Here is a 56,398-nt window from a genome sequence, read left to right as displayed (position 1 = left end):
TCTCATCATGTCTCCATCGCCATATCCGCGGCCGGAGCGCCGCGACTGGGAGGAACGCTACGGATCCGGGGGGTCCCGCATCATCCCCGCACAGTGGACACCTGCCCGTAGCTCCCACGGGGGACAGCCCGGCGGGCCCGGGTGTCCGCGGCCCCGCCGGTGGTGACGAGAGGGGTGTGGCGTGTCTCAGCGCCGCCCTGAGGCGACGGTGTCGTCCAACCCGTCCGGGGACGGCTCGTCCGCGGGATCCGGGGTGCGGTCGGCCGGGGCTGCCGCGGGCTCGGCGGTGTGGGCCCGCTCCAGGGCCGCGCCCTCCACGTCGATGTCGGGGAGGAGCCGGTCGAGCCAGCGGGGCAGCCACCACGCGGCGTTGCCCGCCAGGTGCATGAGCGCGGGGATCAGCAGCATCCGGACGACGAACGCGTCGAGCAGCACGCCGAAGGCGAGGGCGAACCCGACCGAGCTGATCATCATGGTCTCGGAGAAGACGAACCCGCCGAAGATCGAGATCATGATGATCGCCGCGGCGGTCACCACCGCGCGCCCGGCCCGGAAGCCCTGCACAACGGCGAGCCGGGCGGGCGCGCCGTGGACGTACGCCTCGCGCATGCCCGTGCCGATGAAGAGCATGTAGTCCATCGCCAGGCCGAACAGGATCCCGGCGAGGAGCGTGGGCAGGAAGTTCAGCACCGGCCCCGGTGTGTCGAGGCCGATGAGCCCGCCGAGCCAGCCCCACTGGTACACGGCCACCACGCCGCCCAGCGCGGCGAAGTAGGACAGGATGAACCCCAGCGTGGCGACGACCGGGACGAACACCGACCGGAACACCAGCAGCAGGATGACCAGCGACAGGCCGACGACCACGGTGAGGTAGGTCGGCAGCGCCCCACTCAGCGTCTCGGAGATGTCGACGTTGCCGCTGGCCATGCCCGCGACCCCGAGCGGCCCAAGGCCGTGGACGGGTTCCATGTCGCGGAAGGTGTGCACCAGCTCCTCGGTCGACGCGCTCGCGGGCCCGCCCTCGGGCACGACCTGGAAGATCCCGAGGGTGTGGTCGTCGGACACCCCGATGGGCGCCACCGCGGCGACGTCGTCGTGCGCGTACAGCTTCTCGGCGACCTGGAACTGGGCGTCCGCCGCGTTCTCCTTCGCGGACTCCTCGGTGGGCCCGCCGGGCAGGTTCGCGGTGACCAGCAGCGGGCCGTTCTGGCCGTCGCCGAACTTGTCCGCCACCGCGGTGTAGGCGCGGTGCTGGGTGGACTCCGCTGGCTCGGAGGAGCCGTCCGGCATCCCCGTGCGCAGGTCCAGAGCGGGCAGGGCGATGACGCCGAGGGCGATGACGGCGACGGCCGCGCGGCCCATCGCGCGCACGGTCGACATCTGGCGGAGGTGCGCTCCCGCGGCGTGCGCCGCGCCGCGGCCGCCCGCGGCGTCCCGGCCCATCCGGTCGCGCTCGCGCCGCGCCAGGATCCGCATGCCGACCAGCGACAGGAGCGCCGGGACGAGCGTCACCGCGATCAGCACGGCGATCGCGATGGCGATGGCGCCCACGGAGCCCATGAGGCCGAGGAAGCCGATCCCGGTCAGGTTCAGGCCCAGCAGCGCGATCAGCACGGTCGTGCCGGCGAAGACCACGGCGTTGCCCGCGGTCCCGTTGGCGAGCCCGATGGACTCGGCGACGCCGATGCCCTCCTTGAGCTGGCGGCGGTGCCGGTGCACGATGAACAGCGCGTAGTCGATGCCGACGGCGAGGCCGAGCATCAGGCCGAGGATCGGCGTGACCGAGGCCATTTCGAGGACGTCGGACAGCGACATCGCGGTCAGGGTGGCGATGCCGACCCCGACCAGCGCGGTGAGGATGGGCAGCCCCGCCCCGATGAACGTGCCCAGCATGACCACCAGGACGACGCCCGCCACGATGAGGCCGATCACCTCGGCCGGGCTGACGAGCGTGGGCATGGCCATGGCGATGTCGTTGGCGAAGTCGACGCTGGTTCCGGCGACGGGGGCGTCGTCGAAGACCGCCATCACGTCCTCGCGGGTCGCCTGGGAGACCTCCTCCTGGCTGTCCGTGAAGGCGACGTGCACGAGCGCCGTGCTGTCGTCCTTCGAGACCGAGCGGAGCTCGGCGGACATCTTCGTGAGGTCGGCGCCCTGTTCGAGCTTCCTGGACTCCTCGTCAAGGGTGTCGCGGTTGTTGTCGATCTCGGCCTGCTGGGCGTCGAGCCCGTCTTCGACCTGGTCGAGCATTCCGGCCGACTCGGCCTGGTCGCGGCCCGCGTCGAGCTTCTTCTGGCCGTCTTCGAGCTTTTCCCGGCCGTCCTTGATCTCCGCGCGGCCGTCGTCCAGCTTCTCCGTCTGCTCGGCCCGGTCCTGCTCCGTCGCGAACGGGTCCACGACGTCCTCGACGCCGTCCTTCTCCGCAGCCTTCTCGGCGCGGTCGGCGATCGCGTCCCGCTGCTCCTTGGTGAACGCCGAGCCGTCCTCCGTCTGGTAGACGACGGTGCCGGCGCCGCCGCCCATGCCGGAGAACTCCTGCTTCAGGGTCTGGTTCACCTGGTCGGTGGGGGTGCCGGGGATGGAGAAACTGTCCTCCAGCTCGCCCGCGAAGAGGAAGAACGCGGTTCCGGCCGCAACCATGAGGGCGAGCCAGATCGCGATGACGGTGCGGGCGCGGTGCGCTGACGCGCGCCCGAGCCGGTAGAGGAATTCAGCCATGGGTCGCCTGCAAACGAGTGGTCGGGAGCGCGTGCGCTCAGTTCGTGCCGGTGCTGGACGATGCGCAGTTCATGCCGGTGCTGGACGTTGCGCCGTACCCGGAGCGGGCGGCGGAGATCATGCGCTGGAGGAGGTCGTCCCAGACCCGGCGGGATTCCGCCGTGTCGACCCCGCCGGTCGTCTCCTCCCAGTGCCGGACCACCACCAGCCCACCGCTGACGAGCGCGCCGCACATCAGCTCGACCGTGAAGTCGTCGGCGTCGGGGTGGTGGCGGCGCACGGCCGCGGCCAACCGGGCACTCAGGTCGGTGAAGGCGCGCTCGAAGAGCACCGCTTCGCCGGGGGTGGGGGTCCCGCTGTGCTCACCGAGCATCCGCCGAAGGCGGGTGATCGGGGCGACCAGGTCGGTCCCGCGCAACGCGGCGGAGACCCGGTCGAACATCGGTGTGGCCGATGTTCGGTCCGCGGCTGCGGATGCGTGGCCGGTCGCGGGTGCGGCCGCGACTTCAGCCGCGGGCGCGGCCGCGAGGTCGGCGTCGATGCCGTCGACGATCGTTTCGAGCATCCCGCTGAGCACTTCGAGGATGACGTCGTCCAACGATCCGAAGTGGTTGAACACCGTCCGGCGTGAGACGTCGGCCCGTTCCGCCAACTGGTCGACGGTGAAGTGCGCGCTCTCGAACTCCCCCATGAGCGCGGCGGCCGCGTCGACAATGGCGCGGCGATGCCGCGCCTTCAACGCTGCGTGCCTGCTCTGCGGGGATCCGTTCCGATCGTGCACCATTCCAACCTATTCACCCGATGCACCCAATGCAACGTCGCACTCAGTGCAAAGCACTGGTGATACGCCTCACCCCAGGCTGACCAGGCCGGATCAAGGCTGGCGTCAGGCGCGGAAGTGTATGGGCTCAGTCGCCCCTCAGGCCCGCACCGGGGCCAGGCTCAGCAGGCCGCAGCCGTACGCCTTGGCGCGGCCGATGCCGGTGCGCAGCGCCTCGGCGAACGCCTCGGGATCGGTGACCACCAGGCGGCCGTCATAGCGGGCGGCGGAGATCGTGATCTTGTTGCGGCTTCGGCCCTCCCCCTTGTAGCCGATCACGGGTGGGCACGGGGACACGTTCACCGCCATCCCGCCGTCGCCCCCTGCGGGGACCACGAACCCGCACTGCTCCCCCTTGCGCGCCAGCCAGCCCAACTGCTCCTTGGGATCGTGCAGCGCCACCCGCTTCCCGCGCTCCTCCTTCGGAGCGTCCGGGTCGCGCACGATCCGGGTGGGGTTGGCGGTGAGCCGGAACGCAAGAGCCCGGCCCGGGGCGATCGCCTCCAGTACCCCGTCCATGGGCCGTGTCTGCGCCTCCCCCGCCAGGTAGCCGCTGGGCAGCCGCTCCCAATCCGGCCGGGCACCGCTCTGGACGAGCAGGAGGTAGCCGGTGTCGGTGACGTCCAGGCGCCACAGCAGGCCGTGCTCGCGCCGGGCGGGCTCGCCGCTGACGACCTCGGGCAGCACGCCCATGAGGGTCCGGTGCATCTGCTGCACGTCGGCGAAGTCGCGCCGGAACGCGCGCGAGGCGGTGTTCAGCGGCAGTCTGCTCAGGTACACGTCAAGGACCCGCCTTCTCGGCCTGGGGGATGGGAACGTGGCCGACCCGCACGTACCGCTGCCGGAACTCGCGGTCGCCGGAGGCGAAGGTCACGGGGACGTCGTACCGCTGCTCGGCGCCTGCCGACGCGGGGACTTCGACCACCGTGCGCAGGTACGGGGCATTGGCGGCGTCCTCTCGCAGCTCCGGCCGGTCCTCCTGCCAGGGGTGCCGCTCCAGCACCTGGTCAAGCGTCGCATCCGGGAAGACGCCGGTGCCTGCGTTCTGCTTGTCCGAGAGGATCAGCGGGCTGGCCGGCACGTGCGCCTTGCGGCCGAAGAACAGCGGCCACCGCGGGTGCAGCACGGCATCGCGCAACTCATCCAGCAGCGCCCGCTCACCCTCCAACAGCACCAGGAAGAGGGCGTCCGCCAGGTAGTAGCGGTGGCTGACGACGTTGCGGTGGCCGGTTCCCTTGGTGGTGGGGACGTTGCCGGTCACCTGGTAATCGCGTTCGAGGATCCCCTCGCGCTCCACCCGCACCGCCATGCGCAGGTCGGCAAGCCGCCGGATCCCCTCTGAGTCGGTGCGCTCCACCCCCATCGCGGCGCCCAGCAGGCCGACGACACCGGACTTGGTGGGCTCCGACGAGGTGTCGCGGTAGGTGAACCGGGAACGGACACCCCACGACTGCATGGGCGCGTCGAACCGGAGCGCGAGTACGGCCTCAGCCACGGACCGCGCCCATCACCTGGCCGGTGAACGCGGCAAGGGACTCGGCGCGCTCGTCCTCCCGAACATCAAGCCAGTCGAGGCTCCCGGACACCGACGCCATCGCGACCTTCCGCACCTCCTCCTCGCCGTAGAACCCGCGCAGCCGCTCGAAGTGCTCCCACAGCCGCTCGGTGGAGACGTCCATGACGGAGAGGTCTTTGAGGGACGCCTCCTTGCTGTCGACCGGTTTGAGGAAGGCGTTCGCGAGGTTCCAGGCCCCGCTGTCGCGCACCACGGCGAGCAGGGTGTCGGGCATGGTGCGGGCCGCCATGGAGTTCTGCTTGCCGCTGGGGACCGCCCGGATGAAGGCGTTCAGCCATGCGCTGGTCGCCCGCTCCACAAGATCTTCGTCTACGTCGGTCGCGTCCTTACCGAACAGGTTCTTCCGAAGCTGGGCGAGATCCAGGTTGGCGTAGCGGTAGTAGCAGGCCGCATTGAAGTCGACCGTGCCGATCATGTCGGCACCCGCTTCGGCCTCGGGCTTGAGGTCGTCCACAGCTGTGTAGAAGTCGTACTCGACCCCTACCGAGTGCGTGGAGATTGCGTGGGCCACTTGGGAGGCGGCGTCGATATTGAAGTCCTTGTTGTCGGCGATCATCCGACCGAACAGGGCGATATCAACGGACTTGCGCGCGTTGAGGATCTTCCTGGCCTGGTCGAGGACGTCGCCGGTCGGCTTGTCCTTCTTCTCCTTCTTCTCCTTGGCCCGCTTCGCAGCCGCCTTCACGAGGCTGTCCTTGTTGGCCGCGCAGTAGTCCGCCAAGTCGGTGACCGCGGACTTGCCGACGAAAAGCAGGTACTGGGTGAGGTCGTTGGTATCGAGTTCGAACCCCATCTGCCGCAGGGCCTCGCGGACGACCGTCTCGTGCTCGTCCGTGACCGTGGCCCCTTCCTTCCCGGCCATTTGGACGGCGGCCTCCTGGAGCAACCGTTTCGTGCGGACGGCGGTTTCGCCTTCGGCCAGCCCGACGTCTTCGAACAGGTCCCGCGCCGACCGTTTGAGGCACTGGCTGGAGACCCGGCTGCGGAGCGCGCCTCCGAAGGTGACCGATTTGGGCTGCCCCAGGTCGTCGCGGTTGAGGTTGCTGGTAGGGAAGGACTGGATGAGGTGCAGCTCGATGATCATGACGTCGCTTTCGCTTCCTTGCCGGAGGAGGTGTCACGCGTGTGTACTCGGTGCTGGAAGTCGCGCGCCCAGCGGAGACGCACCTTCCTGGCTGTGGTCTCATCGGCGTCCAACCTGATGAGGTCGGTGAGGAGTGACTCGAAGTCGAGGGGCATCCGCTTCTGTGCTCCGCCGATGAGTTGGACTGCTTGGCGCAGTCGGTAGGCGGTGCCACCGACCTCTGTCGCGGCGATCAACTGGCGGGCTCGCGCATCGGCCGACCCGGACGATCCGGCGTCCGCCAGGGCCGCACACAGACTCCAGCGCTGTTCGTCCTTGCGCGCCGTGGTCGGGTTCAGAGCGAACAACCCCGCTACCAGTAGGCAGTGGCGTTCCTGCGTTTCCAAGACCTTGTAGGGGAGCAGCAACTCGAAGCCGTGCATGGCGTAGCGGTCGTCGGTTAGGCCGCGCCGCAGTCGTGCGAGGATCTTGCGGGCGTTCGCGACCTCGTACTGGTTGGCCGAATCCAGCGAGTCGCCGAGCTTGTAGAGGCGCGTCACGAACTTCTTGCGCCGCTCGTGCGGGGGTCCGGGGTTGTCGTCGTCAGTGGGCACGATCCCTCACCTGGTGCGTTGGTCGACGTCGTGGGTGTACTTCTCGTTGAGCTTCTTCAGGGCGCCAAGAAAGATCATCTCGGTGCTGGCCATAGCGAAGAGCTGGCGCGGCACCACCCGTGGAAACTCATCCACCCACGTCTGGACGGCCTCACGGGCAGTGCCGTCGACGTGCGCCTGCCATTTCTCGAAGTGTTCTTTGAGCCGGGCCCGCCCCTCACGATCGTCGTGGCGATAGGTCTGGACCACGTCCCCCACATTGCGGAGGAGCTGCGCGAATTCGGCGTCCAAGCGCGGCCAGTAGCGTTCGGCCAGGTAGCTCCAGTGCTTGTACTGGTCGAAGTCGCCGCGCAGTTCGTTGCTGTAGTTCTTGGTCATCTGCTGAAGCGCAGCGCCGACCTCGTCGGCCAGGCGCACCGCGTATCCGAAGAGGAGTTCCAACATCCAGTCGATGTTCTGCGCCCGCAGCAGCGCGAGCTTGACCGGAAGCGCCTCCTCGGACCAGTACTCGACCGCGCCGGGATTGGACATCAGCTTCTGTCCGAACACCCTCAGGGTGATGACCTTGTCCGCAGGAAGCGTGTTGTCGACCAGTTCGGCGATGTTCTCGATGCTCAGTGGGCGGAGCCGAACCCCGAGCCCAGCCGTTGGCAAGAGGAGTTCCGCGGCGTGCCGCCACACACCGCGCAAGATCTCCAACCGAACTGGATAGAAGACCTCCTTCTTATTCGGCTTCTGAAAAGCCGCCATCGCTTCGATCTGCTGGAGTTCCGCGCCGAACTGGGTACCCGGCGCAATCACTGTTCCGTCGACCAAAACTCCGTCTTCAGTGTCCCTGCCGTGCAGCAGGATCCGCCGGGATGGCCAGGTAAGCAGGTCCGTCCAGCCCTTCGGGAACTGTCCCTCTTCCACCGGTTCGGGTCCGGGCGGCTGATTCCGTTCCCAGATCGGATGATCCTCGGCCGTGGTGGTCGGCAGCGGTAGACCCAGGTCCGGTGCATACAAGACCATGTTGAGGAGCAGGGTCTCCTTGAGGTTGTCACCTTCGAGAATCACCGTCGCGAAGTGGTTGCACAGCCCGGACTTGGAACTCTTCTTCTTCTCGTAAGGCGTCTTGGTCCCGCCTGTGTCGAATGACTGGACGGTCACCAGCCAACGCGCCGCCACGTCGGCCGGGAGGTCGGGACGTTCCCCGTCCGTGGTGTGGTCGAAGAGCGTGGTGTTGTTGCCCCTGGCCCGGTACAGGAGCAGTTGGGCGGCGGACTTGGGCTCCACCGTGGACAGCCCTGGGCACTGCATGAAGGGCCGGTCCCCACCCAGCAGCTCGAAGGCGTCGGGGTGGTCCTGCCAGTACTTGTCCAGCGGCTCCTTTTCAAACTCGCGCGCCTCCCACAACCGCGACCACTCCTCCAGCGACCTCGGCCCGTCGTAGATTCGGTGGGCGAACGCCAGGAGCATGCGGTAGAGGGCAGCGGTAACGATCGGGGCTTCGGCCCGAACACATCGGAGTTCGTGCGCACGCCCGAAGACATCCTCGATCCCGAGCAGGTCCGGATCACCGTCCAAGGTGACCACCGGAATCCATTGCTGTCTCAGCAGACTAAAGGACAACACCAACACTCCGGGGGATAGGAGGGGATCAACATAGCGTGGGGGTAACGACAATTAGTGAGGACCAAAGTCCGTCAATCGGTGTCCGGTTCGGTGACGCGCAGGCTCTGGTCCGGTCGGCGTTCCACCCGGATCCCCTTGTGCTCCCAGCAGCCGTCAACGAGGACCAGGGGATGGTGGTCGCGGAGCCAACCCGACTCCTTGAATGCCGCAGGTACGCAGTTCTGCTTACAGAGCACGTCGAGAGCTTCCGACCCCAGGTCGACAGGGGCCGAGAGGACCACGACGTTCTCGTCGACGATCTCGATGACCAGCTCGAACGACAGTTCCGCTGCCTCCAGGTCGACGGGCGAACCAGAGCGCGTCGTCGGCAGGTCAGACCCGTTTCCGTTCAGCAGCGCGAACCAGACCTCCGCATAGTCCTGGTCGTACTCATCGCCGTTGGTCTCCTGCCCGTCAGTCACTTCCGGCCCTTCTCTCGGCCGTCGGTGGGCCGGGTTCGTCCGGCAGGACCCGAGCGCCGGGAAAGTCGGAGGATGTCCCGGTGACTGCCGATCAGTGACGTCATCACCGACGACGCCTGGAAGCGCAGCTTCTTCCGCCTCCGGTCGTAGCTGCTGTCGGCGTTGTCCCACGCCCCCTCCCAGCCGTCCTCGATCATCGATTCCTCGGCGACATAGACCCGGTGGATCTGCTTGGCGATCTCATCGAGGGGATCCCAGCGCTCCTGGGCAAGAACTTCACTCAGCACCACTCGGGTGCGGCCAAGGATCAGCGGGGCGTAGATCTTCGCGATGTGCGGGGCGAAGAACATCGACCCCCGGTCGCCCGGTCCCCTCGCTGCCCGCCGCTCCGGATTGACATCGGCGACCAGCAATGTCGGAGTCCCCAGGCCGCTCGGGCGGTGCGTCCTCCGATGCCGGTGCAGGCGGCCGGCCCGTTGGAATAGGAGGTCGATCGGGCAGAGGTCGGAGACCAACAGGTCAGCGTCAATATCCAGGCCGTGTTCTAGAACTTGCGTGCCGACGACGATTGCGTGCCGCTCTTCCGGGGACTTCCCACCGAGCAGAGAATGGACCTGCTCCTCGATCCTCGTCCGGTCTACGCCCTGCGATTCTCCGGTGAAAAGAACCAGTTCCGGGAGATCTTCTTTCCCGACGAGCAGTTTCGCGATCCGGTCTCGGACGTCCTGGGCCCGGGTCTTGGTGTTGAGCACGATCAGTGCCGTTCCCTCATCACCCACCCGGGCCACCACCTGCTCGGCGATGGCGTCCGGAGATTCGTCCACGTGCTCGACCTTGAGTGCCCCTCGGGCCTTGGTCTCGTCGGAGAGGCCGAGCGCCGACGGCGAGCCTGTCCCACCGGTCCAGGCGACCTGCCATGATCCGGGGGCGAGCACACGAACACGTTCCCGGTCGGGCGCCCGGCTCTCGGCCCCCGCCCTCCAGTACTCGACCAGCTCCTCGCGCCGGTTCGCAGGCAGCGTGGCCGACATCAGTACCACCGGCACGCCCATCCACCCGCAGAACCACAAGAACTGGTCGACCAGCCGTCCGGTGTACATGTCATAGGCGTGCGCCTCGTCGATGACCACGACCTTGTTGCTGATGCTGGCCATGCCGAGGTAGTTGTGGCCGCTGCGGATCACCGACTTGAGGAGCTGGTCGATAGTCCCCGCCCCGATGGGGAAAGCGAGTCCCCGCTTCCGGGTGAACCACTCCAGCGAGTTCTGCCCACCGTCGTCTCCGGCGTCCTCCTCCCCCACCGCACTCGGGAGGATCTGCGCCTCAACGCGTTCGGCCCTCATGTCCTTGGCCGCGCCCCCGTAGACGAGGTTGACGTCCAGCGGCGAACCCGTCCCCTCCATGAGTTTGCGGACCTCGTTGAGTGCCTGCCTGCTGAGCGCTTTCGTGGGTGTCGCAAAGTAGAGCCCGCCCAATCCGAGCCTGCGAGCCAGGTCGGCGGCGGCCTGCAAGCCGGCCCTGGTCTTGCCCTCGCCGGTCGGCGCCTCGATCACCAGGACACCAGGGCCGTCGCACTGGTCCAGGCTCGCCTCTACGGCTTTCTGGAGCGGTCGTGGATCCTTCTTGAACAGGTCCCGGTATCCGGTCCTTTCCGGCGGGATCCAGGCCGACCAGTTCGTGGTGCGGAGCGTCCTATCGGCCTGCTCCCGCGCTCGCTCCTGGTAGGCGTGGATATCCTCCGGGTTGGGCTCGTACGCGAAGCGCGAGGAGTCGGAGGCCACCCAGTCCGCGAGGGTGGTAAGACCGGCCAGGCCCACCAGTCCGAGCGCGGTGACCTCCACTTCGCTCCACGCAGGTGTGCCGAAGTCGAGGCCGCGCAGCCCGGCTATCTTCTGGACCAACTCGGAACGCGCCTCCGCCCAACTCCGGTCGCCGAGGTCGTCCTTGCCCCTGGCCGCCCGGACCTCGCCGGGGTTGGGAAACCACCCATGATGGCCGCCGAGGATATGGCCGATCAGGAGTGCGGTGTCCCTGCTCGCCCCGGCGGCTTCGAGCATGTCCTGAAGGTGGACAGCGGTCCCCAAGCCGTGTTTGGTGTCCCAGCGCTGCCCCTTCTTCGCGGGGGCATTGCGCTCCAGGACCGGGTGGTCCTTCTCGGGGAACCGCGCCAGGGCCACCTCCAACACCAGGGACTGGAACGCCGGGGTGTACTTGCCGAGGTCGTGCAGCCCGCACAGCAGCGCCACCCAGTCCCGCGCGGACCCGTCGAGCGGGGCGAAGATCCGATCAAGCTCCTTGCGCACCTTGGGGCCGAGGATGATCGGGTAGAGGCGGTACGCGACCTCCATCGTGTCGATGAGGTGGCAGGCCAGCGCATGCACGCCGTGCTTCTTCGTGTGCTTGGCCCAGGGGCGGGCCCACTCCTGGATCGTCTGCGCGTCGACCAAGTCCGCACTCCTCGGGAAACAGGTTCCTTCGCCGCATCTCCCCGCATCGAACCACCAGCCGCCGACCTTTCGGATGGTTTTCCACAAGCCCTCTGAAAACCGCTCGATATGCGGACCGTTCGGGGGACACAGATTGCCGGATGATCAGGCGTTTCACGAAGACCGCTGTCCGGTTGCGGACTATTGCGTCGTTGCGGTGGCGGGAGTGGGAATTGTCGGCTATATGCCGTGAGCGCAGACGTGCTTAGCGAGGGTTTAGTGGGAATTCGGCCCAGACCGATGTGCCCAGTTCGGCGCAGAACGGGAAGGACACGACCGGGGCGGCGCCCCACTCCGTGGCGAGGGATTCCACCAGCAGCAGGCCGCGCCCACGCTCGGCGGTCTCCCACTCTTCCGCGGAGCGTGCGTGGGGGACTTCGGGGCGGTTGCCCCGGTCGCCGTCGTCGACGATGACCAACCGGATGGTGCCCGGGGTGGGGATGTGCAGGGCGCGGACGACGCGGCCGCCGGGGTCGCCGGAGCGGGTGTGCTCGGCGGCGTTGGCGAACGCCTCGCTGGCGCACAGGACCACGGTCTCGACCAGGTCGTCAGAGATGCCGGGCAGCCCGGCGAGGTCGGTGCGCAGTTCGGCGCGGACGCGGGCGGCCTGGGCGGTCTCGCCGGGGTAGATGCGCGGCGCCCAGCGGCGAGCGGTGGACGTGAGCGGACTCGGGGTGTGCGGGACAATGGTCATGTCGGCAACTCCTGGTTCCTTGATGGGTGTGGGTGTTGCTCGGCCGTGCTCTGGGGGTGTTAGCGCACCCGCCAGAGCTTTTCTGTGGGCGTCGGCCTTGCTGATCTTGACGAAACGGGCCTCTCAACGGCCGGTGAGGGCACCGGTTCGTCAAGATCAGCGGGCTAGGGGTGGGCGGGGCGGGTCGCGAGGTTGCGCAACTGGGCGCCCGAGCCGGTGGGAGCCGTGGTGGTGCCGGTGGTGAGGGCGCGGCGGGGCGGGGCCTGGGCCGGGTCGGCGGCGGCTGCGGCGGCGGCTGCGGTGTCGGCGAGTAGCGCCAGGGAGTCGGCGGCGGACAGGGCGACGCCTTGCAGGGTGGCGAAGAGGTCGGCGTAGCCCTTGATGTGGGTGGCGTCGGTGACGAGGTGGCCGGGCCCGCGCGGGTGCGGGGTGTAGGCGAGGGTGTGGCGGGGGGAGAAGGCCAGGGTCCAGAACGCGCCGCGCAGGCCGGGGTGGTGCGGGGTGCCGGCGGGGATGACGTGCACGGTGATGTACGAGGCTTTCGCGAGTGCGTGCAGGTGGGCGTGTTGGGCGGCCTGGACGTCGGGGGTGGCGGCCGTGCGGTGCAGGGCGGCCTCGTCCACGATGAGGCAGTGGAAGGCCGGGCCGGAGGAGGTCGCCATCAGCCGGGGCACGCGCGGGCGGTCGCCGCAGAGATAGTTCGACTCCATGGGGCGTTCGGCGCGGGTGAGGGCGCGGGCGTAGTCGGCGGTGAGGTAGGCGTCGGGCAGGACGAGGGGGGCGTAGGCGCGGATCTGGGCGGCTTCGCAGTGGAGGTCGGTGATGGTGGCCCCGGCGCGGAGTTGGTCGCTGATGTGGACCTGGGCCCAGGCATCCAGCAGGACGCCTTCGGCGCCGTACTCGGTGTCGAGGATCTCGGTCACGCGGCGGCCGGGGTCTTCCTCGCCGTCCTCGATCTGGCGCAGGGTGTAGTCGCCGACCACCGCCCGTTTCGCAATCTCGGAGAGGCCGAGGCCGCGCTTCTCCCGCGCGGATCGCACCCGCGACCCGAACCGCACCCACGGATCCGCAGGCCCTTCACCCGGCGGGACGGTTCCCGCTCCCGCATGCATGCGGTGTTGCTCCACCATGGCGTCCTCCCTCGAAGAAATCACCGAAGAGCACCATAGTGAACTATGAACTTCATAGTTTTCAAGTCCATAGTTACTTTGGGCAATATGTCTGGTTCTTATTTGAGGGGTTCGTACTACGATCAGCGGCGTATTCCACCGACAGTCCGAGTTCAGGAGCCCTCATGGCAGCGAAACAGCCGTCGCTTCCCACGGTCGGAAAGCGACAGCTCGCACGAGAGCTGCGGCGCAGCCGCGAGGCGGCGAAGTTCACCCTCGATCAGGTGGCCGACGAGCTCGACTGGGCCAAGACCAAAGTGCACAACTATGAACATGGGCGCTGGACCAGAGGAAACCTCACCGACCTGCGAGCGCTCCTCGACCTGTACGGCATCCACGAACCGGAGCGCCGAGCGTCGTTAGAGAACCTGATGCGGGACGCCAAGCGGCGTGGCTGGTGGAGCGCCTTCGGCGACGCCTTCGATGGTTCGCTGCCAGCGTTCGAGGATGAGGCGACCCAGATGAGCAGCTACGAGCCAGTGTTCATCCCCGGACTGCTCCAAAAGCGCGAGTATGCGACCAGCCTCATGAACGCGTATGCCTTTCTGGCACCGGATGACATTGAGCGCAAGGTCGAGGCCCGCATGCGCAGGCAGGAGATTCTGAACCGACAGAGCCCGCCCATCGTCTCGTTCGTCATCGAGGAGGCGGCTGTGCAGCGCATGATCGGGATCCCGAAGGTGTTCGGCCCCCAAGTGCAGCATTTGATCGACCTGGCCCAAAACGCCTCCCACGTCTCGATCCAGGTCATGCCGCTGCGCTCAGGGCTGCATGGCGCCTTGGGCTCTTCGTTTGTGATCCTTGACTTCGCCGGGGACTACGACCTGTCGATCGTCCATACGGAGACGGCCACGCGCAGCGGATATCTTGAGAACAAGGAGGAGGTGGCCCTTCATCGCACGATGTTCACCCACGCGTGTGGAAGCGCTCTCTCCCAAGAGGATTCGTCAGCGCTGCTCACGGGGCTCCTCCAACAGCACACCTAGGAATTACAGGATCGCACCAATGCACCTCTCTATCGAAGACTTCGACAGACCGTTCCGCACCTCCAGCTACTCGTCCGCGGCTGACAACTGCGTTGAGATGGCGGATGGGCGTCGTGGCGTGGCGATCCGCGACACCAAGAACCGTGAGCTTGGCGCGCTCTTCTTCGGGGCCGGGGAGTGGCGGGCCTTCATCGACGCCGCCAGGAACAACGGCCTCTGACCGGCCACGGGAGCACCTCGCGAAGCTCGCGGCGTGCTCCCGCGCTTGGCCCGCGGCCGCTCCACCGCGTCAGGTCGCGCGCAGGGGCCGGAGGGCGCTCTCTGTGCGGGCGAGTTCTTCGAGCATCGCCTTCGCGGCGGTCTGCATCTCCTCGTTCGGGGTGAGGGTGCCGTCCTCGGCCAGGAACTGCGAGACGAACGGGATCGACACCGCCTCGAACACCGGGGTCATCTTCAGTGTCGTGACAACCTGCTTGATCATCTGCGCCGCGCGGGTCCCCGCTGCGACTCCCCCGTAGCTGACCAGCCCGACGGGCTTGTACTTCCACTCGTGGTGCAGGTAGTCGATGGCGTTCTTGAGTTCGGCGTTGTACCCGTAGTTGTACTCCGGCATGACGAACGCGAACGCGTCGGCCTCGGCGACCTTCTCGCTCCACCGGCGCGTGTGGTCATGGGTGTACTGGCCCAGCCGGGGGTGGTGCGGCTCGTTCATGAACGGCAGGTCCACCTCGGCGAGGTCGACCATTTCGACCTCGGAGAACCCGCCATGCGCACCGGCTGCGTCCTCGATCCACCGGCCGACCTGCGGTCCCACCCTCCCGGGGCGGGTGCTGGCGATGATGATCTCAAGCTTGGACATGGTGCGGCCGTACTCCTTCACAATTGTTGGTCTCGCCGTACACGCGGTTGGATGTCGGAGATCCGGCGGTCGGGCGCATCGCGGCGCACGTGCTGCGGCCGACCGCGCACCGCATGATCAACTGTAATGGCTGACCCGTCAACCAATAGCGGAGGGTGAGGCGATGGCGACCGAACCGTCTTGGCTGAGTACGCGGGAGGACCGCGCGTGGCGCGGCAGCCTGCGCATGCACAGCCAGTTGAGCGCACGGCTGAATCAGGACCTGCTCCAGGATTCCGGGCTCTCGGCGTCCGAGTACGAGATGCTGGTCGTCCTGTCCGAACACCCCGACGGCAGGATGCCGGCACAGCGCCTGCGGTCCCAGTTGCTCTGGGAGAAGAGTCGACTCTCACACCTGATGCGCCGCATGGAGCAGCGCGGGCTCATCGCACGCGAGTCCAACCCCGCCGACGCCCGCAGCGCCATGGTGTGCCTGACCCCGCAGGGCCGGAACGCCATCACCGAGGCGGCCCCCGACCACGTCCTCCGCGTACGCCAGCACTTCATCGACCTCATGACCCCCGAGGAACTCGACATCGTGACGGCCATCAGCGACCGCGTCCTCGCCCACCTGGCCGAACTGCCGGAGATCGAGGACCCCGCGGACTGCTGAGCCGTGGCGCCGCCGCGGGGCCGCGCGGCACCTCGACTCGCGAACCGCCGCCGATCCGTTGCGGAAGCGATGCGGGTTGCGTGTACGTCTGGCGGCGCAAAGACTGGGCAGCAGGAACTATGACGCAGAGTCACCATTTTGGGGGGCGTCATGAAACTGGACGAGAACCTGCCCGTCGATCACCGGCTCAGCATGGTCTACCGGGTCGGCGCCGGGCTGACCGGCCTGGTTCTCCTGGCCTTCGGCGCGCTCGGCTTCCTGAACCGGCTGGCCTTCTTCGACACGCAGGGGCAGGAGATCGCGGGACTGTCCAGCAACGGACTGCTGAGCCTGATCTCGGTCGTCGTCGGCGCCGTCCTCATCGGCGGCGCGGTCGTCGGGGGGAACTTCGCGTCCTGGCTGAACATGGTGGTCGGCACCGCGTTCCTGCTGAGCGGGTTCGTCAACCTCGCGCTGATGGACACCGCGTACAACCTGCTGGCCTTCCGGATGCCCAACGTCATCTTCAGCTTCGTCGTCGGACTCATGGTCCTGACCTTCGGGATGTACGGGCGGGTCAGCGGGGGGCTCCCGGACGACAATCCCTACCGGCGCAGGCGCGACGCGGCCCGGGCCGGCAGGGCGACGCGCGGTCCCGCCGCAAAGGGCAGGGGCTAGATGCGGGTCCTGGTCACCGGCGCAACGGGCTACATCGGCGGGCGGCTGGCCCCCGAATTGCTGCGCGCCGGTCACACCGTGCGCTGTATGGCCAGGTCGCCGGAGAAGCTGCGCGACCACCCGTGGCGCGCCGACGTCGAGGTGGTCAGCGGCGACGTCCTGGACCCGGCGAGCCTGGCGCCCGCTCTCGAAGGCGTCGACGTCGCCTACTACCTCGTGCACGCCATGGGGGCCGGCGGCGGTTTCGCGCAGCGCGACAGCGACGCCGCCCACTCATTCGCCGCCGCCGCGAAGGACGCCGGGGTCGGCCGGATCGTGTACCTGGGCGGCCTGCACCACGAGGGCGGGGCCCTGTCGGCGCACATGCGCTCCCGCAGCCAGGTGGCCGACATCCTGCTCGACTCCGGGGTGCCGACGGCGGTGCTGCGCGCCGCCATCATCCTCGGGTCGGGCTCGGCGTCGTTCGAGATGCTGCGGTACCTCACCGAGCGCCTGCCCGTCATGACCACCCCGCGCTGGGTGTCGACCCGGGTCCAGCCGATCGCCGTGCGCGACGCGCTGCGGCTGCTGGTGGAGGCCGCAGAACTGCCCGCCGACACCAACCGGGCCTTCGACATCGGCGGGCCGGACGTGCTCACCTACGCCGAGATGATCCGGCGCTTCGCCCGCCTGGCCGGCCTGGGCCGGCGGGTGATCATCCCGGTCGGTGTCCTCTCCCCCGGCCTGTCGAGCCTCTGGGTGGGACTGGTGACACCGGTGCCCGGCGCCATCGCCCGGCCGCTGATCGAGTCGCTGCGCAACGAGGCCGTATGCCAGGAGGACGACCTCGCCGACCTGCTCGGCGACCACGAGCGGCTGGGGTTCGAGCAGGCCGCGGAACTCGCGCTGCGCCGCGTCGGCGAGGCCGAGGTCGCGACCCGCTGGTCGTCGGCCGCCTGGCCCAGCGCCCCGTCCGACCCGCTCCCCACCGACCGGGACTGGTCCGGGGGCTCCCTCTACGTGGACGAGCGGAGCCGCCCCACCGCGGCGTCGCGCACGGAGCTGTGGGACGTCATCGAGGGCATCGGCGGCGACCACGGCTGGTACTCCTGGCCGCTGGCGTGGGGCGTGCGGGGCGCGCTCGACCGCGTCGTGGGCGGTGTTGGGCTGCGCAGGGGGCGCCGCGACCCGCAGCGGCTGCGCATCGGCGACTCGCTGGACTTCTGGCGGGTCGAGGAGGTCGACCGCGGGGAGCTGCTGCGGCTGCGGGCCGAGATGCGCCTGCCGGGGCTGGCCTGGCTCGAACTGCGCGTCGAGGAGCACAACGGGGCCATCCGGTACCGCCAGCGGGCGCTGTTCCACCCCCGCGGCCTCGCCGGACAGCTCTACTGGTGGGGCGTGAGGCCGTTCCACGGCCTGGTGTTCGGCTCCATGGCGCGCCGGATCACGGCCGCGGCGGAGGAGCAGCGGCCCCAGCCGTCCCCGCCCCGCGAGGGGGCGACCTGAACCATGGAGAAGGGCCGACGTGTCGACCGTCATCCTGCTGTACACGCGTGACCTGCGCGTCCACGACCACCCCGCGTTGCACGAGGCCGTGCGGCGCGGGGACCGCGTCGTCCCGCTGTTCGTCCTGGACCCGGAGATCCTGAGCCGCAGCGCCCGCAACCGCATCCACTACCTCCGCGACGCGCTGGCCGACCTGCGGGCTGCGCTGCGCACCCGCGGCGGCGACCTGGTCCTGCGCACCGGCGACACCGTGACCGAGACGCTGCGGACGGCGGAGCGCACCGGGGCCGGCGCCGTGTTCCTGACCCGCGACGTGAGCGCGGCGGCGCAGCGGCGCCACCGCCGCCTCGTCGACGAGGGCGGCCGCGCCCGCGTCGACGTCCGGGAGTTCCCCGGTGTGTGCGTCGTCCCGCCGCTCGACCTCACCCCCGCGGGCGGCGACCACTACAAGGTGTTCACCCCGTTCTGGCGCGCCTGGGAGCGCCGCGAGTGGCGCGCCGCCGTGCCGACCCCGCGCCGCGTCCCGGGGCCCGGCGACATCCCCGTGGGACGGCTGCCTGGCGCGTCGCTGCTCGGGCAGGGGCGCGGCGAGCTCTCCCCCGACGTCCAGCACGGTGGCGAGACGGCGGCGCGGAAGCGGATGAAGGCGTGGCTGGCCGGGCCCATCGGCGACTACGAGGAGCGCCACGACGCGCTCGCCGCGGCCGCCACCTCGCGGCTGGGCGCGGACCTGCGCTTCGGCTGCGTCTCGCCGCTGGAACTCGCCCGTGCCGCGCGCGACCATCCGAAGGGGGCGGCCTTCGTCCGGCAGCTGGCGTGGCGGGACTTCCACCACCAGGTCACGGCGGCGTTCCCCGAGATCGCGCGGCGCGACTACCGGCCGCGGTCCACCCGGTGGCGCACGGACCGGGACGGCTTCGACGCCTGGCGCGAGGGGCGGACCGGCGTCCCGATCATCGACGCGGGAATGCGCCAGCTGCGGCACGAGGGCTTCATGCACAACCGCGCGCGGATGCTCACCGCGGCGTTCCTCACGCGCGAGCTGCGCGTCCACTGGGTCCACGGCGGCGACCACTTCCACGCGCTGCTGGCCGACGGCGACATCGCGAACAACTACGGCAACTGGCAGTGGATCGCCGGAACGGGCAACGACACCCGCCCCAACCGGAGCTTCAACCTGCTGCGGCAGGCGCGGCGCTTCGACCCCGACGGCGCCTACGTCCGCCGCTACGTCCCCGAACTCGCCGCGCTGAGCGGGGCGGAGATCCACGCGCCGTGGCGGCTCGACCGGCCGCCCGGCGGCTACCCGCCACCCATCACCGCAGCGGAGGGGCCGTCCGGCGGTTAGCCCGGTGGTCGGTCCGACGGCCGGTCCGGCAAGCCGTCGGACGGCCCGCCATCGGACTGACCCGGCCGGTCACGGCGGGCACATGGCTCACTGCGGGCGCATGGCCGAGGCGACGCCGTCGAGTGCGGGGCCGACCCGGCCCAGCCAATCGGCGATGACCGCCAGTTCGGCTTCGGTGTAGTGGGCGTGGACGGCGGTCATCGCGTCGCGCATCCCCGGTGAGGGGACGCGGTCCGCCGGCCGCTCGTCGTTCAGGTGGACGAGGACTCTGCGCCGATCCTCGTCGGGGCGCTCTCTGCGGGCCAGGCCGCGATCGACCAGGCGGTCGATGACGCCGGTGACCGAACCCGAGGCGAGCCGGAGTCCGTCGGCGATCTCGCCGGGGCTCTGCGGGCCGCCGACCTTGAGCAGCAGGTAGCACTGGACGTCGGTGGGGTTGAGTTCGGTGCGGTCCGACATCGCGTGGACCAGGCGGATGAGGCCGATGGCGAGGCGCTGGCCGTCGGTCTCGATCGCGGCGTAGAGGGCATCGCGGGACCGCCCCGAGGCGTCCGTTCCGCCCGGCTCCCCGGAGTCCGGGGGCCGCGGCCGACCGGGGTCCGAGGGTCCCGCTGCGGTATCCATCTCTCACCCCGATCGCGACCGGCCCGCCCGCCGGGCCCGTGATGCGCCGAGCCCGGGGCACGGGCACCGCGCCGATGCGCGGGGCATCGCGAGGTGATCGGGTCCGTGCCTGCGCGCTCGCTGGAACGACACCCCATGTATACCGCCGCGGCACCGGTCAGACGCCCGTGTTGAGCTGCCACACGGCGAAGTTGAGAACGGCGGCGAACGTCGTCCACGCCCAGTACGGGACGAGCAGCGCCGCGGCCCACGGCGTGCGGCGGGCGAAGGCCGCGATCGTCGCCGCCAGTACCGCCCAGAGCAGCACGATCTCGGCGAAGGCCGTGCCGCGCAGGCCCGCGGCGAAGAACAGCGGCGTCCAGGCGGCGTTGAGCAGCAACTGCGCCCCGAACAGGGACAGCTCAAGGCGTGCGCCCCGCCAACCGTGGGCGCGCCATACCCCCCAGCCCGCCACTGCGATGGTGACGTACAGGACGGTCCACACCGGCCCGAACAGCCATGCGGGCGGCGCCCACGGCGGCTGGTCGAGTCGCATGTACTCCTGCGCCGTCGTGGTGCTCGACAGCACCCCGACGAGGGCGGCCGCCGCTGCGGCCACTCCGAACAGGGCGAGCCCCGCCAGAGCGGTGCCGCCCGAGGCCGGTTCCCGGTGGTCGTCGGTTGTCATCAGACGTCCTTCCCGATCGTGCGGCGTGCGCCGCCGCCTGCCCGCCTATCCGGCTACCCGGCGGTCCGGCTACCCGGCGGTCCGCGGTACCCCTGCCGCCCCGCTGGAGGCGCCAGGGGGCGCGTCGTCCTCTCCCGTCCGGTGCGCTCCCTGCGGGGACGGCCCGGTGCCAGGCGTCGGCGGGCGCGACGGCCCGCGGCCCATGCGCCGGGCCGTCATCGCCAGCCCGGCGATGAGCGCCACCTCGCCGAGGTTGCCCACGGCGAGCGGTGCCGACGGCACTGCGGCCGCGGCGAACATGAGCGCCGCGCCCGCCGCCATCCACCCGCTGCGGGAGCGGACGAGCAGCAGCAGGCCGACTGCCAGCAGCACGACAACGGTCGCGATGGACGGGATGGGGGCGGCCGTCTCGGCGGCCGAGTACCGCAGCGCATCGCCCTCGCGGCCGGGGACCAGGGAGAGGCCGACGACCTCGGCCAGCACCCCGTAGGCGATCAGGGCCGTCGCCGCCAGGCAGAACCCCGCGTGGACCGCGCGAGGGCGGGCCCAGGCAAGGCCGTGGTCGCGCGCCGCGCCGGCGGCGAAGACGATGAGCAGAGGAGTGACCAGCGCGTGGATGACGAAGCGCGGCACGTTCAATGCGTAGAGGAGGTCGCCCTCCCCGAGGGTGGAACCGAGTGCGACGACACCGTTGTCGTAGACGAGTCCGGCGGCGACCGCGGCGGCGAGCCAGGCGTGCCGGGATCCGCGGACCGCGGCGATCCGGGCCAGCCACACGGTCAGGACCGCGTGCACCAGGGCGAAGACGGCGAAGACGAGGGAGATCACTGCTCCTCCAAATTATCTCGGTTTTCGAGATAACAGGGCACTACCCGGATCCGCGACCGGCAAATCCGGGCATTACGGCTCCGCCTCGGGAGATCGCCGTCCGGTTCGAGTCCAAAGACGAATGGATCGGCACACCCCTCCCGTCCTTGACCGATTCCTGAGGCGACACAGTGTCTCCGTCCGGGGTCCTTCGGTCACCGAAGGTGATAATTGGGCGTGGTGTCGCAGGTGGGCGGCGCCCCAGGGCTAAGGACGGGGTCGGGACGTGAGCCGAACGGACGGGGCGGCGGGGAGCGGGCGGGTACCGCACCCGCGCACACCGGTGAACGTGACGTCGCCGCGGACGGTGCGCAAGGCCGTGTTCGCCTCGGCGCTGGGGAACGCGACGGAGTGGTACGACTTCGGGGTCTACAGCTACCTGGCGGCGACGATCGGGGCGCTGTTCTACCCGGAGGCGTCGGCGGGCGGGCAGCTCATCGCGACGTTCACGACGTTCGCCGCGGCGTTCCTGATCCGCCCGATCGGGGGCCTGTTCTTCGGCCCGCTGGGCGACCGCATCGGCCGGAAACGGGTCCTCGCGACGACGATGCTGATGATGTCGCTGGGCACGGCCGCGATCGGGGTCCTGCCGGTCTACGAGTCGGTGGGGATCGCGGCGCCCGTCCTGCTGCTGCTCTCGCGCATGGTGCAGGGGTTCTCCACCGGCGGCGAGTACGGCGGGGCGACGACGTTCATCGGCGAGTACGCGCCCGACCGGCGGCGCGGCTTCCTCGGGTCGTGGCTGGAGTTCGGCACGGTCTGCGGGTACGTGAGCGGGGCGTCCGTGGTCACCGTGCTGACCTTCGCGCTGACGGACGACCAACTGGCGGACTGGGGGTGGCGGATCCCGTTCCTGCTCGCTCTGCCGCTGGGACTCGTCGGGCTCTACATCCGGATGCGGCTGGAGGACACCCCGGCGTTCACCACGTCCGAGGACACGTTCGCCGAGGGGCGGCGCCCCGGTCCGCTGCACCAGTTGAAGGAGACGTTCAGCGGCCACCTGCCCGCCGTCGCCCTGTGCGTCGGGCTGGTCCTGGTGTTCAACGTCAACAACTACACGCTGACCGCGTACATGCCGACCTACCTGACCGAGGAGCTGGGGTTCCGCAGCACCCACGGGCTGGTGATCACCCTCGCCGCGATGCTGGCCATGCTGCTGCTGGTGACGCAGATGGGCCGCCTCAGCGACCGGGTGGGCCGCCGCCCGGTCCTGATGTCGGGGTGCGTGCTGACGATCGTGGCGGCGTTCCCCGCCTTCTGGCTGCTTCAGCAGGGTGTGGCGGGCGCGGTCGCGGGAGCGCTGCTCCTCGCGCTGGTCCTGGTGCACTTCTCGGGTGTGGTGCCGTCGTCGCTGCCCGCGCTCTTCCCGACGAAGGTGCGCTACGGCGCGCTGGCGATCAGCTTCAACATCTCCGTGTCGCTCTTCGGCGGCACGACACCGCTGATGGCGGAGGCGCTGGTGCAGTCGACCGGCAGCCTGTACGCCCCGGCGTTCCTGCTGGTCGTGGCGGGCCTCATCGGCGCGGTCGCGGTATGGCGGCTGCCGGAGTCCGCGGGCCGCCCGCTCCCCGGCGCCCGCCCGTCCGCCGTGGACCGCTCCGAGGCCGACCGCATCGCCGCCGGAACCCCCTGACCGGTACCGCCCCGACCAGGGACGGCGGGGCACGGGGGCCGCTCCCCGGTACGGCTTGACCCGATGCGGACCGGGGGTTGGTCTTGGGGTAGTGGGTCATCGGGGATCTATCGCCGTGGGCGCCCGCGCGTTCCCGCACGGGCGCGGGCAGGCCGCCGACCAGGGACGGTACCGCCGGTGGTGGTGATCCGAGCACCACCCGTCCGACCGGCACGACCGAGGGAGACCAGCCGATGTCCGACCCCAACGCCCAGTCCCGTGGAGAGGTGACCACCACCGTCTCCGGGATCCCCGCGCCGAGCGACGAGCACTCCTTGACCGTGGGGCGCGACGGGCCCGTGCTGCTGCACGACACCTACCTCATCGAGAAGATGGCGCAGTTCAACCGCGAACGGGTGCCGGAGCGCGTCGTCCACGCCAAGGGCGCCGGCGCCTACGGCACCTTCCGCGTCACCAACGATGTCAGCGACCTCACCTGCGCCGACGTCTTCCAGCCCGGCCGTGAGACCCCCATGCTCGCGCGCTTCTCCACCGTCGCGGGGGAACAGGGCAGCCCCGACACGTGGCGCGACCCGCGCGGCTTCGCGCTGAAGTTCTACACCCGCCAGGGCAACTACGACATGGTCGGCAACAACACCCCGGTGTTCTTCATGCGCGACCCGCAGAAGTTCCAGGACTTCATCCGCTCCCAGAAGCGGGACCTCCGCACCGGGCTGCGCGACAACACCATGCAGTGGGACTACTGGTCGCTCTCCCCGGAGTCGGCGCACCAGGTCACCTGGTTGATGGGCGACCGGGGGCTGCCGCGGAGCTACCGCCACATGGACGGCTTCAGCTCCCACACCTACATGTGGGTCAACGGGGACGGCCGGAAGGTATGGGTCAAGTACCACTTCCGCACCGACCAGGGCAACGACTTCCTCCCCCAGGACGAGGCCGACCGCCTCGCCGGGGAGAACGCCGAGTACCACCGGCAGGACCTCTACGACGCCATCGACCGCGGCGACTACCCGTCGTGGACGCTGAACGTGCAGGTCATGCCGTTCGAGGAGGCGGCGGAGTACCGGTTCAACCCCTTCGACCTGACCAAGGTGTGGCCGCACGGCGACTACCCGCTGATCGAGGTCGGGCGGATGACGCTGAACCGGGTTCCCGAGGACTTCTTCGTCCACGTCGAGCAGGCGGCCTTCGAGCCGTCGAACCTGGTCCCCGGCATCGGCCCGTCGCCGGACAAGATGCTGCTCGCGCGGCTGTTCTCCTACCCCGACACGCACCGCTACCGGATCGGCGTCAACTACAACGAGCTGCCGCCCAACCGGCCCCACGTGCCGGTGCACGCCTACTCCAAGGACGGGGCAATGCGCAGTGTCCCGCCCCAGGTGGGGGCGGTGTACCACCCGAACTCCTTCGGCGGGCCCGACGCCGGGCGCCAAGAGGGCACCGATCCGGCGTCCTGGCCGGTGGACGCGGGCGAGATCGTCCGCGGCGCCTACACCCTCCGACGGGACGACGACGACTTCGGCCAACCCGGTTCGCTGGTGCGCGACGTGCTGGACGACGCCGCGCGCGCCCGCCTGGTGTCCAACGTCGCCGGGCACCTCGGCAAGGTCACCGACGACGGGGTGACGGGCCGCGCGCTGGAGTACTGGCGCAGCATCGACCGCGAGACGGGCGACCGGATCGCCGCGGCGCTGGACCGCGGGTAGCGGGCCGCCGCGGGTAGCGGGCCGCCGCGGCGCTGGGCCGCGGGTAGCGGGCCGCCGCCCGCGGGCGTTCCCACCGCCCGCGGGCGGCCGCCACGCGGTCCGGTCAGTCGGAGACGAGACGGAGGAGGGCGGTGCCGTCGGCGCCCGACACCAGTTGCAGCACGACCGTGTCGGCCGTCGCGCTCGGCGGCCCGCCCGCGGGGCCGCACGAGCTGTTGGAGCCGCCGTCGGTGAAGAACGCGGTGCAGCCGCTGCCCTTGCCGCTCGCCCCGCCCTTGGTCTCGCCGTTGTCCTTGGTGACCTTGTAGGCGACTTCGTTCTCGCCGACCTTGGTCACGGCCAGCTTCGCGGAGCCGTCGGGGAGTTCGAGGTCGAACGCCACGGGTTCGGAGACCGCGATCTCGCAGGACCCGTCGGTGCAGGCGCCGGTGTCGGTGCCGTCCTTCGCCGTGACCGACGGGGACGGGGATGGGGACGACGACGGGGATGGCGGCGGGGATGGCGGCGGGGAGGTGCCGACCGCACCGCCGCCGCACCCGGCGGCGGCTGCGACGAGTGCCCCAAGGAGCGCGATCCGACCTGCCCACTGTCCCGCCCGCCCGGCTGCTGTCCGCACCAGGTCTCCCGCCCTTCGGGGTGTGCCTTCGATGCAGCCCAGCCGGTCGGGCGGACGCTGATCGCCGGTCGCGCGTGAAGGTCACGAGGAGCGTACGCGGCACGCCCCCACCGCGCCAGTCCCAATCCGGCGGAGGGCGCCCTACCAACGGCCCGGGCCGGGACGCCGGTGGCGGATCCGCCGCCGACCGGCCCCACCCTCGCCACACACGGTGTGCAGGCGGCGTACAGGGTCACGGCCTCCTCCGGCGACCGTGCGCGTGACCCCGTCGCCGCCCCTCCTCTTGCGCCCGGTCGAGGCCCGATCTGCCGGCACCGGCGAACCGGCCGGCCGGACAGGGCGGCGAGGTCGCGCTGCTGGAGCGGGCACACGGGCCGGGCGGCGAAATCCGATTGCCGCCCTCGGCGCGCTTCCTCATAATGGCGCGAATGGGCACTGTCAAGATGCACGCCGACGAGGTCGAGACCACCCCGGAGCTCGTGCGACGACTGCTCGCGGGGCAGTTCCCGCAGTGGGCCCACCTGCCGGTCTCCCTGGTCGAGTCCTACGGCACCGATCACGACATCTACCGGCTCGGCGACCATCTGGCCGCCCGGCTGCCGCGCATCGAGGGTGCCACCAGGCAGGCGGGGAAGGAGGCCGAGTGGCTGCCGAGACTCGCGCCGCACCTGCCACTGGCGCTGCCGGTACAGCACGCCATCGGGCACCCCGCCGAGGGTTACCCCTTCGACTGGTCCGTGTGCGCCTGGCTCCCCGGCGACAACGCCGACGGCACCCTCGCCGACCTGGACTTGGCGGCGGTCGACCTCGCCGCCTTCATTCGGGCGCTGCGCGGGATCGACACCGACGGCGCACCGCCGCGCCCGCCGCACAACCGCGGGGGTCCCCTCGCGGCGGCCGACGAGGGGGTGCGCCGGTCGGTCGGCCGGCTCGGCGGGCGCATCGACGGCGCCGCGGCGCTCCGCTCCTGGCAGGAGTCCCTTGACGCCGACTCATGGGGCGGGGCGGAGGTCTGGATCCACGCCGACCTGCTGCCGGGCAACCTGCTCGTGGTCGACGGACGCCTATCGGCGGTCATCGACTTCGGCGGCCTCAACGTGGGCGACCCCGCGTGCGACCTCACGCCGGCCTGGAACGTCTTCGCCGGTGAGAGCCGCGCGCGGTTCCGGGCCGAACTCCAGGCCGACGGCGCGTCGTGGCTGCGCGGCCGAGGGTGGGCGCTCAGCCAGGCCGTCATGGCTCTGCCGTATTACTGGGACACCAACCCCGGCATGGTCCGCCAGGCGGGGCACGCGCTGACACAGGTCCTCGCCGACCCCGCGCCCTGACCGGCACACGCCCGCGGACGCCGGAAGCGCGTACGGCGGGAATGGCGGGACCACCGTCTCCGCCGTCCAGGCGCGGGCGTCCACCGGCAACCAATGGCTATCCCCGCCACCCGGTCGAACTGCCGGTGCGGTGTCACGGACGCTGGGCGTCACTCGGCCGGGAACCGTCGGCAGTGCGGGGGGTCGGGGCGACGACCGCGCCCTGTGCGATGGCGCACCGGTCCTCGGTCCCGTCGGCGTCCACCGTGTACAGGTCGCAGCGGCACGTGGCGCGGCTGCGGCCGGAGTCGACAACGGTGGCGCGGGCGCGCAGCACGCCATGGTGCGCGGGGCGCAGGTAGTCGATCGTGAACCCGACCGTGAGCAGCGCCGGGCCGAGCACCGTCCCCGCTGCGAAGGTCAGCGCGTTGTCCGCCGCGTACCCCAGCACGCCGCCGTGCAGGTAGCCGTTCTGCTGGCGCAGGTCGTCGCGGATGTCGAGGTCGAGTGTTGCCGCGCCGCCGCCGAAGGCGGTGATGCGCGCCCCGAGCAGCACGCTGAACGGCTGCGCCGCCAGGATGCGCTGGGCCAGGGCCAGGTCCGGCAGGTCGTCGGCCGCCATGGCACCCCCTTCTCACTTCACCAGTGAATTGAGAATGGCGCACCCCGCTCCGCCCCGTCCAGCCGCCCCGTCCAGCTCGGCGCGATGTCCATCGGCCGCGCCCTCGGGCAGCGCGAGTCCGCCGTCACGGCACTGGACCGGCTCGTCCGATGGCAGCCGTGGCACGGCGCCTGCGCCCCGTGGCCCGCTGCCATCGGTATGCGTGTGAGCGGAGCCCGGACCCCGAGTTGATCGTTCGACTATTCCCGCACTATTATCGTGCGGGAATAGTCGAACGATTGCGGGAGGTCCCATGGCGCCGTCGCGTGCCTACATCCATCCGGAGACCGACGAGATCTCGCTCCCCCGGGTCCTCTTCGCCCTGAGCGAGCCGCTCCGGCTGGCCATGGTGCAGAAGCTCGCGGCGGACGGCGAGGTGGACAGCATCGACCTCGGCCCCGACCTCCCGCGCTCGACACTGACGCACCACACCAGCCTGCTCCGGGAGTCCGGGGTGGCGTTCGTCCGCGCAGAGGGGCGCAAGTGCCTCATCTCGCTCCGCAGGGACGACCTGAACGCCCGCTTCCCCGGCGTGCTCGACTCCGTCCTCGCCGGGGCCCAGGAGTGATCCGCCGCATCTGGCCGCTCTCACTGGCGACGGCGTCCCTGGGGATCGACGCCTACGTGCTGGCCGGGGTCCTGCCCGACATCGCGGGCTCCCTGACCACGACAGCGGCTGTCATCGGCCTGGGGGTGACCGCCTTCACCGCCGCCTACGCACTCGCGGGCCCGTTCCTGTCCGGACCGCTCGCGCGCGGCTCGACAAAGCGGGCGCTGGTCATCGCCCTCCTGCTGTTCAACGCGGGCAACCTCGCCACGGCGGTCGCCCCCGAGGTCGCGACGTTCCTCGGCTCCCGCGTGGTCGCCGGTGCGGGCGCGGGGATCCTCACCGCCGTTGCCACCGCGACGGCGTCCGGCCTGGTCGCACCCGACCGCCGGGGCCGCGCCATGTCCCTCGTGACGTTCGGCCTGTCCACCGGCACCGTGCTCGGCGTCCCCCTGGGCATGCTCATCGGCCAGGCCGCCGGATGGCGGTGGACGATGGCGCTGGTGGTCGCCATCGGCACTGTCAGCATGCTCGCCGTCCTGCTCGACAGCCGCCCCTACCCCCGCATCGCGGTCGCGCACGCGGGACGGGACCTCCGGCTGCCGGCCCGGCCCGCGGCCGCGCTCGGCGTCGCCGCGGCCCTCCTCCTGGGGATCGCCAGCCTCGGGCTGTACACCTACCTCCTGCCCATCGCAGCGGACGCCGGACTCGGCGCGTGGTCCTTCGCGTTCGTGTGGACCTGGGGCATCGGCGGCGTCCTCGGGTCGGCCGCGGTCGGCAGGCCGGTCGACGTCTACGGCTCCCACCGGGTCCTCCCGGCCGTGCTCGCGGTCCTGGCCCTCGTCCTCGCCGGGCTCTGGGCCGCGACGAACCCTTGGGCCTGGTTCGTGCTGCTGGCCCTGTGGGGCGCGTGCGGCTGGGCGAGCGTGCCGGCCCTCCAGCACCTGCTGACACGGGCGGCACCCGAATCGGCGCTGCCCATCGTCGCGTTCCAGATGGCGGCCATGTACCTCGGCAGCTCCGTCGGCGCCGCGCTCGGCAGCGCGGCCCTCGGCGCCGGGATGGCCGCCGCGGCGCTCCCCGCCTGCGCCGCGGTCATCGCCGCAGCGGGCCTGGGACTCGCCGTGCTCGCCGTCCGGCGCGCCGACGGCGGCAACGACGGCAGCACCGCCGAGCCCGCACCGGCGGCCACCGCCGTGTGACGCCGCGCCGCCGGGTCCGGGGCTCCCCCGCCCCCGGCGGCGCCGCCACCCTGGAAGAACCCCGTCAGCCGACGATGGGGCGGGCCTCCGGGAACTCGATGCGCCGGGTACGCGTCCGCAGCGCCAGCGCCGCCGCCAGCGTGATGGGCCCGACCCTGCCGATGAACATCAGGAAGCACAGCAGGAGCTGGCCGCCGACCGGGATGTCTGCGGTGATGCCCGTGGACAGCCCGACCGTGGCGAAGGCCGAGATGACCTCGAAGAGGAGCTGGTCGAGGGTGAACGGGGTGATGACCGTCAGCACGAAGGTCGAGCAGAACACCAGGCCGACGGCGAGCAGCGCCACCGTCAGCGCCTGCTGCTCGACCCCGCCCGCGAGCCTGCGGTCGCCCACCGTCACCGACCGCTCCCCGCGCACATTGGCGAAGATCACGAACGCCAGCAGCGCGAACGTGGTGACCTTGATCCCGCCCGCGGTGCCCGCGCTGCCGCCGCCGATGAACATCAGCAGGTCGGTCGTCAGCAGGGTCTGGGTGTTCACCTCGGCGTAGTCCAGGCTGTTGAACCCCGCGGTGCGCGGCACCACACCCTGGAAGAACCCGGCGAGGAGCTTGTCGCCGACGCTCATCGGCCCCAGCGTCTCGGGGTTGCCCCATTCCAGTGCCGTGACCATCACCGGGCCGAAGACCAGCAGGACGGCGGTCACGGCGATCGTGATCTTGGCGTGCAGCGTCCACCGGGCGTTCCTGCGGACCCGGCGCCGCCGCCAGATCTCGATCCACACGGGGAACCCGAGCCCGCCCGCGATCAGCGCCAGGCTGAGCGGGACGATGATCCACGGGTCCCCGGCGAACCCCATCAGGCTGTCGGAGTACAGCGCGAACCCGGCGTTGTTGAACGCCGACACCGCGTGGAACAGGCCGTAGTACAGCGCCCGGCCCAGAGCGTAGTCGTAGCCCGCGAGGTAGCGGCCTGTCAGCACCAGCGCGGTGAGCCCCTCGAACACCAGGCTGAACCCGAGGACGCCGAGCACGACCCGGCGTACGTCGCCGAGTGTGACGGACTTGGTCTCCGATCCCGCGGTGAGCTGCAACCGCAGGTTGATGCGCCGAGTGACCAGCAGGGTCATGACCGTCGCCAGGGTCATGATGCCGAGGCCGCCGACCTGGATCAGGCCGAGGATCACCCACTGGCCGAACACGGACCAGTGCGTCGGGGTGTCGACGATGACCAACCCGGTGACGCACACCGCGGATACCGCGGTGAACAGCGCATCCATGAACTCGGTGCGCTCACCCGCCGCGTGCGAGACCGGCAGCATCAGCGCCGCCGTGCCCGCGGCTATCGCCGCGGCGAACGCGGCGACGGTCAGCAGCGGCGGCCGCCGCCACACGGAGACCGCCACCTTCGAGCGAGGGGGGAGCCATCTGCGGCGGCGCGGCCGCCAGGGCACCCTCTGTTCGAGGATTCGCGAGGCCACCACATCCCATGGTCGTTCGGTCGCACCCGGGCACCACAAAGGCGCCACGCGCCGCGCACCTCGCCGATCGAAATACCGTGACCAGCACAAACTAAGCCACAATACGCATTGGGACAACGACTCCGGCGTTAAGAACGCGTCAGGGTCGCCCGGCGCCGCCACGCGCCACCAACCGCGCGGTCACCCATCCGCGCGGCCCCCCGCCACGTGGGCGGACATCACCCTCCGGCGCGACCATGAGAGCGACGACCGCTGCACTCGATACGTCCTGCGGCCGGAACCGACACCGCCGGGTCCACCCCCGCACCCGACCCGCTACCCGGATCCGATCCGGCACCCGCACCCGCACCCGCACCCGCACCCGCACTCGAGAAGGAGCCCATCTTGGCCCAGGAATCCTGGCTGACCCGCCCCGAAACGCCCGCCGACGCTGTGGCGATCCGCGCGGTGAACCTCGCCGCGTTCCCGACCGCCGAGGAGGCCGACCTCGTCGAGGCACTGCGCGACGACCCGGGCGCGTGGCTGCCCGGGCTGTCCTTCGTCGCCGAGACGCCGGACGGCACCGTCGCCGGCCACGCGCTGCTGACCCGCTGCCACGTGGGCGACGCACCGGCACTCGCGCTGGCGCCCTGCGCGGTCCTGCCCGAGTACCAGGGGAAGGGCGCGGGGTCCGCCGCGATCCGCGCCGCTCTGGCGGCAGCCGCCGACCAGGGCGAGAACCTCGTCCTGGTCTTGGGCCACCCCGAGTACTACCCCCGCTTCGGTTTCACACCGGCGTCGGCGTTCGGCGTCACGGCCCCGTTCGAGGTCCCGGACGAGGCGATGATGGCCTTCGCCCTCACCCCCGCCCGCCCCACCCCCGAAGGCACCATCCGCTACCCGGCCCCCTTCGGCATCTAGTAATCCAGCCGCAGTTCGTGATCGTGCCGTTCGAGGACAGGGTCGCGAACGGGGGCCGGTCACCGGCACGGCGCCCGGCCGAGAAAGCGGCACCGAGAGCGGACGGCGGGCCGGGGCCGGTCACCACCTGCCGGCCCGCTCCTTTCGCCGACCCCGCCTTTGTCCACATCTGACCCGGCGGCGGGACTTTCGGTATTCCACGGGAGGCCAGAGCGCCCCTGCCGACGATGCCTGGGGCAGGGGCGCAGGGGGGACAGGGGCTTTCCCACCGTAGAAGACGCCCGGCGGCGAGAGCGCCCTTGACCCCGTGGGTGAGGAGCCAGGCTGCCGGAAAGCCTGCGCAGCAGCGACGGCCGAAGCACATCCCTGACCTCGACCGCCAGACCCCGATCCCCTGGGCGCGGGAAAACAGCAGGCGCAGGCACGGCAGGGGCCGCAGGCATAGGCCGTGCCGGGCGCAGCCCCGGGGGCCGACCACACGGTCCCGGAGTCTCAGGGGATGCGGTGGCGGCGCAGGGCTCACACCCCTCAGTGGTCGGGTGTGCGGCGGGCCTTGCCAGAGTGCCGGGCCAGGGTTGTGGGGCACCTGCGGGCCGCCTCGGCCGTCGCTGCTGCGCAGGCTTTCCGGCAGCCTGGCTCCTGCTTCCCGGGGCCAGGGGCGCTCTCGCCCCCGGGCGTCTTCTACGGTGGGAAGCCCCTGCCCCCGGGCGTCTTCTACGGCAGGGGCGCTCTCCGCACGCGGCGAGCCCCGGCTCACGACCATCGGGGACTGGTTCCGGCAGATACTCGACGCCGCCGGGTCCGCGGCCGAACTCGTCCGCGTTCCGGAGCACGCGCTCCCCGCCGACCTCGCCATCTCGGGTTCGCACCCCCAGCACCTGCACGTCTCGGTGGCTCTTGCCGAGCGGCTCATCGGCTGGGCGCCGGGCGACCCGGCCGCCCGGGTGGCCGAGTCGGTGCGCTGGCACCTCGCCAACCCGTCGCCGAACGCGTGGACGCCCGAGGAGAGTGCCGCCGACGACGCCGCACTCGCCGCCGCGCACGACTGGCTGGCGTAGTCCCGCGCCCGGGGCGGCCGGAAGCCCGGGCGACCGGAAGCCCGGGCGGTGTCACGGTGCCCGGTCGCCGTCCGTCTCCTCGGGCGGGTCCGCCGTCTCTGGCGGCACCTCACCGGGGCCCGCGATTCCGCGGTACTGCCCGGGCAGCCTGGTCGCGAGGCGGTAGTCGACGCGGACGTCGCGGTAGACGACCCCCGCTCCCACCGGCGTGGGCAGGCGGGTGCGGTCACTTCCCGATGCCGCTTCCTGGTCGTCGTCGCCGGGGAACGTCGTGGCCACGGTCGGCACCTCGCGGAACGTCAACTCCCGCGCCGCCACCACGGCGCTGATCTCGACGTCCGCACGATGCGGCCGCTCCGGTCGAGGCATGGCCGTCACCCCGCCTCGCGCGCCGCTTTGACCGCTCGGGACACCACTCCGCCGGCCTCCCTGCCGACCTGCCGCGCCCCGGCGCGCACGCCGCGGAGCACCTTCAATGCGGTGGCGCCCTTGTCCACCCGACCGCGCCTTTGGGCGGCCCCGTGTGCGCAGCGGTCCGTTGGCGCGCCGCGCTCTCCGGGACCGGCGACGGTCCGGGCCTCGGCGGGCGCGCTGTCGGCGGGCGCGGCGTCGACGCCCGCCGGCCCCTGCCCGCCACCGGGCGTCCCGCCGCCGACCGCCCGCCCTGCCGCGCCGCCGAGTCCATCGACCGCCGCCCCGGCATCGCGGCCGGTCGTTTCGACGGCGCCGCCCGCGCCCTTGCCGACCTCCTCGGCAGAGTCCCCGACCCCCTGGCCGATCCGCGCGGCGGCCTCCCCGGCCCCGCCGCCGACGTCGTTGAGGGCCGACCCGACGCCGCGGGTCATGCCCTCGATGACCTGCGGGTTCTCGTCGATGGTCTGCAACACCCGCTCGATGATCGCCGCGACGTTGTCGAGGCGGACCTTCAAGAGCGCCTGCGCCTCGACCCCCTTGATCTTGAGGGTGACGGACCCGAGGTCGACGTCGGCGCCGACGTTGAGTTTCACCAGGTCCGACACCTCGGCCCGCAAGGAGACGCGCGCCCGGAGCTGGTCGACTTCGAGCTCGATCTCGGCCACGTTCAAGGTGGGGACGTCGAGCAGGACGTCCGGGCCGTCGTCGGCCGCGCCGCTGCCGCCGGTCGTCGCGGCGCGCTGGGCATCGCCGTGCACGCCGTCCCGATCCGGGCGCGCGGGCTGCTCCACGGCCCCCTTCCGCGCCTGAGAGGCCGACCGGATCTCGCGGGGCCCGTCCTCCGCGCCGCGTTCACCCATGTCTCCCCCTCCATACCGTCGCGGGACCGCGGAGCCGTCCGGCGGCCCCCGGCCGTCCCGCCCGCACCGCCCGGTACGGCGGACGCGGACCCGCACTCTCGCGTACCGGTCGCGGCTGCCCCGGATCGACCTGGCAAAACACCGCCCGGCCCGAGCGCTCGGGCCGGGCCGCACCGGTGGTGGTGCGGGAGTCGGGACCCCGCGGCCCGCCCGCCCTCGACGGGGGCACCGCGGCCCGCCCGTCCTCGACCGGGACACCGCGGCCCGCCCGTCCTCGACCGGGACACCGCGGCCCGACCCGGGCTCAGGGGAGGAGCAGTGACTTGCCGACCGTGGTGCGCTCGGCGAGGGACGTGTGGGCGTCCGCTGCGCGCTCCAGGGGGTAGGTCGCGCCGATGGCGGGCCGGATGCGGCCCTCGGCGGCGAGGGCGAGCGCCCGCTCGGTCCTCTCCCGCCCGACCGACGCCGGCTCGTCGGTCTCGTCCGTCAGGGGGTTGGCCACCGTGACGCGGCGCCGCTCCGCCTCCTGCGGGTCGATCTCGGCGAACCCATCGGCGGTGCCGTAGGTGACGAACCGCCCGCCGTCGGCGACCGCGGTGAACGCCGCGGCACCGAGCCGGCCGCCCGCACCATCGAGGACGACGTCCACCCCGGCGCCGCCGGCCGCCGCGCGCACGCGCTGCTCCCATCCCGGCTCCGAGTAGTCGACGGCGACCTCGGCGCCCAGTTCGCGGGCGAGGCTCAGCTTGCGCTCGCCGCGGGCGGCCGCGATGACGCGGGCCCCGGTGTCGCGTGCGAGCTGCACCGCGATGGATCCGGCGCCCCCCGCCGCCGCGGCGACCAGCACCCATTCGCCCTTCTGCACGCCCGCCAGTTCCAGCAGGCCCAGTGCCGTGGGCCCGTCGTGCAGCAGCGCCGCCGCTTCGGGAAGGCCCAGGCCGTCCGGGACGGGGACCAGGTCGGCCACTGCGGCGGTGGCCCGCTCGGCGTACCCGCCCGACATCCGGCCGAGGACGCGGCGCCCGACCCAGCCCGGGTCCACGTCGGCCCCGACCGAGAGGACGGTGCCGGTTCCCCCGTTGCCGGGGACGTAGGGCGGCCGGATCGGGAACATGTCCTTCCCCCACCCGCCGCGCAGCAGTGTGTCGAGGAAGATGACGTCGGCGGCCGCCACCTTCACCACGACCTCGCCCGGCCCCGCTGCGGGGTCGGGCGCCTCCCTCTGCACCAGCACCTCGGGACCGCCGAACTCCCGCACCTCGATGACACGCATGGTGACCACGCTCTCCGTCCGTTTCTCGCTTTTCCCTACCTCCGCAGTCTGTTACCTCAAGTGCTGTTCAGGTCAAGCGGTCCACTAGACCGACCGGTGGGTTGACACGCTTCGGCGGCAGATGATGGAGTAAGTAACCATACCGGTTGGTATACATCGACTCGAAGGAGGCGACATCCATGCGTGCCGTACTGCTCACCGGATTCGGCGGGCCCGAGAAGCTCCAGTACCGCGACGACGTTGCCGAGCCGCAGCCGGGAGCGGGCGAGGTGCGGATCCGCGTCGGGGCCGCCGCGCTCAACAACACCGACATCTGGACGCGCGAAGGCGCCTACGGCTCGGCCGACGACCCGAACGCCGACGCGGGCTGGCGCAGGGAGCCGCTGGCGTTCCCCCGCATCCAGGGCGCCGACATCGCCGGACGCATCGACCGCGTCGGTGCCGGGGTCGCGGAGGACCGCGTGGGCGAGCGCGTCCTCGTCGACCCGATGCTCTACAGCGGCGACGAGCGCGCTGGTCACCACCGACTACCTCGGCAGCGAGCGCGACGGCGGATTCGCGGAACTGGTGACCGTCCCCGCCGGGAACGTCCACCCGGTCGACAGTGCGCTGAGCGACGCCGAGCTGGCCACCTTCCCCACCGCCTACACCACCGCCATGCGGATGCTGAATCGCGCCGGGGTCGCGGCCGGTGAGACCGTCGTCGTCACCGGCGCCTCCGGCGGAGTGGGCTCCGCGCTGATCCAGTTGGCGACGGTCCGCGGTGCCCGCGTCGTCGCCGTCGCGGGCGCGGCAAAGCACGAGCAGGCACGGCGCCTCGGCGCGGCGGCCGTCATCGACCGCGACACCCCCGACCTCGCAGGGGAGATCGCCGCGGCGGCCGACGAGGTCGACGTCGTCGCCGACGTCGCCGACGTCGTCGCCGGGCCCGCGTTCTCGCCCCTCATCGGCGCGCTGCGCCCGCTGGGCCGCTACGTCGTGGCGGGGGCGATCGCCGGGCCGCTGGTGCAGGCGGACCTGCGCACGGTCTACCTCCGCCAACTCCAGCTCATCGGGTCGTCGTTCGGCACACACGACGACTTCGCCCAGCTCCTGGCGCACATCTCCAACGGCGAACTCGAACCGCTGCTCGCCGGCACCTACCCGCTGCGCGAACTGCGGGCGGCGCAGGAGCGGTTCACCTCGAAGAGCTTCTTCGGCAAGCTCGCCGTGCTCCCCGGGGAGTGACCGCACTGTGCGACCCCGCCCCCGCGCGGGCGCGGGCGGGGTCGCGGCGAAACCGCGGTGCCGGGTCGGCCCAACAATCGGGCCGGCCCGGCACCGTTCTGTGAATCACACGCGGCGAACTCCGAATTCAATGTCCGTCTCCAATTCATTTCCACGGCGCCGAACAATTGCAAATTCCTGCCATTCTGCTAATCTCGGCGAAACCGGAGGGGAATAATCGCTGATTCCCGCGACAGGCACACCTTCATCCTTTCTGCGCAGGTGAGAGCCCTGGTGGGCGGGCCCGCGCCGAGGCGGCTGCGGCCTCCGGCCCGCCATCGACCACCGGCCGGAACGCGGCGACCGCCGTCACACCGTGCCCAGTGAAAGGAAAAGAGCCACACGGTGGACGCCGTTTCCGAACTGCTCGCCTATTCCCTCCGCGTCATGCCGGGCCTTGCGCTCATCGCCGGGTGCGCGCTGCTGTCGCGCGGGGTGCGCGACCCCCTTCTGCCCATCGGGCTGCTCGTGCTCGGGTTCATCCTCATCCGCGACGCCATGACCCCGGCGGGGCTGTGGCACCTGGGCCGGGCCGGCGCGGCCGGGGTGTGGCTCCGCCTCAGCGACGACCCCGCCGTCCTCACCGCGTTCGGCGCGCTGACCCTCGTTCTGACCCTGGGCGTGCTGCGGCTGGCACCCGGGCTCGCGGCGCTGGTGGTGTGGGGGCGGCCCACACCCGCGACGCTCGCCCTCGGGGTCGGCGGCGGGGCCCTTGCTGCCGCACCCGTGCTGGCAATGGCGCTGCCGGTGCCGCTCGACGAACGGGGCGGGGTGGTCGCCGCGGGCCTGCTGCCGTTCCTGCTGTTCTTCGCGCTGGCCGGGAACCTCGCGGAAGAGGTCATGTTCCGCGGATTCGTCCAGGGCCGCCTGGAGCAGGACCTCACCCCCGCGCGGGCCGCCCTGCTCTCGGCCGCGCTGTTCGCCGCCTGCCACGCGTTCCTCGCGTCGACCATCACCGATGTCGGCTGGCCGCTGCTGGCGTTCACTCTTTACGAGGGGTTGATCTGCGCGTTCCTGCGGATGCGCCGCGGTGTGCTCCCCGCCGCGCTCGCTCACGGCACGGCGATCTTCCTGCTCGCGGCTGGCTTGGTGTGACCCGGTCGGCCTGGTGTGACCGGGGCTGCCTGGTGTGACCCCGGCCGCCCCGGGGTCACTGCGCGGCCGGCCCTCGCGACCATGCGGCGCACCGCATGCGGGCGATCAGCGTCACCACCGGGAGGCCGGGGCTCCCCCCTCAACGCAGCTGCCGCTGCGCGGCAGCGATGAGGGCGGGGTACTCGCGGTCGCGCTCGGTCTCGGGCGGCATGGCGGCGAGGATGGCGTCAGTCCGCTGCCGGACACGCTCGACCATGATGCGGTCGGTGTGGACGTACAACCGGTCGTTGCGGACGGCGTCGAGGACCTGCGCGCCGACGATGTCGGGCGAGAGACCGTGGCGGTCGAAGAGCGCCGCGGCGGCGCGCAGGCGGTCGTCGTCGCGCATGGTGGCGCCGCCCATGGCGACCGCGGCGCTGTTGAGGACGATGCCGGTGCGCACGACTCCGGGGCAGACCACGGTGACCCCGATGCCGTTCTCGGTGAGTTCGCGCTGCTGTGCCAGCGCCTCTGACAGTCCGACGACCGCGAACTTGGTCATGGTGTACACGTAGTCGTTGTTCGGGGCGAGGCCGGCGCCCGAAGAGGTGTTGACGATGCGGCCCGGCCCGCCGCGGGCGATCATGCGGGGCAGCACGGTCTGGATGCCGTTGACGGTGCCGCCGAGGTTGACATCGGTCACGTGGTCCCAGACGCCGTAGTCCATCTGCGACGGGGGCACGCCGCGGGTGAGGCCCGCGTTGTTGCACAGGACGGTGATGGGGCCGAGCCGCTCCTCGGCGAGGTCGACCGCGCGTGCGAAGGCGTCGCGATCGCGGACGTCGAGGTCGAAGGTCTCGACCCGGGTCGTGGCGGACAGTTCGCGCGCCGCTGCGGCCAGCGGCTCCGCGGCGGTGTCGGCCAGTGCCACCCGCATGCCCGCCCCCGCGAAGGCCCGCGCCATGCCGAGCCCGATGCCCTGCGCCCCGCCCGTGATGAAGACCGTGCCGCCGTCGGTGACCGTCATGGTCCACTCCCCTCTGCCGTCCACCCGCGGGTGGGTTCGATGCTCCTGCGACGAACATACAGTAACTACCAATTGAAAGCTACTGTCAGTTTCGAGTCACTGGCTATCGTTGGTCCATGACTCAGGGGACCGGGCTGCGCGAACGCAAGCGGATCAAGACCATGCGCCAAGTCCAGGAGGCCGCGCTCGACCTGTTCGACCAGCACGGGTTCGATGCGGTGACGGTCGAGCGCGTCGCAGCGACCGCCGAGGTGTCGCCGAGTTCGGTGTACCGCTACTTCGGCACCAAAGAGGGAATCGTCCTCTGGAACCCGCACCAGCAGTCGCTCGGCGAACGCCTCGACCACGCCGTCACGGAGTCGCCGCCGCTGGAGGCCATGCGCAGGGCCATCTCCGCGTTCGCCGCCGACGCCGCCGAATGGGACGAGTCCCGCGACCAGCGCCGCATGCGCTACCTCATGGAGGTCCCGGCGATCCAGGCCGCGGCGGCGAGCCACGTCGCCCCGATGTCCGCCCGGATGGCCGCACTGCTCGCCGAGACCACCGGGCGCGAACCCACCGACTTCGAGGTCCAGGTGGTGTCGGGCGCCCTGGTCGGCGCGCTCCTCGGCGCCATGCACCACTGGCACAGCGGCGGCTACACCGAACCGCTCGCCGACGTCCTCGACCGCACCTTCGACACCGTGGCGAACGGCCTCGACCTGTCGTAGCCCCGCGGCCGGCAGCGGCGCCGCCGCGCGCCTACGCCGCGGTCAGGCGGGGCCGGTTCGCTGTGGCGGGGTCGGCGGCGACGGCCGCGTCGAGGTCGGCGAGGCGCCGCCGGGTCTCCTCGTCAGCGGGGGTGCAGGTGGTCATGCGGACGGTGCGCGCCGCGTCCAGCCACAACCGGGTGAAGTGCAGCCGCAGGAGGCCGACGTGGGGGTTGCGGAAGCCCTTCACCTCGTTGTCGGTGCGCTGGACGTCGTGCCGGTTCCACAGCCGCTCGAACTCCGGCGACTCACGGCGCAGCCGGTCGACCATTGCGAGCCACCCCGGATCGTCGAAGTGCTCCGCCATGGACGACCGCAGCCGGGCGACGATGCTCGCCGACACCTGGTCGTGCTTCTCGTAGGCGGCGGCCCAGCGCGGTTCGAGGAAGCACAGGACCGCGCAGTTGCGGTCGGCGACCGGCCACTTCTCGATGTCGTCGATGAGATGCCGGTAGGTGCGGTTGTAGGCGACGACGTCGAACCGCGCGTTCTGGATGCACACGGGCATGGGCAGCAGGTGCTCCATGATCTCCAGGTGGGAGTCCGTCACCACCGTGCACGCCGGCGACTCCACCACGGCAGGCATCCCCGCGAGCGCGAAGAGGTGCGCGAGTTCGTCGGGGTCGAGCCGCAGCGCCCGCGCGATCGCCGTGAGCACCTGCTCCGAGGCGTTGATGGACCGGCCCTGCTCCAGCCAGGTGTACCAGGTGACCCCGACCCCGGAGAGGAGCGCGACCTCCTCGCGCCGCAGGCCCGGCGTGCGGCGCCGGCTGAAGCTCGGCAGTCCCACCTCCGCCGGTGTGACGCGCTCGCGGCGGCTGCGCAGGAAGGCGGCGAGTTCGCGCCGCTGCGGATCATGCATGTCTCCATTGTGCGTCGTACGGCTCCGCTGTGGCGGGTACCGCTGATACCAGGATCGAAAGGCTTCTGGTAGTGGTACCGGCGGCGACCGATGATCGTCGGGTGACCAGACCGACCGCCGCGCGACTGCCGCGCGCAGAAGACCAGAACGACCAGGACGACACCCGCACCGCCGAACGGGAAGGGCCGGCCGCGCTGCGCGGCTTCGGCCTGTTCACCCTGCTCATCGGCGGGTTCATCGCCACCTACACGTTCTCCGCCGTGAACGTCGCGCTGCCGTTCATCGAGCGCGACCTCAGCGCGCCGCCCGCGGCGCTGCAACTCGTGATGGGGGCCTATGGGAGCTGCTTCGCGCTGCTGCTCATCGTCGGGGGCCGCCTCGGCGACATGTTCGGCCGGCACCGGCTCTTCGGTATCGGCCTCGCGGCGTTCCTGGTGGCGTCGGTCGCAGCGGGCCTCGCGACGGACATCAACGGGCTCGTCGCACTGCGCGGCCTGCAAGGCTTCGCCGCGGCACTGCTGATGCCGCAGATCCTCGCCACCATCCAGACCGCGACCAGCGGCGCCGCCCGGCTGCGCGCCCTCGGCCTGTTCAGCATGACGGCGGGCATCGGCACCGCGGCGGGGCAGTTGATCGGCGGCGTCCTGCTGAGCGCCGACATCGGCGGCATGGGGTGGCGGCCGGTGCTGTGGTTCGCCGCGGTGCTCGCCGCAGCGGTCCTCCCCGGCGTCTTCGCGCTGCCGCGGACGCGGTCGGACGCGCCCGGCCGGCCGGACGTGCCGGGCGCGCTGACGCTCGGCCTCGGCGTGCTCGCCCTGCTGGTGCCGCTGTCGGTGGGGCCGAGCCAGGGATGGCCGCTGTGGACCGTCCTGCTCCTCGCGGCGTCGCCCGCCGCGCTGTGGGTGTTCTGGCGCTGGGAACGGCGCGTCGAGGACAGGGGGCGACTGCCGCTGGTGCCGCCGAGCGTGGTCCGGCACCGCGCGGTGCGCCTCGGGCTGGTCATGGCGGGGCTGATCTTCGCGAGCTACGGCGCCTTCATGTACGAGTTCGCGCTGGTCACCCAGACCGGCCTCGGGTACAGCCCGCTGGAATCGGGCCTGTCGCTGACGCTGTGCACGCTCGCGTACGCGTTCGCGTCGGTGAAGGTCGGTTTCTTCGAGCGGATCTTCGGAACGCGCGTCCTGGCAGCGGGCGGTGTGGGGATCGCCGTGGCACTGGTCGCGATCGGGGCGGTGGTGCTGCTCGGTTGGCCGCACCCGTCGCCGTGGCTGCTGCAACCGCCGCTGATCCTGTTCGGCTGCGCGCAGGCGATGACGTTCGCACCGCTGGTGGGCACGGTCATGGCGGAGGTCCCGCAATCGGTCGCGGGGTTGAGCGGCGGCCTGTTCTCGACCGTGCAGCAGGCCGCCCTCGCACTGGGCGTCGCCGGCTACGGAAGCGTGTACTCCGTCGCGTCGCACGCGCCGTCACTGTCCTTCCCCGGCGCGTTCGCCCTGTGCATGGCGGTCCAAGCGGTGTCAATCACCCTCTTCGTCGTCCTCGCCGCCCGCCTCAGACGCCCCACCCCCAACTGACCGGCAGCAGCCACTCCGCTCCCCCGCGGCACGCCGGCCCTGCCGCGGGGGTCCGTCAACGGGGGTCAAACGACTCACTCGCCGGCGTCCCCGTCCCCCGGATCCCTCGGCCCCTTCCTCCCGAGCCGCACCCGCATGATCCTGGAAATGATCTCGCGCTCCCAGGTCGGCTGCCGCGAGGAAAGATACGAGCGCCAGGCGCCCAGCACCAGAACCCCCATCACGCCAAGATGCTCCGCGGTCACACCTGCCAATTCAACTGACATGCGCCCTCCTTTGCAAAAAAGATTCCACTGCATCAAGGCACGAGCCAACCACAACCAGTGCATTACCCGAGACAGAATTGCATCCTTGATTCCAGATGGAATTATTCGCAAGTCCGGTGATCCGGTGATCCGACGACCCAGGCAGCCGAGCAACAAGCCTGAGAGGAACCTCCCGGCCGGTCGGATCATCAGAAGAAAATAGAATAAAATGGAAGGCCTGAAAGGTGGCGTGCAGCGGCGGCCTGGAGGTATGATCAGCCGCCCCGGCCCCATGTCACTAGCATGCAAAAATGCGGCCCTGACCTGGTGAGATGCCGATTTATCGATCAATACAGCGCCACGGACGTGCACGTACTCGAGGATTGCCTGCGCCGGTCTGCAAGGGCGCACGAAAATGGAAGGTACGACGAGCACCGAACCGCCCCTGAGGACCCTTCGCGTGTGGCACAATCAGTCGACAACCGCGGGCCGCTTCCTGAGCCCTCGATATCCTCTCGTCAGCTTGCCCTGAGGAAGGGGTAGCCCATGCCCTACGGCGTCGAATCCACGAGACAAGTTGTTCCGCTAGACCAGCAACAGCTAGTTAAGGTGTACATCGAGGACCGGGGATGGACCCGTCACAAAGTGGCCATTGATATGCGCCGCATCACGGGCGAATACCTGAAGACCCACCCGAAACTTAAGCAGCATTTGAAGCCAGTCGTCGAGTCGACGTTGTCGCGCTGGCGGAATGACGGACACTCGAAGCCCGTGCATCGCGGAAAATTTGACGCGATTGTCCTCACGGTCCTCTGGCTGGAATGGGAAGTCGCTGGCCATGCGGGCCCGCCCCCAGACCTGCAAGAGGTCGCTAAGTGCTGGAGCAAGTGGCAGGACAACTCGCAACCTGAGAACAGTGCCCCCGTCGAGGCGCCGGTCACTCCTTCGGCGGCCCCTAGCGATCCGGTTTCCGACAAGCCAGCACGAATCAGCACGGACCACGAGGAGACCCGCGTCACCAGGGCCTACGGTCGCACAGGGGCCCTCCTTCTCTCGGCTGCCCGCGACTCGGAAACCGATGCCGCGCTCGACCTCGGACTCTTGCACCTCCTCGATGGGCGCCGCGCAGAGGGCATGCATTTTCTTCAAGATGCACACTCCGGGGGAAGCAAGGAGGCCGCGGAGCTGATCGCGGCTCCTGCGGCGACCGCCGCTGCGACTGCGGCTCGCACAGCGGTGGCACGGGCGAGCCGACTCGGCGGCGCCCCGTCCGACACCGAGCGGAAGGTCGTCCTCTTGGAGCGTGCCGCCCGCAGCGGCTCCATGGAGGCCGCTGAAGTACTCGCCCGCCACTTCGAGCTACTCGGCGAGGCCGGGCCGGCCGGCCGGTGGCGAGCCGTCGCTGGTCAGGACAAGTAGCACCCCCGAACGCCAACAGGAGGAAGCAAATGCGCCCCGCATGGAACGATCCCGACTTGAAGGCCGGCGTACGGGTCCGGATTGCGCTCTGGCTCATCGACGTGGTCGGCGAAGGAGCGACATTCACCAAGGCTGACCTTCGCGACGCCTTCCCCAGAGTGGAGCAGGTGGACCGCAGGATGAGGGAGCTCCGGGAGCACGGGTGGGTGATCCACACCAACAAGGAGGATCCCGGTCTGACGCTGAACACGCTGCTGTTCGCCGAGGCCGGCGAGGAGGTATGGAGGCCCGGGGTCACACGCCGCGCGTCGGCCCTGCTCACCGGCAAGGACCGTACCGCGATCATGGCTGCCGACGACTTCATGTGCACTGTATGCGGGATCGCTGGCGGCGAAACGTATCCCGATTCGCGGCGCGGAGAAACCGCCCAGCTCTCCGTGAGCAGCCGACGGGTAGAGCTGCCCGGCGAAGGGCCTGAACAGCAGTACGTGACCGAGTGCAAGCGTTGCAGGGCCGGTTCCTCCCCAGACATGACACCAACCCTCGCTGGCGTACTCGCCGGCATTGACGACCTCGCTCCGGCCCAGCGCGAGGAACTCACACAGTGGATCAAGCGCGAGCACCGGCAGCTCCGCCCGGTCGAGCAGATGTGGACCGAGTACCGTCGGCTTCCGGCGGAGTCCCGCGCTGCCGTTGCCGAAAGGCTCCGTTCGCGGCCCTGACGGAATTTCGGCGGTCATGCCGAGAGTGCCAACACCACTAGACAGAAGAAGGATGCAGCCCTAGCCATGATCGCAAGCACACCGCGAGGCGACGAGATCCGCGCAACTGTCGAAGCACGGCTGCGGGAAGCGCGCCGGGGCGGAGCAACGCCCGAGACCGTCCGGGTCGTGCTGCGCGGCCAGCCCGCAAATCTCGAGGTCATCACCATGCCGGTGTCGGACCTCTACTACAACCCCCGTACCCGCCGGATCCGTGCGCAGCGCGCACACGACCCCGTGCGCGACGCGGAACTCGACGAGTATCCGTGGAGCGGGAGCAGCCAGGACTACCTGCACGATCTGCTAACCAAGAAACCAGACAACCCCGACGCTCCCGACCCCTCGTTCGACGCTCTTAAGAAGGACCTTGCCGAGTTCGGCCAGAACGACGCCGGGATCATCACCCACAGCGGAATCCTGGTCAACGGCAATACTCGCAAGGCAGCGTTGGAGGAACTCACTCGCCCGAACATGCGAGTCGCCGTGCTTCCTGCCGACGCTTCGTGGCTCGACGTTGACGAGATCGAGCTGCAACTTCAACTACAGACTGACCACCGCCGCGACTACTCCTACATCAACCGGATCCTCGCGATCCATGAGCAGATCGCCGCTGGCCGCGCCGTACCCGAGATCGTCAAGGACTTCAGGACGACCCGTGCCTCGGTCGATGCGGACATGTGGATCTACAGCTTCATCACAGACGCCATTGAACGCAGCAGGACTGAGCTGGCGAGTGGGCACGAGGCCGCACTCCGGCTAATGGACTTCGAAGGCCACCAGGAGAGCCTCAAGGAACTGCACCGGCACCAGAAGGCTGCGGGTCGCCGCGAAGCCGACACCCTCAAGGAGAGCCGGCTGCTCGCCATCCTGATGGATACCGCGAAGACCAAGCTGCGCTATATCGACGACGGCTTCCACAAGGACTACCTCGCCCCGAAACTCGACGCCAGGTTCGCTCCTGTCGCAGAGCCGGACAGAGGAGGCGGAGGCGGCGTCCCCGGCTTCGACCCCGGCGCCGGCCTGGAGCTAGAGGGGGACGACGCAACCGTCAAATCAGCCCGTGCCGCAACCGACGCCGTGCTGAAGGCCAAGGTCAAGCAGGCATTTGCTGGGTCCATCACTCCCAAGGAGGCAGGTGATGCCCAGGAGATCCTCAGCACGGTGAGCGAAGTACTTGAACGTGGTGTCGAACGCGCCGAGGCCACAGCCCGCCGCAACCAGAGGAGGAACGCAGCAGCGGAACGGCTCGCGGAAGTGACGGGCTTGGTCCGGGAGGCTACCCAGCAGGCCGCGCAGGCCCGCAGCCAGGACCTGATGCACCACGAGGCGCTGGACGCAGCGCTTGTCGAGCTGTCCACTGCGCTCAAGCAGCTCTCCCGGGTCGCCTCTCGCGGGGTGGAGCACCCGGGTCGGGGCCTCGTGTGGCTTCAGGAATCGGTCGCCGACCTGTGAAGGGACTCCGTACATGCCGAGCCTGAGCCTGGAGCTGAATCCCCCCGGGACTGCTGTAGTCCTGACGTCCGATGACAAGCATGCGGCCGCGCTTGGGCGGCTGGTCTCCCGGTTCCGCAGCGGCGCGCACCGGTCGCCGGTCGTCGTCGAGGTCCCCCTCGATGACTTCCTCACCCATTTCCCAGCGCTGCGCACCTGGCCTCCTGAGAGTGCAAACGATGTCCACTGGCACCCGGAGCTGACTGCGCTGGTCCGGGACTCCCTTAAGGACGCCAAGCAGGCAAGCGATCGGCTCGCCGAACCGGACGCACCTCCCGTCGGCACGAGCCCCGACGACGTGCGGGAAATGCTCGGTCCGGAATGGAAGGCCGATCTGACCGGGTTCCAGCGGCGCGACATCGCAATGCTCCTGGCGATGCGGCATGGCGCCAACTTCAGCGTCCCCGGAGCAGGGAAGACCCGGGTCGCACTTGCCGACTTCCAGGCCAAGCGGCGCAGCGGCCAGGTCGGACGCATGCTTGTTGTCGCGCCGAAGTCCGCGCACGACAGCTGGCGGGAAGAGGCCGACCTGTGCTTCGAGCGCCCGCTGTCGGTCCACACCGCGGACGGCCGGAGCCTCAACCCTCTGGCCGACGTCGTGCTCATCAACTACGAGCGCCTGCCCGCCGGCCAGACCGCGCTGGGCAAATGGCTGGGCGGCGGGCCGTCCATGCTCGTCCTCGACGAGGCGCACCGCATGAAGCGCGGCACCGCCGGCGTCTACGGAGCCGTGTGCCTGGCCCTGGCCCCTCGCGCGCGCCGCCGCCTCATCCTGACCGGGACACCCGCCCCCAACGGCGCCAAAGACCTGCAAAGCCTCTTCAACTTCGTGTGGCCCGGTCAGGGCGGGCGCACCGTTGAACAGGCAACAGCCAACCGCACCCTCCACCAGGCCAGCAGCATCCTCAAACCGTTCTTCTGCCGAACCACCAAGAGCGAACTCGGGCTGCCCCCGGTCAATGCAAGCGTTGTCCGCGTCCCTCTCAGCGGCCTGCACCGGGACATCTACTCAGCGATTCGCGGCAAGGAGGGCCTGCGCGCCGCCGGCCGGGCGGGCGATGAGCTGGAGAGGTATGGCCGGGTTGCGATGTACCTGATCATGGCGGCTACCACCCCGGGGCTCCTCTCGACGGGAAAGACGAAGTACGACCCGCTCCCCTACGACCTGCCGCCGCTCCCGATCCCCCAGGACAGGCCCTTGGCCCTCTTGATGCAGGACCTACCGCGCTACGAGGACTCCCCCAAGTTCCGGGAGGCTTGCAGGATCGTCAAGGCCAACGCCGAGCGCGGTCGGAAGACCATCGTCTGGTCCACGTTCGTCCGCAGCCTGACGACGCTGGAGCGGATGCTCGGCGGATTCGCCCCGGCAGTCGTGCACGGGGGCACCCCGAAAAGGGACGAGGAGCTCCTGCGGTTCCGCAGCGACCCGGACTGCATGGTCCTCCTGTCGAACCCGGCCACCCTGGGTGAAGGGATCAGCCTGCACCATGTCTGCCACGAAGCCGTTTACGTGGACCGCGACTTCAACGCGGGCCGGTTCCTCCAGAGTCTGGACCGGATCCACCGGTTGGGGCTGCCGCCGGAGACGGAGACCAACGTCAGAATCCTCGTAGCCGAGAACACCATCGACGAGAACGTCGAGACCCGGCTGGCGGACAAGCTCCGATTTATGGGAGCCGTCCTAGACGACCCCGGCGTCGAACAGCTCGGGGATCTCCAGGACGACCCGGCAGCGCCCGCCGGCCTCGAGCGCGCCGACCTGGACACCCTAAAGCGCCATCTCGGCCGACCTCCCGCCGCGTAACCGTCCGGGCCAATGCCGCTCCATCTGAGTTCGCTACGTTCCCACAGTGAAGCCCTTCTAACCGAAAGGCAGAGGCCCCGGCTCCGGCACCACAACGGGGAGGCAATCAGCTAGCCTCCCACCCGTGCACCTCTTCGACATCCCCCCACTGGGCCCGGACGGGCCCGGTGGCAAGCCAACCGGGCACGGTAGCGACCCCGAGCTCACGCAGGTCGCAGAGTACCTGCGAGAACTCGACCCCGACGGGCGCCGGATCGCGGAGGCGCTGCGGCGGACGTTCGACATGCTCTTGGACGGCCAGCACACCGGGCGCTACCGCTGGGATGAGCTGTACAAGACTGAGAAGACCCACTTCGGCACGCTGGTCGAGATCAACCTTCAGAGGGAGTTCGACTTCGCGGGCGGGGACGATCTCGACTACCTCATCTGCGGTATTGAAGTGGACTGCAAGTACTCCCAAAAACTCGGCGCATGGATGCTCCCTCTCGAAGCCGTCGGTCGGCTCTGCCTCGGGTTGTGGGCCAGCGACACCGAATCGCGCTGGTCGGCCGGCCTGTTCCGCGCCACGGAGGGGCTGCTGAACAAGGGCGGCAACCGCGATTCCAAACGCACCCTTTCCGAGAAGGGGAGGCAGTCGGTCCAGTGGCTCTTCTCCGAGGCTCAGCTCCCTGAAAATGCCCTGCTGCACATGCCTGCGCGCGACGTCGCGGCCGTGTTCGCCCACCGGCACGGAACCACGCGAGTCGACGAGCTGTTCCGCCGTGCTCAAGGCAGATTGGTCCGGCGTGCCGTGGTCGCCACCGTTGCGCAGCAGGAGGACTACATGAAACGGGTGCGCGGCAACGGCGGGGCCCGATCGAATCTGCGCCCGGAAGGCATCATCATCCTGGGCCACTTCTCAGCGCACCGAGAAATCGCCGCGCAACTCGGCCTGCCCGAGCCGGGCCCCGGCGAGTTCGTCTCCGCGCGGGTGGTGCGTACAGTCGGCCAGCGCGGCGGGACACCCATCGACGGCACCCATTGGAAACTGGCCTCTTCTAACGATCCGGTCGAGCCAGCCCCCCGGCTGCCGAAGGTATGAATGTGGGAACGGACCCGAAAGACTCTGACAACTGGCAGGCACCCGAGGGCTCTTGGGCCTCATCGGCCGCGAACCGGCGCAGCATGGTCGGCAACCGGAACCGCGACACAAAGCCGGAAATCGCCTTGCGCCGCCTAGTTCACGCTGCCGGACTGCGCTACCGGGTGGCGGCCAAACCGCTTGCCAAGATGCGCCGCACTGCCGACATGGTATTCCGCCCGGTCCAAGTGGCCGTGTTCGTCGATGGCTGCTTCTGGCACGGGTGCCCCGACCACTTCGTCGCGCCCAAGACCAACCCCGGGTACTGGGAAGGCAAGATCGGCGGCAACGTGCAGCGCGACCGCGATACCGACGCGCGGCTGGAGAGCGAGGGCTGGCTGGTGCTTCGCTTCTGGGAGCACCAGGATCCGGCTGAATGCGCTCAGGAGGTGTGCGCGGCGGTCCTAGACCGTAAGGGCGAGCTGGCGCGGGGCCTCCTCAGGCGGCAGCAGCCCTAGACTCCTCTCGGCCGGCGGAACCGCCCCGTCGTCGCCGGCTTTGATGGCGGCCAGGATCCGCTCCCCGACAGCACGGGCGACCGGCGGCGGGAAGGCGTTTCCGACCTGCCGGTAGGCGGCGGTCTTTCGGCCCATGAACTCCCAGTCGGCGGGGAAGCCCTGGATGAGCGCCGCCTGGGCCACCGTCAGCTTCGGCCCGGCCTTGCCGTAGAGATCGCGCTTCTTGTCCTTCATTGCGTCCGGATCATCGGCTACGCCCATAGCGTCGATGCCGAGTTCGGCCCATGCCTTCTTCGCCCGGGTCGGGCCCAGGTCGGCCCCGCCGTGCTTCTTGGAACCCCCGACAAGGGTCGGGGCTACGCCACCGCGCAACTCGGCCTTGTCGAGCCACCTTTGGAATGCCTTCCTGCCCCGGGCCGAAGTGCCGAAGCGCTGGGCCATCGAATCCTTCAGGGCCTCGGCGACGGTGGTGTAGTCGCCGCCAACGCCGCGCGGCGCCTGGAAATGGGCGGCGTAGGGCTCGCGCATAGCGACGAGGATCGCGCGCGGGCGCAGCTGCGGAACCCCGTAGTCGCGTGCTTCGAGCACGTCCCAGCCGCACGAGGTGTAACCCTCATCTCTAAGTACTTCGAGGATGTACTCACGGTAGTCAGCGAACTTGTGGGCGGGTTGCAGCAATCCGCGCACGTTCTCGATCATGACCGCGCGCGGCTTGAGCTCGTGCACCATCCGCAGCATCGCAGGAAACAGGTCGCGCTCGTCTTCGCGGCCCAACTGCTTGCCGGCTAGGGAGAAGGGAGGGCACGGGACGCCCCCTGCCAACAGGTCCAACTTGACCTCGGCAAGCTCCAGATCAGCGACCTTGAAGCTGTTCAGGTCTTCCTCGAGTACTTTGCAGCCCGACCAGCCCAAACGGTCGACGTTGTGGTTCAGTGTCGCGCATGCGTGGGGGTCGATCTCGATCAGGGCCTTGTGCGTGAATCCGGCCGCGTGCAGTCCCACCGCCTGGCCGCCGGCGCCGGCGCAGACCTCTACCGACGTGTACTGCCGCACCTGGCCACTCATTGGCTTCCTCCCCGCCTGCGCGCGCTATAGCCGCACGGCACAGGATCATTAAGGCGAACCGCTACTAATCGAACACGGGATCGATCAGCGTCGTACATGTAGATCGTGCCAGGTTGCTGCTACTGCCTCCAAGTCCGGCTTGAGTTTTCCACAGCCCAGTACCGATATGGGCCGTTCCCCGGACTCCAGGGCCAACAGCTCCGGACACGCGGCGATTCCCAGAGGGGGACCCTCCACGATTCGCCACGACAGTGGCGGCTGGGTCGCGGCAACGCGGTCCATTCATTCGATGAGGCGGCAAGCGCGGGAACCCCGGCGCTCAAGGCGACCGCGATGGTGGCCTCGCGGGCCCGTCTGGGCGACGACCGGTTCCCAGCCGGAGCGGGCCTCGTGCGGGTGCGGGGCAGAATGGCGGCCATGTCCCCCCAGCAGCAGGACCCCCACGCCGCCGTCGACCGCCTCTTCGCAGAACTCGACCCGCTCCCCTTCCCCGCGCGCATGCGCGCGCTCGCCACGTGGGCGCGGACCGCCGCCGACGGCGACCCGGCACGGCTCCGGCCGCTGGTCGACGAGCTGGCCGCGCGCGGGGCGCACGGCCGCCGCCTCGCCGTCTTCGCCGCTGCCGTCGCCGGTGACGCGGACTACGTCGAGGCGCGGCTCACCGACGACGACGCCGCCGTGCGCGGCCACGCCGTGAAGGCCGCGCGGCGCCTGCCGGTCGGCGACGCCGCCTTGGAACGGGCGATGTTCGAGGCGCCCGAAGCCGTGCGCCGGCGCATCCCGTCCATCATCACCGCAGGCGGGCGCGGCGCGCTCGCCGAACGGCTGCTCCCCCGGGTGCGTGCGCACTGGGGCGACGCCGAGGCCGCCCGGCTGCTCGCCGCGTGCGGGCCCGCGGCCGTGGAACGGCTGCTGCCCGAGCTTTTCATCGCGGTGGCCCGCTGGCGGCCCCTTGCCGACCGCCACCCCGACCTGGTGCTGGCGGAGACCGCGCGGCAACTCGCCGAACTGCCCGAGCAGGCGCGCACGCCCTGGTGGGTCCGCAACGCCGAGATCTTCGACGTCACCGCCGAGGCCCGCCCGCTGCGGGTCCTGGAGATCCTGGAGGAGCACGCTCCGGCGCACCTGCCCGGTCCCGTCCGCGCCCAGCTCGGCTTCCTCCTCAAGGCCGCACCGGGACGGACGATCCGCCTGATCACGGCACCGCACCGCAGGGTCCCGCCGCCGAGCGCCCTCCTCTCGCGCACTGCGCTGCGCCGACTCGCGCGGACCGACCCGCCGGAGCTCGCCGACCTCGCCCGCGCGTGGGGCCACACCCCCTCGTCCCTTGCTGCGCTGCTCCGCGCGCTGCCGCCGTCGCGGCGCGGCGCCTGCTACGACGCCGCCACCGCCGGGCGGGCGGCCCGCCCCGAACCCGCCCTGCTCGACGTGCTGCCCCGCACCCGGGCGCAGGCGGAGGCGCGCGTGCTCGCCGCCCAGGAGCGCGAGCGCGGCGCTCCGTGGGTCGCCGTCCTCGCCGCGACCGCCCACCTGCCGGTCGAGGAGGCCCGGCCCGAGCTGCGCGCCGCCGTCCGCCGGCCGGCCGCCGAGGACCGGGCGCTGGCCTACCCGCTCCTGGTCCGCAACGCCGCCAGGTCCCGCGCCACGGACGCGGTCACCGACCTGCTCGGCGACCTGCAACGGCTCCGCAACGAGCAGGACCCGGTGCGTTCCGCCGCACTGGCCGCCCTCGCCGAGACCCCGGCCTGGCTGTTCAGCGACGACCACGCCCCGCTGCTCGACAGCATCACCGTCGCGGCGATCGAGGCGCGCGACAGTTCCGGCCGGACCCGCGCGGCCCTGTCCGCTCTGGCGCCGGCCGTGTTGCGCGAGCACGCGGACAGCGGCCGCCGGACCCTCCTGGACTGGGCCCTCGCCACGCTGGGGCGCCTCAGCGGCCACACCGGCGGCGCCGACCTGGGTCGACTCGACACCTCCCTGCGCAGGGGCCAGGAGTCCGCGGTGTTCGAGGCGCTGCGCCCGATGCTGGAGGCCGCCGCGGACAAGGTCGACCATGGGCTGACCTTCGCGCTGGCCCGGTCGCTGGGGCGCCGCGCCCGCCGCATGCCGCAACTCCAGGAGCTCCTGTGGCAGGCCGTCCAGTTCGGTTCCGCCTCGACCGTGCGCCAGGCGGTGGACCTGTGGCTCGACGACCCCGCGACCCGGGCCGAGCGCGCAGCGGCGGTGCTCGACCTCGACCGCTCGGCGGCCGTGCTGCCGCCGGTCCTAGGCGTCATCACCCGCGTCCGCACCGACCTGCTGGACACCGTCCTCGGCGACACGCCGCCCTACGGGCGCTTCCTCGCAGCGGGGGCGCGCTGGCTGCCGCCGCTCGACGGCGCCGCGCGATGGCTGCCCCGCCAGCATGCCGCCGCCGCCCGCCTCTACACCCGCGCGGCGGGGGACGCCTCCCTGCCCAAGGGGGTCCGCGCCGCGCACATCCGCGCCGCCGCGGCCATTCCCGACGCGGGATCCGCCATTGTCGGCCGCCACCTCGACTCCCCCGACACGGTCCTGGCCGAAGCCGCCCTTGCGGCACTGGTGTGGACGGACCGGCCGGCCGATGCGCTGGCGACGCTGCTCGGCCACACGGGCGACGACCGGGCGCGGGTCGCCCTCTACGCGGCCGCGCGGGCGGCCCGGTTCGTCGCGCCCGCGCGCCTGGCGCCCGTGCTGCGGGCCGCCCTGCTGCCCGAGGAGGGCGGGCCGGGATCGGCCGCCAAGGTCACCAGCCGCAAGGAACTCGTCCGGTTGGCCGGGACGCTGCTGCCGGTCGGCACCGCCGCCGACATCCTCGCCGAGGTGTTCGAGCTGCCCGGGCAGCACCGCGACGTGCAGGCGGCCTGCGTCCCCGCTGCGGTGGAGCTGCTGGGGGCGCCGACCGCGTGGCGGCTGCTGGAGCAGGCGGCGGACGCCGCCCCCGCCGTCCAGGGCGCGGTCCTGCGCGCCGCCCCCTACGACCTCCAGGCAGACGAGCGGCCCCGTTACGCGCGGCTCGTGGGCCGGGTGACGCACAGCGGCGACACCGACACGGCCCGGGCGGCGCTCGGCCTGCTCGCGCGCTGGTCCCCGTGGTACCTCGACGCGGCGGAACTCCTGCTGACGGCGGCCGTCGACCTGGACGACCGCACGTCCTGGCGGGCGGCGGCGGACGGGCTGACGGCGCTCGCCGACGCGTCCGACGGGGCCGACCCGCTGCTGTCGGCGCTGGGCCGGCTGGTCGAGTCGGAGGCGACGGCGCCCCTCCCGGACGCCGAAGAGCAGCGGGACCGCCCCGCCCGCCGGCGCATCGGCCACATCGTCGCCCGGCTCGCCACCAACGCCGTCATGGGCGCCCGGCCGGCGCCCCGCGTCGCGGCCCGGCGCGCGGCCGACCTCCTCGCAGCGGCGCCCGACTTCCTTCCCGAGGCCGCCCACCTGCACGCCAACGCCCTGGACCTCGACGCTGAACCGGAGTCGCTGCACGCCGCGCTGCGACGCCTGGGGACGCTGCACGCCGGTCGTCCCGTCCTGGCCTCGCGCACCGCCGACACCCTGCGGTCCCGCCTCGGCACCGCCCGCCGCCCCGGCGACCCCGGTGTGCTCCTGGAGGTGGCCGGGCGGCTCACCGCCGGCGGCGACCCCGCGTGCGGCCTGTTCGCCCTCGCTCTCACCCGGGCGCTCGGCGAGCGCACCCACTGGTCGGAGGAGTGGCGCGCCCGCCTGCGCGACCTGCGGGGGCACCCCGACGCCGAGGTCCGATACGCGGCCCTGGCGCAGGCCACGGCGGTGGAGTAGGCGGGGCGGCCCGGCTCTCCGCCTGGCGCACCATTGCTCGTTTTGCATATCCATCCGTGAGCATGCATAGTTAGTCCCATGTCCAAGGTTCTCACGTCCCTGCCCACCGGCCAGCGCGTCGGCATCGCCTTCTCCGGCGGCCTCGACACCTCCGTCGCGGTCGCGTGGATGCGCGACAAGGGCGCCGTCCCCTGCACCTACACCGCCGACATCGGCCAGTACGACGAGCCCGACATCGCCTCGGTGCCCGACCGCGCCTCGACCTACGGCGCCGAGATCGCGCGCCTGGTCGACTGCCGCGCGGCACTGGTCGAAGAGGGCCTGGCCGCGCTCACCTGCGGCGCGTTCCACATCCGCTCGGGGGGCCGCGCCTACTTCAACACCACGCCGCTCGGCCGCGCCGTCACCGGGACCCTGCTGGTCCGGGCGATGGTCGAGGACGACGTGCAGATCTGGGGCGACGGGTCGACCTTCAAGGGCAACGACATCGAGCGGTTCTACCGGTACGGCCTGCTCGCGAACCCGCACCTGCGCATCTACAAGCCGTGGCTCGACGCCGACTTCGTGGCCGAACTGGGCGGCCGCAAGGAGATGTCGGAGTGGCTGCTCGCCCACGGCCTGCCCTACCGCGACAGCACCGAGAAGGCGTACTCGACCGACGCCAACATCTGGGGCGCCACCCACGAGGCCAAGACCCTGGAGTACCTCGACACCGGGGTCGAGAGCGTCGAGCCGATCATGGGCGTCCGGTTCTGGGACCCCACGGTGGAGATCCCCGCCGAGGACGTGACCATCGGCTTCGCGCAGGGCCGCCCGGTCAGCATCGACGGCAAGGAGTTCGCGAGCCCGGTCGACCTGGTGCTGGAGGCCAACGCGATCGGCGGGCGGCACGGCATGGGCATGTCCGACCAGATCGAGAACCGGGTCATCGAGGCCAAGAGCCGCGGCGTGTACGAGGCGCCGGGCATGGCGCTGCTGCACGCCGCCTACGAGCGGCTGGTCAACGCCATCCACAACGAGGACACCCTCGCGAACTACCACAACGAGGGGCGGCGGCTCGGCCGGCTCATGTACGAGGGCCGCTGGCTCGACCCGCAGGCGCTGATGGTGCGCGAGTCGCTGCAACGCTGGGTCGGCACCGCCGTCACCGGCGAGGTCACCCTGCGGCTGCGGCGCGGCGAGGACTACTCGATCCTCGACACCACCGGCCCGGCCTTCAGCTACCACCCCGACAAGCTGTCGATGGAGCGCACCGAGGACGCGGTGTTCGGCCCCGTCGACCGCATCGGCCAGCTCACCATGCGCAACCTCGACATCGCCGACTCGCGCGCCAAGCTGGAGCAGTACGCCGGGATCGGGATGGTCGGCGCCGGGCACAACACCCTCGTCGGCGCCGACCAGGCCGCCTCGACCGGGCTGATCGGAGCGATGCCGCGCGGCGGAGCCGAGGCGATCGCCTCCGGCAGCGGCGAGACCCCGGTGGACGACGAGTTCCTCGACCGCGCCGCCATCGAGTCCGGCAACGACTGACGGGTAACAAAGGGGACTGTGTGCCGCCGCGCCCGGCGGCACACGGTCCCCTTGCGCATTAAAGCGTCGATCCCGTGACCACAACGGCCTATTTTCGGTCGCCGATCATTCTTCTTCCGGGTGTCTGCCAATCTGCTTGTTGTTGATCAGACTCTCAGCGTAGAATTGGTGTCTTCCGTGCGCATGTCCAAGCCGAATCGGAGGCGACATGGTTCGAGCGTGGGAAGCCGACCCTTCGGCGCAATTCGATCACCGCCTGGGAAAATCAGCCCGTGAACTGGACCGGTCCGCGATAAAGGACGAATGCCCGGATATCTGGATGCTCGACAACGGCGACGTTGCGGTGATCGGCAGGGACCTTACGGACGCGTACTCCTCCCGCCTGCCGGAGGGCGTGACCCTGGCCCCAGACGAGAGGCTGGTCGTCATCCCGGGGACCATGGTTACGGCAGCGAAGGCAGATATTCCTGATGCGTGACCCGCATGCGCCCGACCTCCCGGTCGAACAGGGTGAAGCCCTGGAACGAATGGTCTACAAGCGGGAATTTCGGGAGCGCGATGCGGCGATCCGCGACCGGGACTCATGGAAGTTCGAGCGCCGCCAGGATTTCACGGAGAAGGACAACCCGAGCTGGGATGCCTTCGTCCGCGGCGACTGGGAGACGTCACTCCGCCTGATCGAGGACGACCGCGAAGCCGTGCTGAGGGCGAACGAACAGGACGCGCTCCACAGGTCCTTCTTCCATCGCGCCCGAATAGTCGAGAAACCGCTGACACCCTATGTGCAATGGTCCCTTCATTCGTTCCGCATGCAGGCTGAATGCGGCCAACGCATCCGCATTGTCGGCGCGGACGCCTTGGCGGCTTCGGACCGGGACAGCGTGCTGCCTGAGGTCGTGGTCCTCGGTGGCCGCACCCTCTACCGCGTCCTCTACGACGAGGTGGGAGCCCCCTACGGGGCGGTCCGCTACACCGACCCGGAGATCATCGGGAACTGGGAGGACTACATCAGGGGCCTCTACGAAGTGGGTGAGGACGTGCGTACCTTCTTCGACCGCGAAGTGGCGCACCTCCCGCCCCCGACGGTTGCGGCGGAGTAGGCGATCAGGGAACCGAGTAG

General features: G+C 70.7%; 54 protein-coding genes (1 of these 54 cut by a window edge). 28 read left to right on the top strand and 26 right to left on the bottom strand.

What is annotated here, in order from left to right:
• The 12 genes from CLV63_RS27770 to CLV63_RS27715 all read right to left on the bottom strand — a co-directional run.
• Positions 1 to 9: the beginning of a CPBP family intramembrane glutamic endopeptidase gene (locus CLV63_RS27770; RefSeq protein ID WP_245929110.1), read on the bottom strand. 828 nt of this gene lie to the left of the window's left edge; 9 of the gene's 837 nt are visible here — the first part of the coding sequence; the start codon lies at positions 7 to 9; its stop codon lies off the left edge, out of view.
• 177 nt (positions 10 to 186) lie between these two features.
• Positions 187 to 2,718: an MMPL family transporter gene (locus tag CLV63_RS27765; protein WP_106586192.1), complete on the bottom strand. Its 2,532-nt coding sequence runs from the start codon at positions 2,716 to 2,718 to the stop codon at positions 187 to 189.
• A 37-nt stretch (positions 2,719 to 2,755) separates the two neighbouring features.
• Complete coding sequence (locus tag CLV63_RS27760; RefSeq protein WP_106586191.1) at positions 2,756 to 3,502, bottom strand: TetR/AcrR family transcriptional regulator; 747 nt, start codon at positions 3,500 to 3,502, stop codon at positions 2,756 to 2,758.
• A gap of 135 nt (positions 3,503 to 3,637) precedes the next feature.
• Complete coding sequence (gene cas6e / locus CLV63_RS27755) at positions 3,638 to 4,318, bottom strand: type I-E CRISPR-associated protein Cas6/Cse3/CasE (protein WP_106586190.1); 681 nt, start codon at positions 4,316 to 4,318, stop codon at positions 3,638 to 3,640.
• Position 4,319: 1 nt separating this feature from the next.
• The gene (gene cas5e, locus CLV63_RS27750) at positions 4,320 to 5,033 is read right to left on the bottom strand and encodes a type I-E CRISPR-associated protein Cas5/CasD (RefSeq protein ID WP_106586189.1); all 714 of its coding nucleotides are present in this window, start codon (positions 5,031 to 5,033) and stop codon (positions 4,320 to 4,322) included.
• On the bottom strand, positions 5,026 to 6,198 hold the full coding sequence (gene cas7e, locus CLV63_RS27745; RefSeq protein ID WP_106586188.1) for a type I-E CRISPR-associated protein Cas7/Cse4/CasC: 1,173 nt from the start codon (positions 6,196 to 6,198) through the stop codon (positions 5,026 to 5,028). Before cas7e ends, cas5e begins: the two co-directional genes overlap by 8 nt.
• Complete coding sequence (casB, locus tag CLV63_RS27740; protein ID WP_106586187.1) at positions 6,195 to 6,791, bottom strand: type I-E CRISPR-associated protein Cse2/CasB; 597 nt, start codon at positions 6,789 to 6,791, stop codon at positions 6,195 to 6,197. Before casB ends, cas7e begins: the two co-directional genes overlap by 4 nt.
• Before the next feature lie 6 nt (positions 6,792 to 6,797).
• Positions 6,798 to 8,405, bottom strand: coding sequence for a type I-E CRISPR-associated protein Cse1/CasA (gene casA / locus CLV63_RS27735; protein ID WP_281260773.1), 1,608 nt, complete (start codon positions 8,403 to 8,405; stop codon positions 6,798 to 6,800).
• Positions 8,406 to 8,476: 71 nt separating this feature from the next.
• Positions 8,477 to 8,866, bottom strand: a complete 390-nt coding sequence (locus tag CLV63_RS27730) for a hypothetical protein (protein WP_106586185.1) — start codon at positions 8,864 to 8,866, stop codon at positions 8,477 to 8,479.
• Positions 8,863 to 11,313: a CRISPR-associated helicase Cas3' gene (gene cas3 / locus CLV63_RS27725; RefSeq protein ID WP_245929106.1), complete on the bottom strand. Its 2,451-nt coding sequence runs from the start codon at positions 11,311 to 11,313 to the stop codon at positions 8,863 to 8,865. Before cas3 ends, CLV63_RS27730 begins: the two co-directional genes overlap by 4 nt.
• Before the next feature lie 244 nt (positions 11,314 to 11,557).
• Positions 11,558 to 12,046 carry an ATP-binding protein gene (locus tag CLV63_RS27720; RefSeq protein ID WP_106586184.1) on the bottom strand — a complete coding sequence of 163 codons (489 nt, stop codon included), beginning with the start codon at positions 12,044 to 12,046 and terminating at the stop codon, positions 11,558 to 11,560.
• A 164-nt stretch (positions 12,047 to 12,210) separates the two neighbouring features.
• Entirely contained in the window at positions 12,211 to 13,176 is a 966-nt protein-coding gene (locus CLV63_RS27715) for a Scr1 family TA system antitoxin-like transcriptional regulator (protein ID WP_106586183.1), read from the bottom strand.
• A 164-nt stretch (positions 13,177 to 13,340) separates the two neighbouring features.
• Between CLV63_RS27715 and CLV63_RS27710 the strand changes: the two genes are divergently transcribed.
• Both CLV63_RS27710 and CLV63_RS27705 read left to right on the top strand, forming a co-directional pair.
• The gene (locus CLV63_RS27710; RefSeq protein WP_106586182.1) at positions 13,341 to 14,201 is read left to right on the top strand and encodes a helix-turn-helix domain-containing protein; all 861 of its coding nucleotides are present in this window, start codon (positions 13,341 to 13,343) and stop codon (positions 14,199 to 14,201) included.
• A gap of 19 nt (positions 14,202 to 14,220) precedes the next feature.
• Entirely contained in the window at positions 14,221 to 14,421 is a 201-nt protein-coding gene (locus tag CLV63_RS27705) for a DUF397 domain-containing protein (RefSeq protein ID WP_106586181.1), read from the top strand.
• A gap of 69 nt (positions 14,422 to 14,490) precedes the next feature.
• On the opposite strand, the gene CLV63_RS27700 is transcribed toward CLV63_RS27705, so the two are convergent.
• The gene (locus tag CLV63_RS27700; protein WP_106586180.1) at positions 14,491 to 15,060 is read right to left on the bottom strand and encodes an NADPH-dependent FMN reductase; all 570 of its coding nucleotides are present in this window, start codon (positions 15,058 to 15,060) and stop codon (positions 14,491 to 14,493) included.
• A 163-nt stretch (positions 15,061 to 15,223) separates the two neighbouring features.
• On the opposite strand from CLV63_RS27700, the gene CLV63_RS27695 reads away from it, so the two are divergent.
• The 4 genes from CLV63_RS27695 (at position 15,224) to CLV63_RS27685 (ending at position 19,202) form a co-directional block, all read left to right on the top strand.
• Positions 15,224 to 15,712 carry a MarR family winged helix-turn-helix transcriptional regulator gene (locus tag CLV63_RS27695; protein WP_106586179.1) on the top strand — a complete coding sequence of 163 codons (489 nt, stop codon included), beginning with the start codon at positions 15,224 to 15,226 and terminating at the stop codon, positions 15,710 to 15,712.
• 150 nt (positions 15,713 to 15,862) lie between these two features.
• Entirely contained in the window at positions 15,863 to 16,369 is a 507-nt protein-coding gene (locus CLV63_RS34155; protein ID WP_211301506.1) for a DUF4383 domain-containing protein, read from the top strand.
• The gene (locus tag CLV63_RS27690; protein WP_211301505.1) at positions 16,370 to 17,854 is read left to right on the top strand and encodes an SDR family oxidoreductase; all 1,485 of its coding nucleotides are present in this window, start codon (positions 16,370 to 16,372) and stop codon (positions 17,852 to 17,854) included.
• A 19-nt stretch (positions 17,855 to 17,873) separates the two neighbouring features.
• The gene (locus tag CLV63_RS27685; protein ID WP_106586178.1) at positions 17,874 to 19,202 is read left to right on the top strand and encodes a cryptochrome/photolyase family protein; all 1,329 of its coding nucleotides are present in this window, start codon (positions 17,874 to 17,876) and stop codon (positions 19,200 to 19,202) included.
• 87 nt (positions 19,203 to 19,289) lie between these two features.
• Here CLV63_RS27685 and CLV63_RS27680 read toward each other — a convergent pair whose 3' ends face one another.
• From CLV63_RS27680 to CLV63_RS27670, 3 genes are all read right to left on the bottom strand, one after another.
• Positions 19,290 to 19,826 carry a MarR family transcriptional regulator gene (locus CLV63_RS27680; protein WP_106586177.1) on the bottom strand — a complete coding sequence of 179 codons (537 nt, stop codon included), beginning with the start codon at positions 19,824 to 19,826 and terminating at the stop codon, positions 19,290 to 19,292.
• Between the two features lie 157 nt (positions 19,827 to 19,983).
• Positions 19,984 to 20,493, bottom strand: coding sequence for a TspO/MBR family protein (locus CLV63_RS27675; RefSeq protein ID WP_106586176.1), 510 nt, complete (start codon positions 20,491 to 20,493; stop codon positions 19,984 to 19,986).
• A gap of 69 nt (positions 20,494 to 20,562) precedes the next feature.
• Complete coding sequence (locus CLV63_RS27670) at positions 20,563 to 21,321, bottom strand: hypothetical protein (RefSeq protein WP_245929104.1); 759 nt, start codon at positions 21,319 to 21,321, stop codon at positions 20,563 to 20,565.
• 265 nt (positions 21,322 to 21,586) lie between these two features.
• On the opposite strand from CLV63_RS27670, the gene CLV63_RS27665 reads away from it, so the two are divergent.
• Together CLV63_RS27665 and CLV63_RS27660 are read left to right on the top strand one after the other, a co-directional pair.
• On the top strand, positions 21,587 to 22,993 hold the full coding sequence (locus tag CLV63_RS27665) for an MFS transporter (RefSeq protein WP_106586175.1): 1,407 nt from the start codon (positions 21,587 to 21,589) through the stop codon (positions 22,991 to 22,993).
• 233 nt (positions 22,994 to 23,226) lie between these two features.
• Complete coding sequence (locus CLV63_RS27660; RefSeq protein ID WP_106586174.1) at positions 23,227 to 24,699, top strand: catalase; 1,473 nt, start codon at positions 23,227 to 23,229, stop codon at positions 24,697 to 24,699.
• A gap of 103 nt (positions 24,700 to 24,802) precedes the next feature.
• On the opposite strand, the gene CLV63_RS33800 is transcribed toward CLV63_RS27660, so the two are convergent.
• The gene (locus tag CLV63_RS33800; RefSeq protein ID WP_170134347.1) at positions 24,803 to 25,315 is read right to left on the bottom strand and encodes a hypothetical protein; all 513 of its coding nucleotides are present in this window, start codon (positions 25,313 to 25,315) and stop codon (positions 24,803 to 24,805) included.
• Positions 25,316 to 25,743: 428 nt separating this feature from the next.
• On the opposite strand from CLV63_RS33800, the gene CLV63_RS27645 reads away from it, so the two are divergent.
• Positions 25,744 to 26,643, top strand: coding sequence for an aminoglycoside phosphotransferase family protein (locus CLV63_RS27645; protein WP_106586222.1), 900 nt, complete (start codon positions 25,744 to 25,746; stop codon positions 26,641 to 26,643).
• A gap of 133 nt (positions 26,644 to 26,776) precedes the next feature.
• Here CLV63_RS27645 and CLV63_RS27640 read toward each other — a convergent pair whose 3' ends face one another.
• Positions 26,777 to 27,244 carry a PaaI family thioesterase gene (locus CLV63_RS27640; protein WP_106586171.1) on the bottom strand — a complete coding sequence of 156 codons (468 nt, stop codon included), beginning with the start codon at positions 27,242 to 27,244 and terminating at the stop codon, positions 26,777 to 26,779.
• 292 nt (positions 27,245 to 27,536) lie between these two features.
• On the opposite strand from CLV63_RS27640, the gene CLV63_RS27635 reads away from it, so the two are divergent.
• Together CLV63_RS27635 and CLV63_RS27630 are read left to right on the top strand one after the other, a co-directional pair.
• The gene (locus CLV63_RS27635) at positions 27,537 to 27,851 is read left to right on the top strand and encodes an ArsR/SmtB family transcription factor (RefSeq protein ID WP_106586170.1); all 315 of its coding nucleotides are present in this window, start codon (positions 27,537 to 27,539) and stop codon (positions 27,849 to 27,851) included.
• A complete protein-coding gene (locus CLV63_RS27630) occupies positions 27,848 to 29,032 on the top strand; it encodes an MFS transporter (RefSeq protein ID WP_106586169.1) in 1,185 nt (394 codons plus the stop codon). The genes CLV63_RS27635 and CLV63_RS27630 overlap by 4 nt, the downstream gene beginning before the upstream one ends.
• A gap of 64 nt (positions 29,033 to 29,096) precedes the next feature.
• Here the strand turns inward: CLV63_RS27630 and CLV63_RS27625 are convergent, their stop codons facing one another.
• Positions 29,097 to 30,425 (bottom strand): TrkH family potassium uptake protein, encoded by a 1,329-nt coding sequence (locus tag CLV63_RS27625; RefSeq protein ID WP_342751442.1) that lies wholly within the window; start codon positions 30,423 to 30,425, stop codon positions 29,097 to 29,099.
• 468 nt (positions 30,426 to 30,893) lie between these two features.
• On the opposite strand from CLV63_RS27625, the gene CLV63_RS27620 reads away from it, so the two are divergent.
• Together CLV63_RS27620 and CLV63_RS27615 are read left to right on the top strand one after the other, a co-directional pair.
• On the top strand, positions 30,894 to 31,412 hold the full coding sequence (locus tag CLV63_RS27620; protein ID WP_211301510.1) for a GNAT family N-acetyltransferase: 519 nt from the start codon (positions 30,894 to 30,896) through the stop codon (positions 31,410 to 31,412).
• Between the two features lie 686 nt (positions 31,413 to 32,098).
• Positions 32,099 to 32,470: a hypothetical protein gene (locus CLV63_RS27615; protein WP_106586167.1), complete on the top strand. Its 372-nt coding sequence runs from the start codon at positions 32,099 to 32,101 to the stop codon at positions 32,468 to 32,470.
• Positions 32,471 to 32,521: 51 nt separating this feature from the next.
• Here CLV63_RS27615 and CLV63_RS27610 read toward each other — a convergent pair whose 3' ends face one another.
• From CLV63_RS27610 to CLV63_RS27600, 3 genes are all read right to left on the bottom strand, one after another.
• Positions 32,522 to 32,839: a hypothetical protein gene (locus CLV63_RS27610; protein WP_245929102.1), complete on the bottom strand. Its 318-nt coding sequence runs from the start codon at positions 32,837 to 32,839 to the stop codon at positions 32,522 to 32,524.
• A 5-nt stretch (positions 32,840 to 32,844) separates the two neighbouring features.
• A complete protein-coding gene (locus CLV63_RS27605) occupies positions 32,845 to 33,744 on the bottom strand; it encodes a hypothetical protein (protein ID WP_106586166.1) in 900 nt (299 codons plus the stop codon).
• A 304-nt stretch (positions 33,745 to 34,048) separates the two neighbouring features.
• Positions 34,049 to 35,017, bottom strand: coding sequence for a zinc-binding dehydrogenase (locus tag CLV63_RS27600; protein ID WP_106586220.1), 969 nt, complete (start codon positions 35,015 to 35,017; stop codon positions 34,049 to 34,051).
• Between the two features lie 179 nt (positions 35,018 to 35,196).
• Here CLV63_RS27600 and CLV63_RS34770 point away from each other — a divergent pair, with 179 nt between their 5' ends.
• The 3 genes from CLV63_RS34770 (at position 35,197) to CLV63_RS27590 (ending at position 37,378) form a co-directional block, all read left to right on the top strand.
• On the top strand, positions 35,197 to 35,712 hold the full coding sequence (locus CLV63_RS34770; RefSeq protein WP_245929100.1) for an alcohol dehydrogenase catalytic domain-containing protein: 516 nt from the start codon (positions 35,197 to 35,199) through the stop codon (positions 35,710 to 35,712).
• Positions 35,675 to 36,244, top strand: a complete 570-nt coding sequence (locus tag CLV63_RS34765) for a zinc-binding dehydrogenase (protein WP_342751444.1) — start codon at positions 35,675 to 35,677, stop codon at positions 36,242 to 36,244. Before CLV63_RS34770 ends, CLV63_RS34765 begins: the two co-directional genes overlap by 38 nt.
• Before the next feature lie 384 nt (positions 36,245 to 36,628).
• Entirely contained in the window at positions 36,629 to 37,378 is a 750-nt protein-coding gene (locus tag CLV63_RS27590; RefSeq protein ID WP_245929098.1) for a CPBP family glutamic-type intramembrane protease, read from the top strand.
• Positions 37,379 to 37,517: 139 nt separating this feature from the next.
• Here the strand turns inward: CLV63_RS27590 and CLV63_RS27585 are convergent, their stop codons facing one another.
• A complete protein-coding gene (locus CLV63_RS27585) occupies positions 37,518 to 38,384 on the bottom strand; it encodes an SDR family oxidoreductase (protein ID WP_106586165.1) in 867 nt (288 codons plus the stop codon).
• 116 nt (positions 38,385 to 38,500) lie between these two features.
• Here CLV63_RS27585 and CLV63_RS27580 point away from each other — a divergent pair, with 116 nt between their 5' ends.
• Positions 38,501 to 39,094, top strand: a complete 594-nt coding sequence (locus CLV63_RS27580) for an acyl-CoA-like ligand-binding transcription factor (RefSeq protein WP_106586164.1) — start codon at positions 38,501 to 38,503, stop codon at positions 39,092 to 39,094.
• A 31-nt stretch (positions 39,095 to 39,125) separates the two neighbouring features.
• Here CLV63_RS27580 and CLV63_RS27575 read toward each other — a convergent pair whose 3' ends face one another.
• Positions 39,126 to 39,995, bottom strand: coding sequence for a helix-turn-helix transcriptional regulator (locus CLV63_RS27575; RefSeq protein ID WP_106586163.1), 870 nt, complete (start codon positions 39,993 to 39,995; stop codon positions 39,126 to 39,128).
• Positions 39,996 to 40,096: 101 nt separating this feature from the next.
• On the opposite strand from CLV63_RS27575, the gene CLV63_RS27570 reads away from it, so the two are divergent.
• Positions 40,097 to 41,569, top strand: coding sequence for an MFS transporter (locus CLV63_RS27570; protein WP_170134346.1), 1,473 nt, complete (start codon positions 40,097 to 40,099; stop codon positions 41,567 to 41,569).
• A 74-nt stretch (positions 41,570 to 41,643) separates the two neighbouring features.
• On the opposite strand, the gene CLV63_RS33325 is transcribed toward CLV63_RS27570, so the two are convergent.
• Positions 41,644 to 41,835 (bottom strand): hypothetical protein, encoded by a 192-nt coding sequence (locus CLV63_RS33325; protein WP_146165680.1) that lies wholly within the window; start codon positions 41,833 to 41,835, stop codon positions 41,644 to 41,646.
• Between the two features lie 588 nt (positions 41,836 to 42,423).
• Here CLV63_RS33325 and CLV63_RS27565 point away from each other — a divergent pair.
• From CLV63_RS27565 to CLV63_RS27540, 6 genes are all read left to right on the top strand, one after another.
• Complete coding sequence (locus CLV63_RS27565; RefSeq protein WP_146165679.1) at positions 42,424 to 43,233, top strand: hypothetical protein; 810 nt, start codon at positions 42,424 to 42,426, stop codon at positions 43,231 to 43,233.
• Positions 43,234 to 43,262: 29 nt separating this feature from the next.
• Positions 43,263 to 43,955, top strand: a complete 693-nt coding sequence (locus CLV63_RS27560; RefSeq protein WP_106586160.1) for a hypothetical protein — start codon at positions 43,263 to 43,265, stop codon at positions 43,953 to 43,955.
• 66 nt (positions 43,956 to 44,021) lie between these two features.
• Positions 44,022 to 45,446 (top strand): hypothetical protein, encoded by a 1,425-nt coding sequence (locus CLV63_RS27555; protein WP_106586159.1) that lies wholly within the window; start codon positions 44,022 to 44,024, stop codon positions 45,444 to 45,446.
• 13 nt (positions 45,447 to 45,459) lie between these two features.
• Entirely contained in the window at positions 45,460 to 47,289 is a 1,830-nt protein-coding gene (locus CLV63_RS27550; RefSeq protein WP_106586158.1) for a DEAD/DEAH box helicase, read from the top strand.
• Between the two features lie 124 nt (positions 47,290 to 47,413).
• The gene (locus CLV63_RS27545) at positions 47,414 to 48,370 is read left to right on the top strand and encodes a NaeI family type II restriction endonuclease (RefSeq protein WP_211301504.1); all 957 of its coding nucleotides are present in this window, start codon (positions 47,414 to 47,416) and stop codon (positions 48,368 to 48,370) included.
• Positions 48,371 to 48,372: 2 nt separating this feature from the next.
• Complete coding sequence (locus CLV63_RS27540) at positions 48,373 to 48,867, top strand: very short patch repair endonuclease (protein WP_281260771.1); 495 nt, start codon at positions 48,373 to 48,375, stop codon at positions 48,865 to 48,867.
• On the opposite strand, the gene CLV63_RS27535 is transcribed toward CLV63_RS27540, so the two are convergent.
• On the bottom strand, positions 48,814 to 49,932 hold the full coding sequence (locus CLV63_RS27535; RefSeq protein ID WP_106586156.1) for a DNA cytosine methyltransferase: 1,119 nt from the start codon (positions 49,930 to 49,932) through the stop codon (positions 48,814 to 48,816). The two genes, CLV63_RS27540 and CLV63_RS27535, sit on opposite strands and share 54 nt — an antisense overlap.
• Positions 49,933 to 50,349: 417 nt before the next feature.
• On the opposite strand from CLV63_RS27535, the gene CLV63_RS27530 reads away from it, so the two are divergent.
• The 4 genes from CLV63_RS27530 (at position 50,350) to CLV63_RS27515 (ending at position 56,378) form a co-directional block, all read left to right on the top strand.
• Complete coding sequence (locus tag CLV63_RS27530) at positions 50,350 to 53,748, top strand: hypothetical protein (RefSeq protein WP_106586217.1); 3,399 nt, start codon at positions 50,350 to 50,352, stop codon at positions 53,746 to 53,748.
• 78 nt (positions 53,749 to 53,826) lie between these two features.
• The gene (gene argG, locus CLV63_RS27525; RefSeq protein WP_106586155.1) at positions 53,827 to 55,278 is read left to right on the top strand and encodes an argininosuccinate synthase; all 1,452 of its coding nucleotides are present in this window, start codon (positions 53,827 to 53,829) and stop codon (positions 55,276 to 55,278) included.
• 208 nt (positions 55,279 to 55,486) lie between these two features.
• Complete coding sequence (locus tag CLV63_RS27520; protein WP_106586154.1) at positions 55,487 to 55,756, top strand: hypothetical protein; 270 nt, start codon at positions 55,487 to 55,489, stop codon at positions 55,754 to 55,756.
• Positions 55,749 to 56,378 carry a DUF6879 family protein gene (locus tag CLV63_RS27515; protein ID WP_106586153.1) on the top strand — a complete coding sequence of 210 codons (630 nt, stop codon included), beginning with the start codon at positions 55,749 to 55,751 and terminating at the stop codon, positions 56,376 to 56,378. The genes CLV63_RS27520 and CLV63_RS27515 overlap by 8 nt, the downstream gene beginning before the upstream one ends.
• Positions 56,379 to 56,398: the final 20 nt, after the last annotated feature.

The sequence above is a fragment of the Murinocardiopsis flavida genome (genome assembly GCF_003014485.1).
Classification (GTDB): Bacteria; Actinomycetota; Actinomycetes; order Streptosporangiales; family Streptosporangiaceae; genus Murinocardiopsis; species Murinocardiopsis flavida.
Note: the sequence above shows the minus strand (reverse complement) of the source record. Positions and strands in the feature narration are given on the sequence as shown.

Bases quoted from the DNA above. Each gene is read 5' to 3' on its own strand.
- CLV63_RS27765 (WP_106586192.1), bottom strand. From the start codon at position 2,718: ATGGCTGAATTCCTCTACCGGCTCGGGCGCGCGTCAGCGCACCGCGCC.
- CLV63_RS27760 (WP_106586191.1), bottom strand. From the start codon at position 3,502: ATGGTGCACGATCGGAACGGATCCCCGCAGAGCAGGCACGCAGCGTTG.
- cas7e (WP_106586188.1), bottom strand. From the start codon at position 6,198: ATGATCATCGAGCTGCACCTCATCCAGTCCTTCCCTACCAGCAACCTC.
- CLV63_RS27720 (WP_106586184.1), bottom strand. From the start codon at position 12,046: ATGACCATTGTCCCGCACACCCCGAGTCCGCTCACGTCCACCGCTCGC.
- CLV63_RS27715 (WP_106586183.1), bottom strand. From the start codon at position 13,176: ATGGTGGAGCAACACCGCATGCATGCGGGAGCGGGAACCGTCCCGCCG.
- CLV63_RS27710 (WP_106586182.1), top strand. From the start codon at position 13,341: ATGGCAGCGAAACAGCCGTCGCTTCCCACGGTCGGAAAGCGACAGCTC.
- CLV63_RS27705 (WP_106586181.1), top strand. From the start codon at position 14,221: ATGCACCTCTCTATCGAAGACTTCGACAGACCGTTCCGCACCTCCAGC.
- CLV63_RS27700 (WP_106586180.1), bottom strand. From the start codon at position 15,060: ATGTCCAAGCTTGAGATCATCATCGCCAGCACCCGCCCCGGGAGGGTG.
- CLV63_RS27695 (WP_106586179.1), top strand. From the start codon at position 15,224: ATGGCGACCGAACCGTCTTGGCTGAGTACGCGGGAGGACCGCGCGTGG.
- CLV63_RS34155 (WP_211301506.1), top strand. From the start codon at position 15,863: ATGAAACTGGACGAGAACCTGCCCGTCGATCACCGGCTCAGCATGGTC.
- CLV63_RS27690 (WP_211301505.1), top strand. From the start codon at position 16,370: ATGCGGGTCCTGGTCACCGGCGCAACGGGCTACATCGGCGGGCGGCTG.
- CLV63_RS27680 (WP_106586177.1), bottom strand. From the start codon at position 19,826: ATGGATACCGCAGCGGGACCCTCGGACCCCGGTCGGCCGCGGCCCCCG.
- CLV63_RS27675 (WP_106586176.1), bottom strand. From the start codon at position 20,493: ATGACAACCGACGACCACCGGGAACCGGCCTCGGGCGGCACCGCTCTG.
- CLV63_RS27660 (WP_106586174.1), top strand. From the start codon at position 23,227: ATGTCCGACCCCAACGCCCAGTCCCGTGGAGAGGTGACCACCACCGTC.
- CLV63_RS27645 (WP_106586222.1), top strand. From the start codon at position 25,744: ATGGGCACTGTCAAGATGCACGCCGACGAGGTCGAGACCACCCCGGAG.
- CLV63_RS27640 (WP_106586171.1), bottom strand. From the start codon at position 27,244: ATGGCGGCCGACGACCTGCCGGACCTGGCCCTGGCCCAGCGCATCCTG.
- CLV63_RS27635 (WP_106586170.1), top strand. From the start codon at position 27,537: ATGGCGCCGTCGCGTGCCTACATCCATCCGGAGACCGACGAGATCTCG.
- CLV63_RS27610 (WP_245929102.1), bottom strand. From the start codon at position 32,839: ATGCCTCGACCGGAGCGGCCGCATCGTGCGGACGTCGAGATCAGCGCC.
- CLV63_RS27605 (WP_106586166.1), bottom strand. From the start codon at position 33,744: ATGGGTGAACGCGGCGCGGAGGACGGGCCCCGCGAGATCCGGTCGGCC.
- CLV63_RS27600 (WP_106586220.1), bottom strand. From the start codon at position 35,017: ATGCGTGTCATCGAGGTGCGGGAGTTCGGCGGTCCCGAGGTGCTGGTG.
- CLV63_RS34770 (WP_245929100.1), top strand. From the start codon at position 35,197: ATGCGTGCCGTACTGCTCACCGGATTCGGCGGGCCCGAGAAGCTCCAG.
- CLV63_RS34765 (WP_342751444.1), top strand. From the start codon at position 35,675: ATGCGGATGCTGAATCGCGCCGGGGTCGCGGCCGGTGAGACCGTCGTC.
- CLV63_RS27585 (WP_106586165.1), bottom strand. From the start codon at position 38,384: ATGACGGTCACCGACGGCGGCACGGTCTTCATCACGGGCGGGGCGCAG.
- CLV63_RS27580 (WP_106586164.1), top strand. From the start codon at position 38,501: ATGACTCAGGGGACCGGGCTGCGCGAACGCAAGCGGATCAAGACCATG.
- CLV63_RS27575 (WP_106586163.1), bottom strand. From the start codon at position 39,995: ATGCATGATCCGCAGCGGCGCGAACTCGCCGCCTTCCTGCGCAGCCGC.
- CLV63_RS33325 (WP_146165680.1), bottom strand. From the start codon at position 41,835: ATGTCAGTTGAATTGGCAGGTGTGACCGCGGAGCATCTTGGCGTGATG.
- CLV63_RS27560 (WP_106586160.1), top strand. From the start codon at position 43,263: ATGCGCCCCGCATGGAACGATCCCGACTTGAAGGCCGGCGTACGGGTC.
- CLV63_RS27555 (WP_106586159.1), top strand. From the start codon at position 44,022: ATGATCGCAAGCACACCGCGAGGCGACGAGATCCGCGCAACTGTCGAA.
- CLV63_RS27550 (WP_106586158.1), top strand. From the start codon at position 45,460: ATGCCGAGCCTGAGCCTGGAGCTGAATCCCCCCGGGACTGCTGTAGTC.
- CLV63_RS27535 (WP_106586156.1), bottom strand. From the start codon at position 49,932: ATGAGTGGCCAGGTGCGGCAGTACACGTCGGTAGAGGTCTGCGCCGGC.
- CLV63_RS27530 (WP_106586217.1), top strand. From the start codon at position 50,350: ATGTCCCCCCAGCAGCAGGACCCCCACGCCGCCGTCGACCGCCTCTTC.
- argG (WP_106586155.1), top strand. From the start codon at position 53,827: ATGTCCAAGGTTCTCACGTCCCTGCCCACCGGCCAGCGCGTCGGCATC.
- CLV63_RS27520 (WP_106586154.1), top strand. From the start codon at position 55,487: ATGGTTCGAGCGTGGGAAGCCGACCCTTCGGCGCAATTCGATCACCGC.
- CLV63_RS27515 (WP_106586153.1), top strand. From the start codon at position 55,749: ATGCGTGACCCGCATGCGCCCGACCTCCCGGTCGAACAGGGTGAAGCC.